Raw genomic sequence first — 56,390 nt, 5'->3', positions numbered from 1 at the left:
TGGACGATATCCGCCGCCGGCTGGCAATAGAGCACCTGAAGGCGAATCGCCTGACCATCCAGGAGATCGCATTCACGCTCGGCTTCAGCGACCTGGCGAATTTCAGGCGCGCCTTCAGGCGCTGGGAGGGTGTGGCGCCTTCCGATTACCAACGGCAAGTCCCCGGGATCGCTGCAACACCATCGGAACGTCGACGGCCCTGACCGTTGCGCGCATGGCGCAGCGATCCGGCATCAGCCCTTGCGCTACAAGCTACCAATCCAGCTATTACGATAAGTATCCTTATCGTAATAGCAACATCGATGCGCTAAACTGGCGTATATGAAAACTCGCTTGACCCTGACCGCCCCGGAACCGACCCCGCCATCCGGCTTCCCCGATGCCACCTCACTCGCCGCGCTGCGCGCCTGGCATGCCGGGCTGACGACGCGCGAAGCCGTCGCACGATATCTGGGCGAGGAGCGGGCGCAGGGCCAGTCGTCGCGCGGCATCCTCGGGCGCATCCGCCGCCAGCTTGCGGCATACGCCCGCAGCCGCCAGCGCGAGGACCTGGCTGCGCTGTTTGAAATTTCCGCGGCCGAGCGGGCGGAGAAGGGCAGGGCAGGGGACCATGCCATCGAGACGCTGCGCACGCTGCCGCCGCCGGCACCGGCCATCAGTGACGACATCGGCTTGTGGCTGGCGCCGCGCACGGTCGCTGCATTGCGGGCGCAGGGCATCGACACGCTGGCGGCACTGACCGTTCGGGTGCCGCGCCGGCGCCGCTGGTGGGCCGCGATCCCGGGCCTGGGCGCGGCCGGGGCCCGGCAGGTCGAAGCCTTCTTTGCCCGGCACCCGCAACTGACCGAACGCGCCCGGGCGCTGCTCGCGCAGGCGCCGCGGGGCATGGTCGTGCCATGGGAGCAACTGCGGCTGCCGCATGACGTGGATGGGTCGCAGGGGAAGTTCCGCGCGCCGCGTGCGACCTGCGCCCTCAATGCGGACAACGATTACGCGGCGATCCAGGCGTGGCTGGCCTTGCATGAGTCGCCAGCGACGCAGCGCACCTATCGCAAAGAGGCCGAGCGGCTGATCCTGTGGGCGATTGTCGAGCGCGAACGGCCGTTGTCGTCGCTGACCACTGAGGATGCGACGGCCTATCGCAGCTTCCTGCGGCGGCCGGCGCCCCGGGAACGCTGGGTAGGGCCAGCGAGACCACGTACCTCGCCCGACTGGCGTCCGTTCACCGGCAGCCTCTCGGCGCGCTCCACCGCCCATGCCTTGTCCATACTGGGGGCGATGTTCCGCTGGCTGATCCAGCAGCGCTATGTGCTGGCCAATCCGTTCGCCGGGATCAAGGTGCGCGGAGGAGGGCGGTCGGCGGCGCTGGACAGCTCGCACGCGTTCACGGAAGGCGAATGGCTGCTGATCCGCACCATTGCTGACGGCCTCGAATGGTCCTATGGCTGGGACGGCCCGGCGGCCCAGCGCCTGCGCTTTGTGCTGGACTTCGGCTACGCCACCGGACTGCGCGCCAGCGAGCTCGTCGGTGCGACGCTCGGGGACGTTGAAAGCGATCCCCATGGCGACCATTGGCTCAAGCTGGTTGGCAAAGGAGCCAAGGCTGGCAAGGTGGCACTGCCACCGTTGGCGCGCCTGGCGCTCGACAGCTATCTGGTGGAACGAGGCCTGCCAGTCACGCCGGCGCGATGGGATCCGCATACCCCGCTGATCGGCGGCCTTGGCCAGGATCCGGCCAGTGGCATCACCGGCACGCGCCTGTGGGGCGTGTTTCGGCGCTTCTTCAGGCAAGTGGCGGACTTGACCCAGGCGGATCACCCTTCCGCCGCCGACAAGCTGCGGCAGGCGAGCCCGCACTGGATGCGGCACACCCATGCGACTCATGCACTGGCGCGCGGCGCGGAATTGACGACAGTGAGGGACAACCTGCGCCACGCCTCGATCTCGACCACCTCGATCTACCTGCACGGCGACGAGATGAAACGGGCACGGCAAATCGGCGCGGCGTTTTCCGCGCCCTAGTGGCTTGGTGCGATGGCCCGGAGAACAGCCGGGGAGTGGAGGGCGCTCGAGCCGGCCGAACGCCATTAGCCGGAATCGTGGTCTGCAACGGCTATATCGATTTCTTTATCGCCGCATACCTTTCAAGGCTCTCTTTCCGCGCAACTTCGTGCTGCACGATCGGGGGTGGATAGTTCTCCCCAAGCTTCACCCCCGCTGTAGCCAGTACATTCACAGGCGCCGTCCATGGCGCATGGATGTACTTGTCCGGCATCTGTGCCAGCACCGGCAAGTACTTGCGGATAAATCGCCCCTGTGGATCAAATGTCTCCGATTGCTTGACCGGATTGAAGATACGGAAGTACGGCTGTGCATCGCAGCCCGTTGACGCAGCCCACTGCCACCCGCCGTTGTTGGCCGAGAAATCGAAATCATTGAGCTGGTCGGCGAAATATTGCTCGCCGCGTCGCCAGTCGACGCCGAGATCCTTGACGAGAAAGCTCGCAGTCACCATCCGTAGACGATTATGCATGTAGCCGCTCTGGCGGATCTGCAGCATCGCGGCGTCGACCAGCGGATAGCCGGTCTGCGCGTCGCACCATGCCTGAAAGTACCTGTCGCCCGTGACAGAGTCGACCCAGTGCAGCGCATCGTATTCGGGGCGGAAAGACTTGCCGTCGGCCACGCGGGGATGGTGGTGGAGGATCATGAAATAGAAGTCGCGCCAGATCAGTTCGGATAGCCAGACGGCCGCGCCGGCGCTTTCGCTGCCGCCGCGCAGTACGGCGTCAAGCGCGGCTCGCGCCAGCGTGCGGATCGAGATCGTGCCGAAGCGCAGGTGTACCGACAGGTAGCTCGGGCCGCGCAGCGAGGGGAAATCCCGCCGGTAGCCATAATCGCCGATGCGGTCGATGAATTCATCGAACAGTGCATGGGCGCCATCACTGCCGGTGGGCATTGCAATCTCGGCAAGATTGCTGACAGCGAAGCCGAGATCGTGCAGCATTGGCGAAGCCTTTGGATACTGGCGGGGCACCGGTGCCAGCGCGCCCAGATACTTGTCGACTGGATACGGTCGAAGGTCGAACGGCTGCACTGCGCGTAACCACGCGTTCTTGTACGGCGTGAAGACGCTGAACGGCTGGCCTTGGCCGGTCAAGAGCTCGTCAGCCTCGAAGATAACCTGGTCCTTGAATGTGAACAGCACCCGGGAGTCGGAAGCCAGTGCCTGACGCACGGCCGTGTCACGCCGCTTCGCGGCAGGTTCGTAGTCGTGGTTCGTGAAGACGGCTTCGGCATCGAGTTCGGCCGCCAGCCTGGGAATGGCATCGCGCGCGATATCGTCAAGCACAATCAGGCCGCCGCCCGCGTCGGTCAGCGTCCTGCGTAACGGCTCTAACGACCTCAGGATGAACTCTACACGTCGATCGACCTTGCGTCCGCGTGCAATCAGCGGGGCAAGGATTTCGCGATCGAAGACAAACACGCACCACACTTGGCGGCAGTGCTTGAGGGCATAGTGCAGCGCTGCATGGTCATCGGCGCGCAGGTCGCGCCGGAACCAGACCAGGCCACCCGCGAACTCCAGGTCGATTCGGTATGGCAGGCGTCCGGTGCCGGCTGTTTCGGGAGCAGGAGTAAGGGGATTCGGCATTGCCGTAATTTAGTCCCATGTAGCGTTGTCGCACAGCCCGATTTGCGGGTATTGCCTGCACCGCAGCCTGGCAGGATCAGCGTGACGCCAGAAACCGGGCTGTCTTCTGATGAATCCTGGAAGCTGAGCCGTACGTTGAATTGACCGGCGATAGCCTGCATATTCCGCACGGATTCGTGCCCGTTCCCACCCGACATACCGGATGCCAGCAGATTGGTGGATTTCCGGCGGCTTTGGATGCGCTGCGAAGATCTCGCCGACGCGATGATCGCCTCGATTGGTTAGCGCGCGGTTGGCCGCAGCATGTGGGGGGAAAGTAAGGCCGGCGCTACCGTAAGGTGGAGATAGGGCTTGAAGTCTGGAGGTGCCAACCGGCTGTTTGACCGCGCGCCGCTTCAATTCTTGAACTTGTGCGGCGCATCGTATATTTTCGAGGGGCATTCCGGTGGTTGCCGCCGTGCCGGCCGGTGCCTGTCACGATGATCGGGTTCATACAAGCCGCACTCGATAACGCATGCCCGGAACAACGGTTGTCAACCCCGTCCGCGCAGTGCGCGCGTGACCCTGCGCAGTTGCGTATCGCTGCCCCCTTGCTCCTGCCCATCAGAAAGGAGCTGCCATGGATGCAGTCCGGACATTGCTCGAAACCCAGCCGCTGCTCACGCTGTTCCTCACGGTTGCACTGGGCTATGTCTTCGGCGAGATCAATATCAAGGGCGTGTCGCTCGGTTCGGGCGCGGTGCTGTTCGTGGGGCTGGCGATCGGCGGGTTCGCGCCGAAGTCCGCGCCGCCTGCCATCCTTGGCACCCTAGGGCTGCTGCTCTTTCTCTATGGCATTGGGATCCAGTACGGGGAGCAGTTTTTTAAGGGTCTGACCAGCCCCGATGGCATCAAGGCCAACGCCGCTGCGGTCCTTGGCGTGGTTGGCTCCGGACTGCTCGCGGTTGCGTTGGTGCCGCTGGTCGGCGTGAAGCTAGACGAGTCGCTAGGCATGTTCGCCGGCGCGGGCACCAGCACGGCAAGCCTGCAGGCCGCGATGGCGGCGATGAAGAGCGACGGCGCCGCGGTGGGCTACAGCGTCGCATACCCAGTCGGCGTGGCAGGGCCGATCCTGTTTCTGTATGCCCTCACCGCGCTGCTCAAGCCGAATATCGTGCGGCCGCCGCCAAAGCTGATCGAGACCGCCGAGATTGCGCTGACGAACCCGGCGTTTATCGGCGCGCGGCTGTCGGAGGTGGTAGCGCGCCTACCGGACGGGGTGGCGATTGCCGCCGTGCGTCGCGCCCACCACAACCACCCCTCCGCCGACGACCTGGTCCTGCAGGCCAACGACGTGCTGCTCGCAACCGCCACCGACCCGGCCGTGCTGCGTGAAGCCACCTCGCTGTGCGGGGAACTGCAGCCGGGCCGCATGACAAGCCATCGCGAAGACCTGGACTATATGCGCGTGTTCGCCTCAAGCCGGCTCGTGGTCGGGCACACGCTGCGCGATATCCGTTTTCCCGAAGGCATGGTCTGCTCGATCGCCCATGTGCGGCGCGGTGATGCGGACCTGATGCCCCGCGATGACCTCACCCTCGAGTTCGGTGACCGCGTCGGCCTGCTGGTCAATCGCGCCCACATGAAGCCGATTCGCGCGCTGTTCGGCGACTCCATCAAGGGCACCGCCGAGCTGAGCTTTATCTCAATCGGCATCGGCGCGGCCCTCGGGCTGCTGGTGGGGCTGATCCCGGTGCCGATTCCCGGCGTCGGCACGCTGGCGCTGGGGCTAGCGGCGCTGCTGCTGGTCGCCCTCGTGCTCGGCCGGGTGCGCCGTCTCGGGCCGTTCGTCTGGACCATGCCGCTGTCGGCCAACCTGGTGCTGCGCAACTTCGGGCTGACCATCTTTCTCGCACAGGTGGGCATTGCATCCGGGCCGAAGTTCTTCGCCACCATCGGCGTGACCGGGGTGTCCTTCCTGATCTATGGCGTGGTGATTCTGCTTGCCCTGCTGCTGATTACTGCGATTTTCTGCCTCTGGGTCTTCAGGCTGCCGTTCGACCTGGCGGTGGGCGTGATCTGCGGCGCGACCGGCAATCCCGCCATCCTTGCCTTTGCCAACCGCGTCGCGCCCACCGACCGACCCGACCTCGGCTACTCGATGATCTTCCCGTCAATGACCATCGTGAAAATCCTGTTCGTACAGGTCGCCGCCACACTGGCTGGCGGATAGTGCAGGGCAACCTGGGCGAAGCGCGCCATGCGATTCGCCGCGGAGACCACATCATGGAAATCGCCGTCTTCAGCGCAAAGTCCTACGATCGTCAACATCTCGATGCCGCGAATGCGGCCGAAGGCCATCAGCTCAAGTACTTCGAAGTTTCCTTGGACAATGAGACGGTGGGCCTCGCCGCGGGCCACGGCGCAGTGTGCATCTTCGTCAATGACCGGGCCGATGCGACCGTGCTGGAAGCGCTCGGACGCGGCGGCACCAAGCTGGTCGCGCTGCGCTGCACGGGGTTCAACAACGTCGACCTGAACGCCGCGCAGGCGCTCGGGATCAAGGTAGTGCGCGTTGTCGACTACTCGCCCAACGCGGTCGCCGAGCACGCGGCGGCCCTGCTGATGGCGGTCAACCGCAAGATCCACCGGGCCTACAACCGCACGCGGGACTTCAATTTCTCGCTCGAAGGCCTGATGGGCTTCGACCTGTGCGGCAAGACCGTGGCCGTGATCGGCACCGGCAAGATCGGGCGCGTGTTTGCGAAAATCATGGTCGGGTTCGGTTGCAACGTGATCGGCTACGACAAGTACCCGTCCCCGGAATTCGAGGCCCTTGGTGGACGCTACGCGGACGAGGGAGAAATCGGCGCAAGCGCGGACTGCATCTCGCTGCATTGCCCGCTCACGCCCGAGACCCATCACATCATCAATGCCGAAACGCTGTCGCGCGCCAAGCCGGGGGCCTTGCTCATCAACACTAGCCGCGGCGGGCTGATCGACACGGAAGCAGTCATCGAAGCGCTCCGGAGCGGGCAACTCGGCGGGCTGGCGATCGACGTGTACGAGCAGGAGGCGGGCCTGTTCTTCCGCGACCTGTCCGGCACCATCGTCGACGACTCCGTGCTGCAGCAGCTAATCACGTTTCCTAACGTGATCGTGACCGGGCACCAAGCCTTCCTCACGCGCGAGGCCGTGACGACCATTTGCGAAACAACCTTGCGCAGCGTGACGGAGTTCGAAAGCGGCAAGCCGCTCACGAACGAAGTCGGTGCCGGTTGAACACGGCTGTCGGCCTCAAATCGTGCCCCGCTAATGGCTTAAACCGCTCCCCGAAAAGCCCACGGTCGGGAGAATGGCGCATGAAGAAGACTGCGGGAAATCAAGCCGCTCGAAGGGAATAGGGCAGCAAGGTCAAGGAAGCCAAAGCCGCGATGAGCCTGGCGTGGTGGAAATTCTTGCATCGACTTCAACCTTGCGAGCCGTCCTCCGTGGCTCCGCAACGCGCCTGGCTGCCCGCTCCGGCGAATGAACTTGCGAGCGAGCTACTACAAGGCAATTTGCATCAGCGTCCCGACATCGGCTGGGGGACAGTTGAGTTCCTGCGAGTGCATTACGGCAGGCGGCAGGTCAGAAAGGTTGATTGGCGCGAAGCCGAGGCGCGCGAAATAGCCGGATGCGGTCTTGGTCTGCAACACTATTGATGCGATCCCTTGCAGCCGGACGTCTGCCACGATTGCGGAAAGCAGAAGCTCGCCGAGACCTGCAGACCTTGCGCGCTGCGCAACAGCCAGTCCTCGAAGAAGTCCTGTTTCCCCATAGCGCTCCACGCCGGCACATCCGAGAAGCCCGGCATTGTCGCGGACCATGATGAAATGGGTGATATGTTCGCGTACCCCCTCGACGCAAAGTGAGGAAGCACGCAGGAGGGCCTCAACCTCAGGCCAATCCTTCTCAGTCGCATAGCGGGGACGCATGACATATTCCTTCATGCAAAGTTCGTCCCCGTCATCCTACTTTTGCCGGGATGCTTCCGCCCGTAGGGATTCTTCTTAAGTAGATTTGCTATCTCCCGGAAGCAGTCTGGCTGGCATGGCGGGCAGACAACATTCTTGCTCTTCAGCGGAGTTCTTTTGCGATGGCATGCGAGCGCGAAGTCCCTTGCCTGCGTCAGCCGGTGGCCCGACATGCGAGATGCCGCCCAACGTATCGCTGTTGGGACAGCATGAACTGGCTAGTTCCAGATGAGCGTGGCTTCTTGCAGCAAGTGACCAGGCAGGATGTAGTCGCCGTGCTCGATAGCGAGTGCCTCGAGTTCGCACAGACAGTCCTCGGACAATGCCGTCATGTCGAACCGGCAGTAGAGGTGTCGCTGTCGGAATGTGAGTTTTTCTCCGCGGAGCCCTCTGGCTAGCGCATCTGCAGACTCCACACAGACATGTTCGATGGTTCGGAACTGTACGACGATGCCGCGCTGTTGCCCAAGTCGTCCGAGTTCGAGCGCGTCTTCCCACGCGGTTTCATAGTCTAGATCGACAGTACTATCTATGCGCGAACTGATGTGCTCAAGCGCGCTTGCTCGATCACGTGCGACGTATACGCTCATAGGGGAGTCTCCCCGATGGGGTCCTTGTGGAGAGGAATATATTCCGAAATAGGGGGCTGGGCAACCCGACGCAGGCTCCAGCCGCAGCCCGAACGCATCAGATATCGTGGGCATCTGAAGATGGCCGATTCTGATTGCGCCGGGGGCATCCGCGAGGAAGCCCGGCAGACGCTGATGAATATCCACATAACCGGCGTAGCAGCGACCAGCCACCTCGTTGCTGCTGATGGATATCCACCACGTCAAGCGCATCAATGATCAGCACGGACACCTGGTGGGTGACCGCGTACTTGCTCGTTTCGCACAAACCGTGGGCCGGGCGCCGCCTTGCCGGCGCTGGCAGGCCCCTGGACGACGGCACGACAAGGCCGAAAGTGTCACGGCGAGAGTTGAGGCGTTTGCTGAAAGCAGAGCTAGGCTTCGTCTGCGGGAACCGCATGACCTTGATCCCGCAAGGCCTTTGTCCAGCGCTTGATACGTGCACGCAGTCGTCCCTGTGCAGCTCTTTCTATCGGCATGTCATTGACGCGGCTGATCGCTGTGCCGGGCAAGACGTAGCCGTGCTGCATCAGGGCCATACAGAAGACACGATCTTTGTCGCGATCCGCTGCCGCCTTGGCCATAAAGAGATCAACGACGTCCAGGCAATAGCCAACCCGCCCGTTCGTGCCCACGGTCTGGATACGCTGCAAGCGGCGTTGCCACCCGGCTGGAAGACACGCTGTCTCTGGCCCGACGCCCTGCGCGTAGTAACCGTATGTCTCGTGAAAGCGCGAGCCTTCGCCGATCGCCGCATCAATCGCATCCGCCTTGTGGGTGGCATTGAGCGGGTAGATGTCGGCCTCCGCGGACATCGTGAAGACCGCCGGGGGATTAGGGATCGGCCCCAGGATTGATTGGCTGCCAACGACAACGAACTCATATTCGTCTGTGATGTCGGCTGCAGCCCGAATGATGTGTTCCAGATTTTCCCGGTTCATTCCTGGTCTCCCAGGACAACGCCTGTCTTCAACGCTTGGACCTGTGCGAGCACATCCTGCCGAAGGGCATCTGGTAGAACTGTGGGCAGGGGAGAGGCCTGGCGAAGCTCTTGAGCACGCCGAGTCCGGCCGAGCGCTTTGCGCCACGACCGGTTCGCAAGAATCGTTTCCCACTCGGACCAGAGCGAATCGGACCGTGAGTCTCCCTGCGCGCGCCATCGTCTGAGGACCTCTTGGGCCCGGGCCAGTAGCGCGGGGTCATCCTGAATCAGGCGGATCGCTTCCTTGTGAAGCGCCATGCTCTGCAAGTCCTGAACTTCATGGCGGCTGGGATCAGTCCTGACCCGAACCTGAACCTGCGGTATGGCCCGCTTGGATGAGGCGGCAGCAGAGTTCGCCGGCGCCGGTTGGAAAGTATCGCTGACTAACAGGGCAAGGTCACCGGCAACTCCCAGGACGGACATGACGCGCAGGTATGTGCCCATGGTCGGCGCGGGGTCGCCTGCCTCAACGGCAGCGAGAGTCGTCCGGGAGATGCCAACGCGCTTGGACATCTCGACCGTGCCAAGCCCTTTGGCCTTCCGCAGGCGTTTGATGCGGTCGCCTAGTTGCAGCAGCAAGTGACGCTCGAGGACTGAGGTGGTATCAGTGAAGGCTGGCATATGTCCAGTATTTTAGGCAAAATCTGCAGATTAGACTAGTTTACTGAACAAATTATGGCGTTTGGCTCATGCAGTAACCTTTGATCCGAATGCGCATTGTGGACACATAGAGTTTCGCTCCATCGGGCCGCTAAGGCAGAAGACCCTGAAACTGCCACCCAGGCCATCGCTAACGATCGAATCACAATTTAACATAATATACATTATGCGAGTATCGAGATATGGGCCAATTAGTATTGGCGTACTTGGCTAAACAGCATGTCATACCCTCGCCAAAACTGACCTGCTGTCGGCTTTCTTCCCGTGGCTAAGCCCGTGACACCACAGACTGGCTGTTATATGCTCCAAGCCACACTTGCCTTCCAGTCGGTCCACACAAGAACAAGGCATCAGCCAAACCTGCATGTTCAAATTCATCGGGTATTTTCGACAGCGGCTGCGCTACCTGGACCTGAGCCTGAAGGCCAGCCGGTCCGTCCGGATCCGCGTCGTCGAACGGCCTGGCTTGTGGATGGATGCCCGGCAGCTTGAAGCCATGCTGGCCGAGATGCGCGGCATCGTGCAGCGGGGAATCGGCAAGGATCTCGATTACGGGGTGCTTTCCGGCGACCCTGAAAGGCTGCGGCGGGCCGTGATCACGCTGCTTTATGACCGGGACAGCGGCCAGCCGATTGCGTTCAATGCGCTGTCGGTCATGCCGATCGAGGTCAAGGGCCGTCCGGTCGAGGCGATTCACCTTGGGCTGGTGATGGTCGATCCGGGCTATCGCACGCAAGGACTGTCCTGGGTGCTGTACGGGCTGACCTGCATCCTGCTTTTCTTCCGCCGCGGCCTGCGCCCGATCTGGATCAGCAATGTGACCCAGGTGCCGGCCATTATCGGCAAGGTCGCCGAGGTCTTTGTCACGGCCTATCCCAATCCCTTTGAGCCGTCGCGGCGCAGCTTTGAACACCTGAGCGTGGCCCGCGAGATCATGAAATCGCATCGGCATGTCTTTGGCGTTGACGGGGCGGCGGGATTTGACGAGGCGCGGTTCGTGATTACCGATGCCTATACCGGCGGCTCGGACAATCTCAAGAAGACGTTCGAGCAGGCGCCGAAGCATCGGGACGAGCGCGCCAACGAACTCTGCCGGCGGGAACTCGATTACCAGCGCGGCGACGATTTCCTGCAGGTCGCCTGCCTGGACCTGGCCAGCGCGCGGAAATACCTGTTGCGGGAAGTGCCTCGGGACTCGTTGCCCGCCATCCTTTATCAGATTGCGTTCCTGGCTGTCGGTCGGATCGTCCTGCCATTGTTCCACTGGCTGAATCCGCGCGAGCCGCTGGGAGACCTGCGCGCCAGGAAGAGTCAATGATTCCACCCTTCTCCTACGAGGAATTCACGACCCGCAACATCGGTTTCGTGACCGACGCGGAACAGCAGCAATTGCGCAATGCACGGGTGCTGATCTGTGGCGTCGGCGGCATGGGCGGCGCCTGCCTGCAGGCGCTGGCACGGGTGGGCATTGGCGGCTTTGCGCTGGCGGACTTCGATGCGTTCGACGTGTCGAACCTGAACCGCCAGGTGTTTGCCAGCCTGGATACCGTTGGCGTGAACAAGGTCGAGGCCACCGTGGCGCAGATCCGGCGCATCAACCCGGAACTTGCCATCGAGACCTTCGGCGCCGAGTGGACCGACAGGCTCGATGACCTGCTGGGCCGTTACAAGATCGTGGTCAACGGCATGGATGACATGGCCGCGGGCCTCGCGCTCTATCGCAAGGCGCGGGAGCATGGTGCGACCGTCATCGACGCCTATACCGCTCCCCTGCCCTCCGTCACGGTTGTCCGTCCGCAAGATCCCCGGCCCGAGGAGCGTCTTTCCTATCCCACGGCCGGCATGGACTGGAAGTCCCTGACGCCGGAGCTCAGGCAGGAATGCCTGGGCAAGGAACTGGAATACGTGATGGTCCACTCGAGTTCGGTCCGGCATGTGGAGCTAGGCATCGCCAAGGACCTGCTGACCGGCAAGCGCAAGCGCATGTCGTTTGCACCGATGGTGATCACCACCGGCAACCTGATGGCGTTCGAGGTGATCAAGCTGGTGCTCGGCCGGCCGCGGCTGGCCGGTGTGCGCGGCTATTTCTTCAATCCCTGGACCATGCGTGTCGAGACGCCGCGCAATGCGCTGACGGCATGGGCGGTGCGCGCGCTGGTACGGCGCTTCATGGCGAGGTTGATGCGAGATGAGGGTTGACGCGTGATTGACGCCCTGGCAAGCGATGTGGCCGTTACCTGGCTCGGCGCGGTGGGCTGTGGGCTCTGCCTGCATTTCCTTTGGTCCCGGCGCGAGGCCGGGGCCGGCACGGGCCTGTTCCTGTTCGGGGTGCTGACGGCGCTGCTGGCAGTGCGGGGCTTTTCCTGGCTGCTTGGCGGCACGGTGCTGGCTCAGCTGGTGTTTGCGGCGGCAACCCTGCTGCCCATTGCCATGACCCTGTTTGCCGAGCACCTGGTGCGGCGCCACCACCCGTTGTGGCTGAAGCTGCTGGCGCTGGGCGTGTCGGTGGTGTTCTTCGTCATCAATCTCTTTACCGATCTGCCGGGCAATACGCCGCTGCTGCTGATGTTCCTTGGCTGCTTCGCCGTGGTGACCGCAAGCAATGGCTGGTTCCTGCTGTGGCTGCGCGATGCCGAACTGTCCGACAACGAGGAACGCCTGGCCCGGGCGGTAGTGGTGGTCGTGGCCCTGGCCGTCCCGCTCGCGGCCACCGACTTCCGCGAGGAGCTCGGCCATGTGCCGGTTCGCCTGGGGGCGCTCGGGGCGCTGGCATTTGTCTATGTGTTCCTGAACCTGTCGGAATCGCAGCGGGTCGTGCGCGGGCTGCTGGTGCATATCGCAGCCGCCCTGCTCTTCGCCGTCGTGCTGGCCAGCGTGATGGCGCTGGCTTCGCGCGGGCCCGGCCCGGGCTTTGCAGAGGCCGGCCTGCGCGGCATGCCCGTTGCCATTGCATGGGTGCTGCTGACGGCCATTTTTGTCCGCATTCGCGCCGTTTCGCTGGCTGGTGATGGCAACGCGTTCCTGCGCTGGCTGCTCCACGCCCGGCTGGATACGCCAGAGGGTTTCCTGCATTCGCTCAGGCGCCTGCCGCAGACCACCGACCATGTGGTGCTCGGCAACGCGGAGCTTGCGGGCTACGCGCTGGACGCGTTGTTCGACCTGGCAGGAAGGCGGCGTGAGCCCGTCTCGATCGGCGACGCCAGGGCCTGGGCCAGGATCCGGGAAGGCGATGGGGTCGAGGCTGCGGAACAGCTGGTAGACCTGCTCGAGCGCCATGAAATGACCCATGCCCTGCTCATCGCGCGCCAGCCCGCGCAGGTGGTGCTGCTGAACCTGCCGCAAGGCGCCAACGCGGCGATCGGCGAGCTGCGCGCGGCGGTGATCCTGCGGCTGGCGCGCCATCTCGGGCAGCGGGAGGCCGCATGACAACCGTGCTGCGTGAAGGCGATTTCGACGCGTTCTTTGAGGCGCCCTTCGCCTGCTATGGCCGTGATACCCATTTTGTCTCGCCGATGAAGGGGGATCTTGCGCGCGCACTGGACCCGGCGAAGAACCCGCTGTTCCGGCAGTTTGCGCGCCGCACCTGGTTCACCGCCCATCGGGACGGACGGATCGTGGGCCGTATCCTGGCCCATATCCACGATGCATCCAATCATCAATACGACCAGAAGCGCGGCTGCTTCGGCATGTTCGACTGCGTCGATGACGTGGAGGTCGCGCAAGCGCTGCTCGACGCGGCGGCGGCCTGGGTGAAGCGCAACGGCTGTGACGAACTGGCTGGCAGCTTCAACCTGACGATCACGCAGATGATCGGCATCGTCACCGAGGGCTTCGAGCATCCGCCATACACCTACCAGGAATACACACCGCCGCATATTGCCAGGCTGCTCCAGGCATGCGGCTTCGAGCCGTTCTTTCCGATGCGCACGTTCGAGCTCGACGTGCGCAGCTACGATCCGCAGCAGTTGATCGGCAACAAGCAACGCGCGCTGCTGGATGATCCCGCCTGGCAATTCAAGCCGATCCGGCGGCGCGGCTTTGACCGGCGCCTGCTGGAGGCATGCACTGTCCTGAACGATGGTTTCTCCGGCAACCCGATGTTCGTGCCGCTGACGGCGGAGGAATTCCTGTTTCCCTGCGCCGGCATGATGTGGATCATCGACGAGCGGCTGTCCTATACCGCTTATTTCAACGGGGAGCCGATCGGGGTGCTGCTGTGCGTGCCGGATCTCAACCCGTTTCTGCGCGCCACCGGCTTCCGCCTGAAGCTGTCGACGCTCTGGCATCTGATCAGGTTCCGCGCCAGCCGCAAGCGTGCGGCGATCATCTTCTTTTCCGTGCGCAGGGACTACCACAGCCGCGGCGTCAACGGCGTCATGCTGCACCATCTGCTCACGGCGATGCGCGGTGCCGGGTACTCGCACCTGGGCATCAGCTGGGTGTCGGATTCGAATGGCGCCAGCCAGAAGCAAATGGAGAAGATGTGCGCCAGGCCACTGCATCGGCTGCATCTCTTCAAAAAGGCCATCTAGCGACATGCTCACGCTCGATCAGCATCTCACCCTGGTTGCCCAGGCTGGCCGCGCTCCCAGCGCGCACAATATCCAGCCCGCGCGCTGGCGCTTTGCCGGCGACAAGGTTGAACTGTTTGAAGAGCCTGCGCGATGGCTGTCCGTGGGCGACCCCTCCGGACGGGACAACCAGATCGCCCTGGGCATGGCCTGGGAAGGCATGGCCATGGCGTTGTCGACGCTCGGGTTGGGGCTCACGCAGCCTGCGGTCTCCGGCCTGCCCTACCCGCCCGCTACCCCGGGCTTGCGCGCGGCCGCATCCGGCCTGATCACATCAGGTGCGAGCCCGGATCCCCTAGCCGCCTTCGTGGACGCGCGCCGCGCCTATCGAGGCAAGTTTCTCCGTGCGACCCCGGCACAGATCAAGTCGTTGGGCGAATGCGCTGCAGCCCACGCGGAGTTCGTCACGCTGGCCAGCGAGAACAGCACGGCGCAAATCGCCAGATGGTATGACGACGCCGCGGCTGCGGGATTGAATGACCCACGGTTTGCCGAGGAGCTCTGCCACTGGCTGCGCTTGTCACCGCACGATCCAGGCTGGCCGCGCGACGGGCTTTCGGCCGAATGCATGGCACTGTCGCGGTGGGAAGCCTGGGGCGCGTCGATTGCGCTGAGACCTCGTGTGCTCCGGCTGCTCTCGGCGCTTTCGCTAAGCGGCCTGCTGACATCGGAAAGCGCAAAAGTGAAAAGCGCGGCGCGGATCGTCCTGATCCATGCCGCACCCGAGGTCACGAGCTTTGACATCGGGCGCCGCTGGTACCGGTTCTGGCTGGCCATGACTGCCAGGGGCTTTGCCGGCGTGCCGATGTCGGCGCTGGCCGATTCACCTGGCCATGCCGCCATGCTTGCCGAAAGCCAGCGCTTGCCGCGGGGGAATCGGCTCGTCAATGTGATGCGCTTCGGGCCGGTGCCGGATCGTGGCATTGCGCAAAGCGCCCGGCTCCCAGTCGCGGAACTGCTGCAGGATTTCTGACGGCAGCTAGAGCAATTTCAGGAATTCCAGCAGCGCATCCTTGTCGCTTTCGGCAAGGGTAGAGAATTCCTTCTCATGGCCGCGGTTGTCGCGCCCCGCTGTCGCCGTGTCGTAGAGCACGGGTTTCGACCACGGCCGGTAGCTGGCCGGATAGGCCCAGGTACCGTCGGCATCAAGCCTGCCGGCGATGCCCAGCTTGCCGTAGTCCAGTGCATGACCGCCGACCCAGAAGCGCCTGGGCCGCGCCTGCGGATGCATGAGATGCCAGAGCGTGGGCACGGAGCCGTTATGAAGGTATGGTGCCGTCGCCCATACGCCGGAGAGGATGGGCGCGACATAGCCACCGGTGTTTGCCGCGTCGATATGCCTGCCCAGCTCGGAGCGCGAGATGGCTTGCAGCAGGCCGGGATCGATTGCTTGCCAGCGCGTCGGGTCAGTCCCGATATCCGCCTGCGCCACCAGCCGGTTGGGGAAGCTGACAAGGCGCGGGCGCTCTGGGTCCTGGCTGTAGCTGCCATGGCACTGGGCGCAGTTGGCATCAAAGACGGCGCGGCCGCGCGCGGCGCGGGAGCGGTCAACCGGCCCCGGAAACGGCGGCGGGGTGTAGCCCGCCATGAACCGCATGACGTCTTCCACCTGCGGAATCGCGCGGCCGGCGCGATCCGGTGGCATGCCCATGGTCGGCACGGTAAAGAAGGCCACGATATGCGCCAGCCTCCCGGCATCGCTGGCGGCACCGGGTGCCACCGGCGCAAAGCGCGGCGTGCCTTTGCTGGTATAGACGCCGTCGTAGAGCAGCGATGAGCGCAGGCTGCGGTAGCCCAGTTCCGGAATCGAGGTGGAACCACTGGCGGCCGTGCCCGCCGAGAGCTGATGAAACTGGAACTTGAGTGCCGCGACCCCATTGGTGCTGCCGGCCGCGCCGTTGCTGAACGGCAGCGGCTCGTCACCGCTGGCTTCGAGTTCCGCCACCCGTTTTACCAGCCGCGGCCAGACGAATTTCCGGATGGTATCCAGTTCCTCCTTGCTGGTTTCGGGGTAAAGCTGGTGGATGGCCGAGAGGAGCTTTTCCGGATCGGATTTCACCCGCTTCACCGCCTGATAGACCGCGGCGACGAAGGCGTCGAGGTTGAGGGAGGTATTCGGCAGGCCCAGCCAGACATCGTTGGTGGGACGCCCGTCCTTGCCGTAGGTGATGCCCGCATGGCACGATGCGCATCCCAGGTTGGACACTTCCAGGCGGATCTTCGGGAGGTTCCGGCCGATCATTCCGCTGACCACGCCCAGGGGCTTGTCGAACCTGGGCTGTTGCTGGCGCGGCCAGTTGCGGACCGCATCGGGATAGATGAAGCCGAACTCGCGCAGGGCCCGGCGCAAGGCATCCTGGGTGACCGGAACGCCGGGGCCGCCGGCCAGCAGCAGCGCCGTCGTCGCCAGCTTCCACGGCAGTGCATTGGTCTCAAGGGTATCGGTGCTCAGGCCGCCGAAGTCCTCGAAGACAAAGCGCGCCGCCCCGAGGTCATCGGCACGATCCCCGGCCCGGAAGTCCCGCATGACCGCGGATTCGCCTTCAGCATAGCCGCGCAGGAAATCGCATCCCGACAGCGAAGCCAGGGACAGACCGATCGCGAGCACGCGTACAAGGGGCATCGTAGTCAACGTCCGACAGTGCGCGCCAGGGAATCCGGACCGCGCCGCGCTGATGGTAGCCGACGATCCGTGCTGTCTCAAGCCAGCCGCTGCAGCCAGCCGCTGCAGCCAGGCCACTGCCCAGGTGGCGCCGCGACAAACTGCCGAGGCAGCTTTACCCGGCGGGCGCCGTTACCATCACCACGTGCGCCTGCATCGGCACAGCCAGTGGACCCGCGCCGTAAGCCTTCAGGAGTGCCTGTTCGCAGTGGTCGGTTGCCCGGCCGAGCGCATCCGGCCCGCGCCGCTCAAGGTCGGCGCGCAACGGCGTGCCCTGGCAGAATGCGACCGCCGGGATGCGGGCGGCGCTGGCGCGGCTGGTTGCCGCGACGGTTTCAAAGACCGGGGATGACTGGAAGCCGCCCAGGCGCAGGTCCTGCTCGATGGCGGCCTGGCTGTGGTAGCCATGCGGAACGCGGGCCATGAACTCGGGCGGTGAGTCGGGAAACAGCGTGGCGAGCGCCGCGGTGACATCGCGGGCAAATGCGTTGAACTCCAGCTGGTCCCAGACATTGAAGATCAGCGTGCCGCCCGGCACCAGCACGCGGCGGGCTTCGGCGAAGGCGCGGCCCTTGTCGGGGAAGAACATCACGCCAAACTGGCAGGCGACCATGTCGAAGCTGCCATCAGCGAACGGCAGCGCCATGGCGTCGGCCTCGCGCCAGTGCACCGGACGGCTGGTGCCGGCCTGCTCCGCCCGCGCCAGCATCGGCGCGTTGAGGTCGGTGGCAACGATCAGGGTATCGGCCGGCAGCCGCCCGGCGATTTCCCGGGTCAGCACGCCGGTGCCGGCGGCCAGTTCCAGCACCCGGCGCGGCTGCAGCGCGGCGATGCGGGCAGCCATGTCGGCAGCGTATGGCGCAAAGATCATCGGCACCATCAGGGCCTCATAGACTTCCGGAATCGCGCCCGCGAAGACTTTGTCCGAGTGTTGCAAGTCCATGAAACCCCCTGCCCTGGCGTGGAAGATGCCGGCATCGCCTGACTGGGTGTAGGACACATTGGAGCGAAAGTAAACCGTGGCGGCCATTCCTAATCGCGGATGCGCGGCATCCAGCCGCTGCCGCGCGTGCGCGGATCCACCGGCAGCTGGCGCTGCAGCGCGGCCTTGGCCAGCATGTGGGCACTGATCGGCGCGGTCAGGAACAGGAAGGCGGTCACCAGCAGTTCATGCAGGCTGGCATCGCCCCGGAAGCTGAAGTACGCCACCGAGGCCAGCACCACCCCGCCCACGCCCAGCGTGGTCGACTTGGTCGGCCCATGCAGCCGCATGAAGAAGTCCGGCAGCCGGAACAGCCCGATCGCCCCGACCAGCATGAACACGCTGCCCACCAGCAGCAGCGCGCACACAATAAATTCCGCAACAGGATGCAGCATCTGACATTCCCTAGTATTCGATGATGTCGCCGCGCTGCAGGTACTTGGACAGCGCCACGGTGCCGACGAAGCCCATCACCGCGATCAGCAGCGCGGCCTCGAAGAACAGTGCCGAATCCAGGCTGATGCCTAGCACCACGATCAGCGCGATGGCGTTGATATTCAGCGTGTCCAGCGCCACGATGCGGTCCGGCAGGCTGGGTCCGCGCAGCAGCCGCGCCAGGGTCAGCAGGAAGGCCAGGCCCAGGATCACCAGGCAGACCGGTATCACGATGGCAAGCATTGGAAGATCTCCTTGAGCGGGGTTTCATAGCGCGACTTGATCAGCTCGACCAGCGCGGCTTCTTCCTCCAGATCCAGCACGTGCACGAGCAAGGCGCGGCGGTCGTCGCTCAGTTCTGCGCACAGCGTGCCGGGGCTGAGCGAGACGATGCTGATCAGTGCGGTGGTGGCGAGTTCGTGCTCGACATCGAGCGGCACCACGATAAAGGCGGGGCGCAGGCGCGCGGTGGGGCCCAGCACCATGATGGCCACTTCCACGTTGGCTTTCACGATATCGAACAGCACATGGATGCTGAGCCGCAGGATCAGGTCCGGCCGCGACAAGCGGAAGGCGCCCAGCACCAGCCAGCGGTCGGCCAGCCGGCCGATGGCCCAGCCCAGCAGTGCCCCCAGCAGCCAGTGCCCGGGGGCCAGGCTGTTGGTCAGCAGCAGCCACATGATCATCAGGATCAGGCTCAGCCAGGGATGGGGAAGCAGGCGCTGCAGCATGGCCTACCCCGGCTGCCCGGGCAGCACTGCCCGGAGATAGGCGGCGCGGTCCAGCAACTGCGCCGCCGCGTCGGCCACATAGTCGCTGACCGGCCGCGCGCATACCGTCAGCGCGACATTGCCCGCCAGCAGCAGTGCGCAGCAGGCCAGCTTGCGCGCGTCGGGCCGCACGCGCACGCGTGCCGCGCCGGGATGGTCTTCGTCGAGGTATTCATCCCCTTCCGGCACGCGCTCCGCCTCATGCGGCAGCCGCCACAGCAGCCGCGTGCCGGTGCGGGACACGGCAATCAGCAGCAGCAGGCCCGACACCAGCACCGCGGACCACAGCGCAGGCACCCACGGCGGCGGGGTCGCGCGCAGCACCATGGCCTTGCCGAGGAAGCCCGACAGCGGCGGCAGCCCCACCGCTGCCACCACGCCCACCAGGTACAGCAGCCCGGCCAGCCGCGAGGCACTGACCGGGGCCCCGTCCTCGCGCCCAGGCTCCGGCTCCAGCGCGTCGGCCAGCAGGAACAGCGCGGCGGTGCACAGCGTGGTGCTGAGCAGGTAGAACATCGCCGCGGCCCAGCCGGCTTGCGTCTGCATCGATACGCAGGCGGCCAGCAATCCGACCGATGCCACCACCAGGTAGCTGGTCATCGCGCGCAGCGTGCCGGCGGCGACCGCGCCCAGTGCGCCGACCGCCAGCGTGACCAGCGCCAGCACGAACACCCAGTCATGCAGGAACGGCCCCAGCAGCCCCTGCGGGCCGCCGAAGATCAGCGCATCGCAACGCAGCATCGCGTAGATGCCGACCTTGGTCATGATGGCAAACAGCGCCGCGACCGGGCCGGTGGCGCTGGCGTAGGCGCGCGGCAGCCAGAAATACAGCGGAAACAACGCCGCCTTCAGCGCAAAGACCAGCATCAGCATGGCGCCGGCGGCCACCGCCAGCGGCAGGTCCTGGGCCGGCAGGCCGGCCAGGCGCAGGCCCAGGTGCGCCATGTTCAGCGTGCCCGACAGCCCGTACAGCACGCCGACCGCCACCAGGAAGAACGACGACGCCACCAGGTTCAGGATCACGTAGTGCAGCCCGGCGCCGACCCGCGCCCGCCCTGCCCCATGCACCAGCAGGGCATAGGACGCGATCAGCAGGATCTCGAAGAAGACGAACAGGTTGAACAGGTCGCCCGCCAGGAAGGCGCCGTTCAGGCCCATCACCTGGAACTGGAACAGCGCATGGAAATGCCGGCCCTGCCGGGCCGTGCCCTCTCCCGCCGCCGCCAGCGCTGCCACGGCCAGCACCACGGTCAGGGCTAGCATCATCGCGCCGGTGCGGTCCAGTTGCAGCACGATGCCGAACGGGGCGGACCAGTTGCCCACCGCATAGACCGCAATCTCGCCGCCAGCCGCCTGGCGCAGCAGGTGCACCGCCACTGGTGCCAGCATCAGCGTGGCCACGGCGCAGACGATGCGCTGCGCGCGCAGCCGCTGGGCCGGCATCGCGGTCAGCAGCGCACCGGCAAACATGGGGATCAGGATGGGCAGCAGCACGGCGTGGTTCATGGCCGCGGCCCCTGCTTACCGCCATCGGCGGCGCGCCCCTCGGGCTGGCCGGCGGCGTCGACGTGGTCGCTGCCGGTAAGCCCCAGCGAGCGCAGCGCCAGCACCACCGCGAACGCCGTCATGCCGAACGCGATCACGATCGCGGTCAGCACCAGCGCCTGGGGCAGCGGATCGGCATAGCTGGCGCCCGCCACGATCACCGGCGGCCGCCCGATCGACAGGCGGCCCATGCCCAGCAGGAACAGGCTGACCGCATACGACAGCAGCGTCAGCCCCAGCACCACGGTGAAGACGCGCTCGCGCAGCAGCAGGTAGATGCCGCCCGCGGCCAGGATGCCGACGGTGATGGCGTAGAGCGCGGCCATCAGGCGTCCTCCGCGGCCTGTGCCGGCGGCAGGTTGCGCACGCCCAGGTGCGATACGATCACCAGCGTGGTTCCGGTCACGGTGCAGAAGACTCCCAGGTCAAAGAGCATCGCCGTGGCCAGTTCCACCTCGCCGATGCCCGGTATGTGGAAATGCCCGAAGGCGGTGGTCAGGAACGGATAGCCGAAGGCCAGGCTGCCCAGTCCGGTCAGGCCCGCCAGCAGGATGCCCCCGCCGGCAATAGCGCGATAGTCCGGCGCAATGCGCGCTTCGGTCCAGCGCACGCCGCTGGCAACGTACTGCAGCAGCAGCGCCACCGATGTGATCAGCGCCGCGACAAAGCCGCCGCCCGGCAGGTTGTGCCCGCGCAGCAGGATAAAGACCGCCACCAGCAGCGTCAGCGGCAGCATCAGCCGCGCCAGCATGGCCAGCAGCAGCGGATGCGCCTGGCTGCTCCACGGCAGGCCATCGGGCGCTGCCGACGGCGTGTCCAGCCGCATGCCCTTGAGCAGCGCCTGCACCGCCAGCCCTGCGATCAGCAGCACGCAGATCTCGCCCATGGTGTCGAAGCCCCGGAAATCCACCAGCAGCACGTTGACCACGTTGTGCCCGCCGCCGCCGGGCACGGACTGGTCGATGTAGAAGGCAGACACCGGGTCATAAGGCCGTGTCATCACCGCGTAGGCCGCCACTGCCAGCAAAGTGCCGCCGCCGAGCGCCAGCACCGCATCCCGCCCGCGGCGCGCAGCCCCGGCGTGCTCCGGCGTGTCGCGCGGCAGGTAGAACAGCGCCAGCACCAGCAGCAGGATCGTCACCACCTCAACCGAGATCTGCGTCAGCGCCAGGTCCGGCGCGGAGAACCGCAGGAACGCCATCGACACCATCAACCCGCAGCCGCCCAGCAGCACCAGCGCGAGCAGCCGCTGGCGGTGCGTCACCACCACGCCTACCCCGAACAGCCCGAGCAGCGCCAGCGTGGCGGCCCCGATCAGGTCGATGGCGCCCGCCGGCACGCTGCCGCCGAGCCATTCCAGGTCGGCCAGGAAGTATGCCGGCACGGCCAGCAGCGCCAGCAGCATCCAGGCGACATAGGTCTGCAGCGAGCCGTTCTCGAGCCAGCGCGTGACGGCCGCGGCAACGCGTTCCAGCGCATGCATGCCATGCTCGAACGACTGGCGCGCGCTCAGGTGGTCGATCGCCTGCTGCAGGCGCCGCAGCGCGTCGCGGCGCAGGAAGAACAGCGCCGCGCCGCCGGCCATCGACACCAGGCTCATCAGCAGCGGCAGGTTGACCCCGTGCCACAGGTTCAGGCTGTACTCCGGCAGGGGCGCGCGCAGCGTGGCCAGCGAAGCCGCCGCCAGCAGGTCGCCCACGGTATAGGCCGGCACCAGCCCGACCACCAGGCAGATCACCACCAGGAACTCCACCGGCACCTTCATGAAGCGCGGCGGCTCGTGCGGCGGGTAGTTGGGCACGTCGGGCTGCCGGGCGCCGAAGAACACCCCGTAGATAAAGCGCAGCGAATAGGCCATCGTCAGCGCCCCCGCCAGCGTCGCCGCGGTCGGGATCACCCAGTTGAAGTCGCCCAGCAGGCCCTGCGCCAGGGTCTCGCCGAAGAACATTTCCTTGCTGAGGAAGCCGTTGAACAACGGCACCCCCGCCATCGACAGCGATGCCACGATGGCCAGCACCGCGGTGTGCGGCATGTAGCGCGCCAGCCCGTGCAGGCGGTCCAGGTCGCGCGTGCCGGTTTCATGGTCGATGATGCCTGCCGCCATGAACAGCGACGCCTTGAACACCGCGTGGTTGATGATATGGAAGATGGCCGCCACCGTGCTGAGCTGGGTATCGAGCCCGAACAGCAGCGTGATCAGGCCCAGGTGGCTGATGGTGGAATAAGCCAGCAGCCCTTTCAGGTCCCGCTGCAGCAGCGCCAGGCCGGCGCCCACGATGAGCGTGGCCAGCCCGGTCATGCTGACCAGGTAGAACCAGCCGTTGGTGCCGTCCAGCACCGGATAGAGCCGCGCCAGCAGGAACACGCCGGCCTTGACCATGGTGGCCGAGTGCAGGTAGGCCGAGACCGGCGTGGGCGCGGCCATGGCATGCGGCAGCCAGAAGCTGAACGGGAACTGCGCTGACTTGGTGAAGACCGCCAGCAGGACCAGCACCAGCATCGGCAGGTACAGCGGGTCGTGCTGCACCTTGCCGGCCTGCGCCAGCACCACGGACAGCTCGAAGCTGCCGCAGATATGGCCCAGCAGCAGCACCCCGGCCAGCAGCGCCAGCCCGCCGCCGCCCGTGACCGCCAGCGCCATGCGCGCGCCCTGGCGCGCATCGGTGCGCCATGACCAGAAGCCGATCAGCAGGAACGACAGGATGCTGGTCAGCTCCCAGAACACCACCAGCAGCAGCAGGTTGCCTGCCAGCACCACGCCCAGCATGGCCGCCATGAACAGCAGCAGCAGGCAGAAGAAGCGCACCGCGGATTCATTGCGCGCGAGGTAGTAGCGCGCGTACAGGATCACCAGCAGGCCCACGCCGAGCACCAGCAGCGCAAACAGGTACGACAGGCCGTCCAGCCGCAGCGACAGGTCCAGCCCGAGCTGCGGCAGCCACGCCACGCGCCAGCCCAGCGCATGCCCCGGCTGCTCGAAGACCGCGCCGCGCAGGCTCAGCAGCAGCACCAGCGCGGCCAGCGGCAAGCCGATGACGACAGGCGCCAGCATGCGCGCGGCGCGCATGCCGATCAACCACGTCAGCGCCGCGGCCAGCAGGGGCAGCGCGATCAGCAGCACCAGCGCCATGCGCCCCCCTCAGCCGTTGCCCGGGGGCACGGCCGGCGCGTGCCGGCCGCCGACGCGCCGGGCGGCAAGCCGGGCCGATGGTAATTGTCTTGCAAATGGGGCGGTGGTCATGGGCCAAGTCCTCTATGCGGGCATTCGTGCCCCCTACTTTCCGGATTCTGCCGGCATTGCGCAAGTCATGCTTGCCTTATTGCGCGGCGCACGAAAAAATTCATCGCTTTGCAAAAAGAATCTGAATGCGCGCGACGATGGCGCATGCTGCGCAGCAGCGACGGCGCGTAGTACCCTTCGACAACGCATGGCTGACAGGACAACAATGAAGCGGCCTTTGTTCCTTGCGATGGCAGTGATACTGGCGTTTGCCGCGGCCGTGTTGCCGATTGCGGCCAGCATGCGCGTGGCCGAAGAGGAGGTCGCACGGCGCGAGGTGGCGGAACTGCAGATGCTTGCCAATGCTGCCGTCGCCCGCATGGGGATGGTCATGGCAGACGCCACCGGCGCGCTGCATGAAATGGAAGACCTGCCCGACGCGCCTTGCTCAGACGGCAACCTGGCCAGCCTGAGGCGAATCACCTTCACCTTCCACCACCTGCGCGATGCCGGGCGCTATGCCGGCAATTACCGCTTGTGCTCGGCACTGCTGGGCGACGTCTTCCGGCGGCATATGACATTGCCAGAGCCAGACTGGCGCGACACCCAGGGCTTTGAATACTGGTTCGACCTCGACAACCCGTTTGGCGCGCCCGGCCCCGCCATGCTGGTAGGGCGCCACGGCCACTACGTATCGATCGACCCCAAGTCATTCGTCGACATCGTTGAGCTCGATGGCCGGCACATCGGTGCAGTCAATACCGCCACGGGCGTCTTCATCGCCACCACCACCGGCTCCGACGTGGCGCAGATGGAGCGGGAATACCGGCGCAACGCCAACGGCGCCGACGAACTCGACAATCCCGGCAGTTCCGTGCGCCGTTCCACCCGGATTCCGTTCGCGGCCGTGGTTCTGGCGCCGCCCACCGCGCTGCTGGCCACCTGGCCAATGCTGGTAGGCTCCTTCGTCGTGGCCGGGCTGGCGATCGGCGTGCTGCTGGCCGCGCTGGTATTTCGCGCCATGTCGCGCCGCGTGACCATGGAGGGCGCGCTGCGCAATGCCGTGCGCCGCCGCCGGCTGGAGGTGCATTACCAGCCGATCGTCGCGCTGCACGACGGCCGCTGCGTGGGCGCGGAGGCACTGCTGCGCTGGAAGCGCGACGGCCAGCCGGTGCCGCCCGACCTGCTGATCACGCTGGCCGAGCAGGCCGGGCTGATGCCGCAGATCACCGACCTCGTGCTCGACCGCACCATCGCCGAACTGGGTCCGCTGCTGCGCGCCAGGCCCGGCTTCTATGTGTCAATCAATGTTTGCGCGGATGACGTCAGTTCGCCGCGTTTTCTCGACGTACTTACCGCGCGCCTGAGGGGCACCGGGATCGCGCCCCGGCAGATCCGCATCGAGATCACCGAACGCAGCTTCCTGCACGCCGAGACCGCGCTCGAAGTGATCCAGGCCTTCCGCGATGCCGGGCACCCGATCTACATCGACGACTTCGGCACCGGCTACTCCAGCCTGTCTTACCTGCAGGTATTCAAGGTCGATGTGCTGAAAATCGACAAGTCGTTCATCGACACCATCGGCCGCGAGGCGGCTTCCAGCTCGGTGGCGCCGCACATCATCGCCATGGCCGAGGCGCTGGGCTTCGAGGTCGTGGCCGAGGGCATCGAGCATGAGGAGCAGGCGCGCTTCCTGCGCGAGCGCGGTGCGCAGTTCGGCCAGGGGTGGCTGTTTTCACGCGCCTTGCCGGCAGACGGCCTTCAGGCGTACCTGGCATCCCCGGCGCGTCCCTGAGTTGTGACGCGCCGCGAGACACTAGGCACTTGCCTGGATATTGCGGGCCTTGATCAGCGCGGCCCAGCGGACCTGCTCCGCCGCGATCAGCCGGTCGAAGGCCGGCGCGTCTAGCGCCAGGATCTCCGCATCGAGTCCGGCCAGCTTGGTGCGCACGTCGGCCGTTCCCATGGCCTGCTGCAGCACCCCGCTCAGGTAGGCGATCACCTTGTCCGGGGTGCGCGCCGGCGCCGCCAGGCCATACCAGGAGCGCACCAGCACGCCGGGGTAGCCGGCCTCGGCAATGGTTGGCACCTCGGGCAGCGACTGGGTGCGCTGCCCGGCGTTGGCGGCCAGCGCGCGCACGCGCCCGGCCTTGATCAGCGGCAAGGCAATCGACTGCGACAACAGCGCGAAATGCAGCTGCCCCTGGCCCAGGTCCGGAACGGACGGCGGCTGCCCCTTGTAGCCGATATTGACGGCCTTGATGCCGGTGGCCTCGAAGAACAGCTCCTGCCCCAGGTGGATGGAGCTGCCGGTGCCGGGATTGGGCACGTTGATGCGGCCGGGCCGTTCGCGGGCCCAGGCGACAAACTCCGCCAGCGTCCTGGCAGGCACCGAGTCCGCCACCACGAATATGGCCGGCACCGCGGCCACGGCGCCGATGGCACGGAAGTCCCTGACCCGGATCGATGTCTGCGGATACAGGCTCTCGCTCACCGACAGTACCGGCGTGGCCGCCAGCAAGGTGTAGCCGTCCGGCTCGGCCCGCGACACGGCCTCAACGCCGATCTTGCCATCGGCGCCTGGCCGGTTTTCCACCAGGATGCGCTGCGGCATGGCCAGCGACATGCGGTCCGTGGCGGTGCGGATGGTGATATCGACCACGCCGCCGGCCGGATATGGCACCACGGCGTGCACCACGCGGCCCGGGTAGCCAGCCGGCGGGGGCGGCGCGGACGCGCGCGCCGCGGCTGGCAGCCATGCCGGCACGGACAGTCCCAGTGCCGCCTGCATTGTCGAAATGGTGAATTGTCTGCGGTTCATGCGGGTCTCCATGCGTGTCACGGTCTTTGCCGTTTGAGGGTCTGCGGGACGTCAGGCGCTGCGGGCCTCCAGGTAAGGCCGCAGCGCCGCCAGTGCCTCGCGCGTCTGCTGCACCAGGCGGTGCATCACGGTTGCCACCGGTTCGACCTGGCGGACCCAGGCCACGCTCTGGCCGGCTGCTTCGTACATCAGCGGCGCCACGGCATGCTGTTCAACGGCTGCCAGCAGCCGCCCGGTGAGCGCCTGCTGGTATGGCATCTCCAGCGGGGCAGGCGCGCCCGGTTCCTCCCACGCGTCCGAGAAGGCGCTGCGCACCACGCGGCAAGGCTTGCCGCTATGTGCGCGCGTGATGACGGTGTCTTCGCTGCCGGCGGCGATCAGCTTGTCGGCCAGCGGGCCGGCCAGCTGTTGCTCGCTGGTGCCCAGCCACAGCGTGCCCAGCCATGCGCCTTGCGCACCCATTGCCAGCGCCGCGGCAATCTGCGCTCCGGTGCCGACCCCGCCGGCGGCCAGCACCGGCCGCCCCTGCGCCGCGGCAATGATCTGCGGCACCAGGGTGAAGGTGCCGATCGGGCCGGTATGGCCCCCGGCGTCATAGCCCTGTGCCACCAGGATATCGACGCCGGCCTCGATGGCCTTGTGCGCATGCCGCGCCGAGCCGACCAGCGCCATAGTGGTCCTGCCGGCCTTGCGCACGCGCGCCAGCGTGCCGGCCGGCGTCCCCACGCCGGCGGCAAAGACTTCGATGTCGCTCTGCGCCACGGCCTCGACCTGCTCTTCGAAGAGCGCCTGCGAGCGGACATACTGCGAGAAGAAGTTGCCCTGCGTGGCTGGCGGCACCGCGAAGCGCGTAAACAGGGTGTCGATGAATGCCTTGTGCCCTTCGGGCACCGCCGCGGCGACGGTGTCCGCATCCACCGCGCCCGGCAAGGCGGTGGGCAACAGCAGGTCCACGCCGACCGGGCGATCCGGGCACAGGCGGCGCAGGTCGCGCAGCTTGCCGGCCAGTTCGTCGGGGCCGTCGCGCGCGGCCGCGTAGACGCCAAGCCCGCCCGCATTGGAGATGGCGGCGGCCACTTCGATGCTGTGTGCCAGCCCATACACGGGCCAGCGGATGCCCAGCCGCCGGCACAGGGGATTGGTGAGCGGATCATGGCCGGCGTCCTGCTGCCGCGCTTGCTCAGGCGTGTGCGTCATCATGCGGCTCCGAACAGGTCGGGTGCCAGGTCCAGGCACGGGTGGCATGGCATTGCCGCCGCGGTCTTCATCAGGTAGCGCCCGATCAGGTTCTTGTGCACCTCGCTGGTCCCCTCGCCGATCTGGTTCATCTTGGCGTCGCGCATGAAGCGCTCCAGCGGATAGGCCTTCAGGTAGCCGTTGCCGCCGAGCAATTGCAGGCAGTCCACCACCACCTTCATGCACAGGTCAGTGCTGTGCATCTTGGCGATCGAGGCATGGATCGAGGTATCGGGATCCTGCCGGTCGTAGCGCTGCGCGCAGGCATAGACCAGGCAGCGGGCGGCCTCGATGCGTGCGCCCATGTCCGCCAGCATCCACTGGATGCCCTGGTGCTCTCCCTCCGTGCGCCCGAATACCTGCCGCACATCCGCGTACTGGGCCGCGATCTGCAGCGCCCCGCTCATGCGGCCCAGCGCGATGGCGGCGTGCCCGATGCGCGCCCGCACCAGCGTATCCTGCGCCAGCGCCATCCCCTGCCCTTCTTCGCCCAGGCGGTTCCCGACCGGCACGGCTACCTCATCGAAATACACCTCGGCGATCGGCACACCGTTCCAGCCCATCTTGGGGATGGTCGGCGACACCGAGATCCCGGCGCTGGCGCGCGGCACCAGGAAGGCGCTCAGCCCCTTGCTGCCGGCCGGGCCGTCCGCCAGGCGCGCCACCACCACGTACATGTCGGCCACGCCCGCGCGGGTGATGAACTTCTTGGTGCCGTTCAGTACATAGTGGCCGCCATCGCGTCGGACCGTGGCCTGCAGCCCGGCCAGGTCCGACCCGGCACCCGGCTCGGTCAGCGCAAAGGCCGCCTGCAACTCGCCCGATGCCAGTTTCGGTACCATGGCACTGCACAGCGCATCCGAGCCACCGGCGACGATCGGCCGCGACGACAGGTCCGTGCCGGTGACCAGCGACGCGGCCGTGCTGCATGCCCGCGCCAGTTCCTCGATGATGCGCACGCGCAGCAGCATCGAAGCCCCGGTGCCGCCCAGGCTGCGCGGAAAGGCGGTGGCGATGACGCCCTCGGCCGCCAGCAGCCGGAACGTGTCCCAGGCAAAAACGTCCTCGCGCCCGACCTGCTCGGCCTGCGGCCCGATCTGCTCCCGGACCAGGGCCTGGACCCGCGCCAGCATGTCGGCTTCCGGGGCTTCCAGTGAGATGAGCGGATGATGTTCGGCGTGGATTGGCATGCTGCATGTCTCCTTTTGGTCTGGCCATCGGGCACGGCCATGGCGTAGAGGGGACGATAGACGCCTCCGATGGCATCGATCAATGTCTACAATGCATAGCAGAATTCCACTAACAGCAAATCCAGGCTGACCTCGAAAACGCTGCAACATGCAAGACGAACTTACCCTGAAGGCACTTGGCATCTTTGTGGAGGTGGCCCGCACCGGCAGCGTCACCAGCGCCGCGGCACGGCTGGGGCTGGCGCAGTCGGTGGTCAGCCGGCAAGTCGCGGCGCTGGAGCGCCTGATCGGTGGGGCCCTCTTTTATCGCAACGGGCGCGGCGTGGCGCTGACTTCGCTCGCCGGCCAGTTGCTGGCGCAGGCCGTGCCGCTGCTGGACGGCGCGACCGAGCTGCTGGACACCGCGCGCGGCCACGCCGGCCATGTCAGCGGCGTGGTCACCATCGGCCTGGTGCCAGCGGTGTCGCCGGCGCTGTCCAGTGCACTGCTGGCCGAGATCGGCACGCGCTATCCCGGTGTGCGTCTGCGCATCGTGGAGGGATATAGCGGCGATATCGAAACGCGCCTGTCGCAGGGCGAGATCGATCTCGGCGTGGTCAACCGCTACCGCGCCGCCGGGCGCAACAGCTACCGGCGCCTGTTCGAGACCCCGCTGATGCTGGTCGGGCACCGCGAGCGGCTGGCCGAACGGTGCCGCGAGCTGGGCATCGGGCCAGGTCCGCTGGCCACGCGGCAGCTGGCGCGTTTCCCACTGGTGCTGCCGGTGCCGCCCAATGCCATCCGCACGCTCCTCGACGACCTCGCCACGCGGCAGAAATTCAGCCTGGCGGTGGTGATGGAGGCCGGCTCCTCCGCCGTGATCAAGCGGATCATGGCCGATCACATGGCCTTCAGCGTGCTGCCTTACCACGCCGTGGCGGAAGAACTGGCCAGCGGCCTGATGGATGCCCTGCCGCTGGGCGAGCGCGCCATGCGCCAGTCGGTGGTGCTGGCGGCCAGCAGCCTGCGTCCGTTCACGCAGGCTGCGCGCACGGTGGCGCAGTGCATCCCGGAGCTTGCCGAACGCTTCCTCGCCGATGGCACCTGGCGGCGATAGTCCCCGCGTGCGGGCCGGTTGTAAGATGGCTGTTCCAGGGCCTGTTCACATATAAAACGTTTTATATGTGAACAGGCCCTGGCTTATCGCCATCACGCCTGCGCGCGCCGATACCGGCACGCGCGGCCATCTTCAGGAGACGCCCGTCCAATGAGCGAAGCGCTTTGTCTTGCCAGCGCCGCCGAACTGCAGCAGCGCATCCGGCGCAAGGAAATCTCGCCGGTGGAACTGACCGCTGCGGTGCTGGCGCGCGCCGAGCGGCTGCAGCCGGTGCTGAACTGCTTTATCACGCTGTGCGCGGACGAGGCCATGGCCGCGGCGCGCGCGGCGGAAGCGGCAGTGATGTCCGGCCGGCCGCTGCCTCCGCTGCACGGCATTCCGTTCACCGCCAAGGACATCGTCAACACGCGCGGCGTGCGCACTACCTTTGGCGCCGTGCCGATGCGCGACTACGTGCCGGCCGACGACGCCGTGGCGGTGGCGCGGTTGCGCGCGCAGGGCGCGATCCTGGTCGGCAAGACCACCACGCCGGAATTCGGCTCCAAATGCCTGACCGATTCGCCGCTGTTCGGGCGCACCCGCAATGCCTGGCACGCCGAGCGCACCAGTGGCGGCTCCAGCGGCGGCGCCGCGGTGGCAGTGGCCAGCGGCATCGCGCCGCTGGCGGTGGCGACCGATGGCGGCGGCTCCACGCGCATTCCCGCCGCCTGCAATGGCGTGGTGGGCATCAAGCAGAGCCAGGGGGTGATTCCGCACAGCCAGGCGCAGGACCTGTTCGGCAACCAGACCTACGTGACGCCGACCACGCGCACGGTGGCCGACACCGGCCTGATGCTGCAGGCCATGGCCGGCGAGCATGCGTGCGACCCGTGGTCGATCGGCGTGCCCGCCGCCGACTACGTGGCCGCAGCGCAACCGCAGGGCGACCTGCGTGGCCGGCGCATCCTGTATTGCCTGGCGCCGCCGGGCCGTCCGCTGTCGGCGGACGTGGCACGCGCATTCGAGGCCAGCCTGGACAAACTGCGCGCGCTGGGCGCCGAACTGGAGCCCTTCGGCGGAGAAGGGTTCGACGTCGAGCCCGTCTGGCGTGCCATCAACCACACGGTGTGGCGCACGCGCTTTGCGCCGATCGTGGCGCAGCATCGCGATGCCTTGAGCCCGACCTTCGTGCGCCAGGTGGAATCCGCCGCCGCATTCACCGCAGTGGAATACCAGCAGGCGATGTTCGAGCGCTCGCAACTGTTCCTGCGCGTGCAGGCGCTGCTGGGACGCGCCGACCTGCTCGCCATGCCCACCATCACACGCACCGCGCTGCCGCTGGAGCAAGACCTGTTCGGCCAGATCGAAATCGACGGCCAGGACTATCCCGATGTGCGCGCGAACTGGTTCCCGTGGACCATGCCGTTCAACATGACCGGGCATCCGGCCATCAGCCTGCCCTGCGGCTTTGGCGGCGACGGGCTGCCGATCGGGCTGCAGCTGGTCGGGCGCTTCCGCGGCGACGCGCCGCTGCTGCGTGCGGCGGCCTTGTATGAATCGATCCATGACCTCACGGGCCAGTGGCCCACCCTGCCCTGACACCCTCTCAACATCGTTCCCTGACTGCCATGACTGATCAAGTCCGATTGACGCGCCGGCTGCTGGCCATGACCGCCGTCGCTGCCGCCACCTTCGCCATGACCGCTCCGGTTAGCGCGGCCGATGCCGAGCCGATGCATATCATCGTCGGCTACGCCCCCGGCGGCGCCGCCGACAGCCTGGCGCGCCTGTATGCCGAGCAGCTGCGCCAGGACGGCCACGGCACGGTGGTGGTCGAAAACCGCCCCGGCGCGTCGGCGCGCCTTGCGCTCGACTACGTCAAGCGTGCCAGGCCCGATGGCAAGACCGTGTTCATTGGCCCCTCGCCCCTGTTCACGATCTTTCCGCTGACCTACAAGAAGCTGTCTTACGACGCCGACAAGGACCTTGTGCCCGCGGCGGTGCTGACCGATGTGCCGACCGCGGTCGCGACCGGCGTGCAGCAGCCTTACCAGAACATGAAGGAATACGTGAGCTGGGCCAGGCGCAACCCGGGCGGCGCCAGCCTGGGCCTGGCCACCATCGGCAGCGCCGGCCACCTGGGCACGGTAGCGCTGGGCAAGGCCGAAGGCATCGCCATCACGCCCGCGGCGTATCGCGGCGCGTCGCCGATGCTGGTGGATGTGGTCAGCGGCAATGTGTCGATCGGCTGGGATGCCGTGGCCAGCATGATGCCGCTGTACAAGGGCGGCAAGCTGCGCTTCCTTGGGGTGAGCGGCACGCGCCGCGCCAAGGCGCTGCCCGAAGTGCCCACCATGAAGGAACAGGGCTTCAGCCAGTATGACCACGCCACCAGCTGGTACGGCGTGTTCGTGCCCGCTGGCACGCAGCCTGACGTGGTGGCGCAGGTGGAAAAGATGTTCCTCGCCGCCTCGGCCAACGCCGCCACTGCGGCCAAGCTGGAAGCGCTGGGCCTGGAAGTGGTGGCCCGCCCCGGCCAGGAGGGCCGCCGCCGCATCCAGCTGGAACGCGCCGCCTGGAAGCCGATCGTGGAGGCGACCGGCTTCCAGGCCGAGGACTGAGGCTCCTCCCGGCCCAGCCCTCAGGGCTTGGGCCGCACCGCGTCAGCGGTCCCCTGGATGAAGGCCTTGATCTTCTCGACATCGTCCGGCGTCAGCTTGCCGGTGAAGTCCGGCATGCCGCGCGCCATCGCCGGCCCCTTGAAGACCACCTTGTCCAGGTTCTCGATATAGGCGGCATCGATATAGCCCAGGTTGGGGATATTGCCGCCGCGGTCCACGCCGGGAACGCCGTGGCACAGGACGCAGTTGCTGACGTACAGGCCGGTGCCCGCCTTGACCTGCGCCGGGTCATATTTCACGCCCTGCAGCAGCTTGGCGGTGCGGTACTCGGCAAAGGCCGGCAGCGGTGCCTTGCCGCCGAGGGCGAAGGTGTAGACCGTGCCCGGCCCCTGCCGGTTGGTGGCGCGCTGGGCCTGTCCGTAGACCCCGCCCCAACCCACTGCCACCGACACATACTGCGTGCCGTTCAACTCGAAGCTGACCGGCGCCGCCACCACGCCCGTGCCGGTGGGCGACTCCCACAGCTTGTCGCCGCTGCGCGCGTCATAGGCGACAAAGCGGCCGTCGGCGGTGCCCTGGAACACCAGGCTGCCGGCCGTGGTCAGCGTGCCGCCGTTCCACGGCGACACATGTTCCTGCGTCCACGCGGCCTTCTGCTGCACCGGGTCCCAGGCAATCAGCCGGCCGAAGGGCTTGCCCTTGGGCGGCTCGGCGTTCAGGAACTTGGCGGTGTTCCAGCCCACGTTGCCATGCGGCGTGCCGGGCTTGCCTTCATTGAAGTTCCAGGCCTTGTCGTCCATCAGGTTGATCGGCACGTTCTGCGCCGGCAGGTAGACCAGCCCGGTCTGCGGGTTGAACGACATCGGATGCCAGTTGTGCGCGCCGTACGGACCGGGGACCGAGTCATAAGGCTTGTCGGTCGCGCGTGCCTCGGGCCGCTCGATGGGGCGGCCATTGGCGTCATAGCCGGTGGCCCAGTTCACGTCGACGAAGTTCTTTGCCGAGATGAACTTGCCGTTGGTGCGGTCGATGACGAAGAAGAAGCCGTTCTTGGGCGCGTGCAGGATGACCTTGCGCATCTGGCCATCGAGCTTCAGGTCGGCCAGGATCATCGGCTGGGTCGAGGTGTAGTCCCAGTTGTCGCCCGGGGTCTCCTGGTAGTGCCAGACATATTTGCCGGTGTCGGGATCGAGCGCGACGATCGACGCCAGGTAGAGGTTGTCGCCCCCGGCCGGGCTGCGCTTGCTGTGCGACCACGGCGCGCCGTTGCCGGTGCCCACGTACATCAGGTTCAGCTCGGGGTCGAAGGCCAGCGTGTCCCAGGCCGTGCCGCCGCCGCCCGCCTCCCAATATTTGCCGCTGGGGTCCCAGGTCTTGGCCGCCGCAGCCATCGACTCATCCTCGAACGGCTTGGAAGGGTCGCCCGGCACCGTGAACCAGCGCCACTTCTGCTCGCCGCTGCCGGCGTCATAGGCGGTGATGTAGCCGCGCACGCCATACTCGGCGCCGCCGTTGCCGATGATGACCTTGCCCTTGAACACGCGTGGCGCGCCGGTGATGGTGTACGAGTACTTGCGGTCGATGATGGTGTCCTTCTCCCACAGCTTGCGGCCGCTCGCCGCATCCAGCGCGATCAGCCGGCCATCGTAGGCAGCCACGAACACCTTGCCCTGGTACAGCGCCACGCCGCGGTTGACCACGTCGCAGCAGCCGCGATAGCCGAGCGAACGGTCCACCTTGGGATCGAAGGTCCAGAGCCGCTTGCCGGTGCGCGCATCGACCGCATGCACCACACTCCATGACGCGGTGACGTACATCACGCCGTCCACCACCAGCGGGGTTGCCTCCACGCCGCGGGTCGACTCCAGGTTGTAGGTCCACACCAGTCCCAGGTCGCGCACGTTGGCCGCATCGATCTGCCTGAGCCGGCTGAAGCGGGTCTCGGCATAGTCCAGGCCGTGGCTGGGCCAGTCGCGGGCAGTGCTGGCGTTGGCACTGATAAAGGCGCCGTCAACCTTGGCCGCGGCATTGCGCGGCGCCGCGGCGCCGGCGGGCAAGACCTGCATCACCAGCGCCAGGGCCACTGCCAGGAAGCCTGTGGCGCGCCTCATGGCGCGGTGGGTGTGCATTGCAACATCGGGGGCAACGGGGTCCGTCGCCTGCGTCAACGCATGGCTCATATCGTCTCCTGTAGGGCATTCTTGTTGGAATTCGGGACTGCAGGATTACGGAACTGCGCGATGCCGGGCGGTGGCCGGGGCCTATAGATAATCGGTGAGCAATTCGATTATGGGTACAGGGATTACCCGCAGAAAGTCGTGCAGCCGGCGCAAGGCGGCTGGCGTCCCGAGCCTGCCGAGCGATATGTGTCGGATATTGCTGATGAAGAAATGAATATTGGACGGTGCAGGCGCCGGTGGCTTAGCCTTGGCGCCAAGGCAGGCAACCAGCCCGCATCGCCGTATCCGGAGACATCACCATGAGCAACTTCCTTCTCTACGAGCAGCAGGATCATATCGTCACGCTGACGATGAACGAGCCCGAGCGCCGCAACCCGCTGACCGGCAATACCGCCGTGGCGGAGTTCCTGGCCGCGATCGACCGCATCCACGGCGACCGCAGCGTGCGCGCGGTGGTCATTACCGGCGCGGGCACGGCGTTCTCGTCTGGCGGCAATATCAAGGACATGGAACGCCAGGCCTCCGGCGCAGTGCCGGGCATGGAAATCCGGCAGGACTACCGCTGCGGCATCCAGCGGCTGCCGCTGGCGCTGTTCAACCTGGAAGTGCCGGTCATCGCCGCGGTCAATGGCGCGGCCATGGGCGCGGGGCTGGACCTGGCGTGCATGTGCGACATCCGCATTGCCTCGGAGCGGGCGCAGTTTGCCGAGTCCTTCGTCAAGCTCGGCATCATCCCCGGCGACGGCGGCGCGTGGCTGCTGCCGCGCGTGATCGGCCTGTCGCGGGCGGCGGAAATGACCTTCACCGGCCAGCCGATCGATGCCAGGCTGGCGCTGGAATGGAGCCTGGTGTCGCGCGTGGTCGCGCCCGAGGCGCTGCTGCCCACGGCCTATGAACTGGCCGGCCGCATCGCCGCCAACCCGCCGCACGCGGTGCGCCTGGCCAAGCGCCTGATGCGCGAGGCCATGCATACCCGCCTGGATACGCTGCTGGAATTGTCCGCCGGCTTCCAGGCGCTTTCGCACCAGACCGCCGACCACCGTGAGGCAGTGCAGGCGTTTCTGGATAAGCGCACCCCGGTGTTTACCGGCAACTGAGGGGCAACTGTGGTTCAGGCGGACTGCGTTTCCGCCGACTTCAGCTGGTTGACCAGCGTCACGTAGTCGCGCATGGCCTGCTCGCGTGCCAGCCCGCGGCGCGCGGCCCAGGCGTCGTACTTGGCGCGGCCGACCATGTCCATCAGGCCCGGCCGCTCGCCGCTGACATCGCCCACGCTGCCCTGCTTGTAGAGCGCGTACAGGTCCAGCAGCGTGTCGTTGCCGGGTGCGTGGCGCAGGGTCTTCGACAAGGCTGCCGCGGCGTCGAAGGCCTGTTCGGCGGGGCTGGGGCCCTGCGCCGTGGGCGCGCCGCCGAAGTGCGCGTCTTCCAGCGCGATCTCGTCCGGGAACCAGCGCCCCTCCAGCAGCCTGCCGTCGCGCAGCGCAAACGCCAGCACGCCTTGCGAGGCCAGCGTGCCGCTGCGCAGCGTGGCCGGCACCACCGCCATGCCGGCATTGAGCACCGGCGCGCCGAACGCGGTAAACGCCGCTCCCGCATCCGCCCACGCGCGCAGCCGCGGCAGCGCACGCTCGCCCCGGTAGACGCCGCTGGCGCGGTTGCTGCCGGGCTGGAACCACGCAAAATCGCCCTTGCCGCGTGCATACAGCGCGGCAAAATCGCCGCGCTCCAGGTCGGCGCGCGCGGCGGCAAGCAGCTCGGTCATCTGCGCCGGGGTCATGCGGGCGTCGTCGCTGGGCATGCCGAGCGAGGTGGGGACGCTGGCCTCGAAGAACTCCAGCACGCTTCTCGCTACCAGTTCGCGGTCGTTGTCGACGCAGACCATGTGGTAGCTGTCTTCCAGCACCAGCATGCGCGCCTGGCCGGCACGCTTGCCGTGCCCGATCTGCTCGACCAGGTAGTTGGCCGAGCGCAGGCTGGTCAGCTCGTCCAGGCGCGCATGGACCACCAGCGTCGGGCAGGCGATGCGCTGCAGCCCCTGGCGCACGAAGCCGCGCAGGCGGTCCACCTCGCGGAGGCAGGCCAGCGGCACCCAGCGGTAGTGGAAGTTCTCGCCGCGCGCGAACTTGGCCTTGACAATCTCGCGCAGCTGCTCGTTCTTGATGCCGTAAGGCTCTTCCTCTTCGACCTTCATGCGGTCCGCCACGCCGGGAACGCGGTAGAGCACGGTGCGCAGCGCGCGGTACCAGGGCGTGGCCCAGCCGTCGATATAGACCGGCGGCGCCAGCGCCACCAGGCGGCCCTTGGTGTGCTGCTCGCGCTTGACCGTTTCCACCGCCAGCAGCGCGCCCATGCACATGCCCATCACGTGCAGCGTGTCATGCTGGTCGACGATCTCGCGGTATTTGACGCGCACCGCCTCCAGCCAGTCTTCGGCGCGCACGCCGCACAGGTCCTCGGGACGCGAGCCGTGGCCGGGCAGCGTCAGCGAATGGGTGACGAAGCCCGCGCGCTTGAGGCGCTTGTGCATCGAGCCCAGGTCATACTGCGTGCCGCCCAGGCCGTGGATCAGGAACACCCCGGGCTCAGCCATGGGCCGGCTCCGGCGTGGCCCGGCGCAGCAAGGCGGCAACCTGCTCCACCTGGCCGTCGGCGCCGCGGATGCCGGCCAGGCGCTCATGGATGCGCACCTTGCCGCTGTCTGGCAGCGTCACCGCGTATTCCTGCACGCTGTCGGGCGCGTCGCCGCGCGCCACGGCCGACCAGTTGGCCTGCACCAGCCCGCGCTCGGCGGCATCGACGCGGTCCAGCCATTCATCGACGCTGTTGACCTGGCGGATGGTGCCGCCCAGCAGTTCGGCAGCGCCTTCGCTCCAGGTGGCGCGGCCGGTGACGGCGTCATATTCGACACTGGCCACGCCCACTGCCTGCAGCGTGCGCGCGTAGCGCAGGCGCCAGGCGCGGGCATCTTCCAGCGCCGAGCGGCGCCCTTCGGACAGTGCGCGGCCAAGCAGCATCACCAGTGCCCAGACGATGACAAAGCCCTGCACCTCGACCACGGCCTCGCCGGGAAAGCCTTCGATGACATTGAACGGACCCGCGCCGCCCGCGGTGCGGTAGATGATCAGCAGGCAGCCGACAAGCGTGGCGACGGCGCCGCCGCGCGGCCCCCACAGCAGCGCCGTGGCCAGCAGGAATGGCATCGGCACATAGGCCAGCGTGGAGGCCAGGCCGCCGAAGCGTTGCGTGGCATTGGCCGAGAACACCACCAGCACCGCCAGCACGAAGATGATGAAGGCGAGTCCGCCGGCGGCGAACTGCTGCATCGGCATGCCGCCCGAGCGGCGCACGCGAAAGCCGCGGAACGCTACCACCACGGGGGCCACCAGCAGCAGCCCCGCGGCCGTGGAGAAGAACCAGGCGCGCCACTCGATCGGCAAATCCAGTCCGGGCCGCTGCCAGCGCCACAACTCGACCGCCAGCGTAGCCCCCAGCGCGGCGCCCGCCAGCGCGCCAGCGATCAGCAGCGTGGCACCGAGCGGGCTTTGCGGATCGCGCCGCCCATAGGTGGCAATCCAGCCCGCCGTGCCCAGGCTGACCACCTCGATCAGCCCGAATGCCGCCGCGCCGGGCAGCGGCAGGCCATGGATCACCGTGCCCCACCCCGCCAGCGCGATGCCGACACCAGCCAGCACCGCCGGCCACGACCAGCGCGCGCACACCAGCAGCGCGGCAAAGGTGACGCCGCTGCCCAGCCACACCGGTACGGCCTCGGTTGCCACCTGCCCGAGCGTGCGCGACACGCACGCCGCCAGCAGCACCAGCACGCCAACCGTTACCGCCAAGCGGATCTGCTGCATCGGATTCCCCTCCCGTGGCACATGCGACTCAGAATAGTCGCAGGGCATGGCAGGGCCAAGTTAAGTCACTCGGAGCAAGCCATGGCGACTATCCGGCCACGCCCAGCGCCCCCTCTACATTGCGCACCAGGCTCACCAGGCGCGGGCCGATGTCTTCCTCCATCTGCTTGCTCTGCTGGCTGAACACCGGCACCGAGGCGGCAAAGATCCACGCCTCGCCGTCGCGGCGGGTGCGCATCGGCACGGCAACCGATTCGACCTCGCGGTGCAGGTCGCGGTGGCCGCGGCAGAAGCCGTGGTCTTGCAGGTCGCGGGCGGCATCGGCCAGGCGTTCCTGCAGCCAGTCGGCGCGCTGCGGATCGGCGGCGCGGAGCTGGGCGAGATACGCCTCGCGCTCGGCCTCGGTCAACAGCATCAGGTAGCCGCGTCCGGAACCCGTGCGCGAGACCGACACGCGCGTGCCGACCTCGGGCCGGAACACATGGCTGCCCACGCCCTGGGCGATTTCGACGTAGGTCAGCGCATTGCCGCTGCCGACGATCAGCTCGACCTGTCCGGCGATATGGTCGGCCAGCTCCTGCATGGCCGGGCGCGCCAGCTGGCGGATCGTCATGCGTGCCAGCGCGGGCGCGGCCAGGTTGATCAGCCCGACCCCGGGCACGTAGCGCGACAAGCGCTCCGAATAGTGCAGCAGGCCCAGCTCGCACAAGGTGTCGAGCAGCCGGAACAGGGTCGGCTTGGCCAGGCCGGTGCGTTCCATCAGTTCGCGGCTGCTGAGCTCCTGCACTGTCGGCGAAAAGCAGTTGAGGATCGAAATGCCCCGCGCCAGCGCGCTGACAAGGCGCGCCTCGCCGTCGGCATCGGCGGGCGGCGGGGCCAGGGAGGCTTGTGGTGCATTCGTCATGTTATTGCCTTGATTCAAGGTTTTTTGATACGCGAGTCTCAAAACCCGGATGTTGCCCTTCGCCTTTCCCAAAGTCAAACCGTGGTTTTTGAGTTTACAGGACGATTTTCCGAAGCCAGAATCCCAATTCATCGTATTGGACGATCAAATTTCGGTACAAACGTCTCAATATCCCAGCCACGACTCGCAACGCTCAGCCTTTTCAGGAGACACCGCATGCAACAAGCCGTCATCGTCGACGCCATCCGCAGCCCGATGGGCCGCTCCAAGCCCGGCTCGGCCTTCACCGAACTCCATGCCACCGAGTTGCTGGCCCAGGTCCTCAAGGGCCTGGTCGAGCGCAACCAACTGGACCCGGGTTTGGTCGACGACGTCATCACCGGCTGCGTGACCCAGGCGGGCGAGCAATCCGCCGGCCCGGGCCGCGTGGCGTGGCTGGCGGCAGGCTTTCCTGACCACGTGCCGGCCACCACCATCGACCGCAAGTGCGGCTCCAGCCAGCAGGCGGTGCATTTCGCCGCGCAGGGCATCATGGCCGGGGCCTATGACATCGTCATCGCCTGCGGCATCGAGTCGATGAGCCGCGTGCCGATGGGCTCGGCCCGCATCGGCCAGAACCCGTACGGCCCGTCGATGGAAGCGCGCTATGCGCCGGGTTTGGTGTCACAGGGTGTTGCGGCCGAGCTGGTGGCCGCCAAGTACGAACTGTCGCGCCACGACATGGACAGCTATTCGGCCCGCTCGCACGAGCTGGCCGCCGCCGCGCGCGAAAGCGGCGCCTTCCGCCGCGAGATCCTCGGCATCAGCACGCCCAACGGGCTGGTCGAGCAGGATGAAACCATCCGCCCGGGCACCTCGGTGGAAAAGCTGGGCACGCTGCAGGCCTCGTTCCGCAATGACGAACTCAGCGCGCGCTTCCCGCAGATCGGCTGGAACGTGACCGCGGGCAATGCCTCGCAGATCAGTGACGGCGCCTCCGCCATGCTGCTGATGAGCGAATCGATGGCGCAGCGCCTGGGCCTGAAGCCGCGCGCTCGCTTCGTGGCGTTCGACGTGTGCGGCGACGATCCGGTCATGATGCTGACCGCCCCGATCCCCGCCAGCCAGCGCGCGATCAGGAAGAGCGGCCTGAAGCTGGACCAGATCGACCACTACGAGATCAACGAAGCCTTTGCCTGCGTGCCGCTGGCCTGGCAGCGCGCGCTCGGCGCCGACCCGGCACGCCTGAACCCGCGCGGCGGCGCCATTGCGCTGGGCCATCCGCTGGGCGCCTCCGGCGTGCGGCTGATGACCACCATGCTGCATGCGCTGGAAGACAGCGGCCAGCGCTATGGCCTGCAGTCGATGTGCGAAGCCGGCGGCATGGCCAACGCCACCATCATCGAGCGCCTGTAAGCGGCGCCTGAACCAGACATCCAGTCAAGGAGACACAACATGAAACTGACCAATATGTCCGCCGTCGTGACCGGCGGCGCTTCCGGCCTGGGCCTGGCCTGCGTGCGGCGCCTGGTGGAACGCGGCGTCGACGTCGTGATCGCCGACCTGTCGGAAGAGCGCGGCAATGCCGCGGTCGACGAATTCGGCGGCAAGGTCCGCTTCCTCAAGGCCGACGTAACCGACACCGACCAGATGAACGCCGTCTACGACGCCGCCGAAGCCATTGCCCCGCTGCGCGCGCTGATCCATTGCGCCGGCCTGGGCGGCCCGGTGCGCGTGGTCGAGAAGGACGGCTCGCCGGGTTCGCTGGAAAAGTACGAGTCGATCGTGCGCATCAACCTGATCGGCACCTTCAACGCGCTGCGCCTGGGGGCCGCGCGCATGGCCAAGAACGAACCGATCGACGGCGAGCGCGGCGCGTGCGTGCTGACCGCGTCGGTGGCCGCGTACGAAGGCCAGATCGGCCAGATTCCCTATGCCTCGGCCAAGGCCGGCATCGTCGGCATGACCCTGGTGGCCGCGCGCGACCTGGCGCAGCGCGCGATCCGCGTCTGCACCATCGCCCCGGGGCTGTTCGACACCCCGCTGCTGGCCAAGCTGCCGGAGAACGTGCGCGCCTCGCTCGGCGCCATGGTGCCGCACCCGCCCCGCCTGGGCGCACCGGATGAATACGCGTCCACCGCGCTGCACATCCTGGAGAACCCCATGCTCAACGGCGAAACCATCCGCCTGGACGGCGCCATTCGCATGGCACCGCGCTGAGCCGGATAAGGACAAAAACTGGAGAACCCATGAGCGACACGCTGCAACTGGAAACCCGCGGCAATACGCTGCTGATCACCATGAACCGGCCCCAGGCGAAAAACGCCATGGACTTCGAGACCGCGACCGCGCTGGCCGCCGCCATCGACCAGCTGGAAAGCCGCGACGACCTGAGCGTGGCCATCCTGACCGGCGCGGGCGGCACCTTCTGCTCGGGCATGGACCTGAAGGGCTTCCTGGAAGGCAAGCGTCCCAGCCTGCCTGGCCGCGGCTTTGGCGGGCTGACCGAGAAGCCGCCGCGCAAGGTGCTGATCGCCGCGGTGGAAGGCTATGCGCTGGCCGGCGGCTTCGAGCTGGCGCTGGCATGCGACCTGATCGTGTCGTCGAAGGCGGCCAAGTTCGGCCTGCCTGAAGTCAAGCGCGGGCTGGTGGCCGGCGCCGGCGGCCTGATGCGCCTGCCGCGCCGGGTGCCGTACCACATCGCCATGGAATACGCGCTGACCGGCAATATGCTGGGCGCCGAGCAGGCCCACGCCTATGGCCTGATCAACCGCCTGACCGAACCGGGCCAGGCGCTGGCTGGCGCGCTGGCGCTGGCCGACGAGATCGGCGCCAACGGCCCGCTGGCAGTAGCGGTCAGCAAGCAGATCGTGGCCGAGTCCGCCGACTGGAGCGCCGAGGAGATGTTCGAGCGCCAGCGCCCGCTGCTGGCGCCGGTGTTCACCTCGGCCGATGCCCGCGAGGGTGCCGCCGCATTCGCCGAGAAGCGCAAGCCGGTGTGGACGGGCAAGTGATGGCCCACGCCAGACCGAGGGCATCGATGTCATCCGCCCTGGGCTAGAGAACGGCCGGCCGCAAGCCGGCCGTTCGCACATTCCAAGCAGCACACAGACCAGAACATGGAGGAGACCCATGAAACACAAGCTGCCAGAATCGCTGTTCAACACGTCCGCGGCCCTGCTGCTGGCGTCCGCCGCCGCCACGCTGCCGCTGCCCGCCAGCGCCGCGGCCTGGCCTGAGCGCCCCATCACCATCATCGTGCCCGGCGCGCCGGGCGGCACCACGGACATCCCGACGCGCCTGGTGGCGCAGAAGCTATCGGCCATCCTGGGCCAGCCGGTGGTGGTCGACAACAAGCCCGGCAGCGGCGGCATCATCGGCACGCAGGCCTTCACGCGCGCGGCGCCGGATGGCTACACGCTGCTGGTCGGCAATACCGGCTCGCACGCGATCAACTACAGCGCCTACAAGCAGTTGTCCTACCAGCCGCAGGACTTCATGCCGCTGACGGACCTGATCTCGTTCGCCAACGTGCTGGTGGTCGGCGCGCAGGCGCCGGCGCGCAGCGTGGCCGAGCTGGTGGCGCAGCTCAAGCAGTCCCCGGGCAAGTATTCCTACGCGTCGGCCGGCATCGGGCAGACCACGCACCTGACGGCGGAACTGTTCCGGCTGCGCACTGGCACCGAAGTGATTCACGTGCCGTACAAGGGGTCGACACCAGCCACCACCTCGGTGCTGGCGGGCGAAACCACCTTCATGTTCGACAACCTGACGCAGGCGCTGCCGCAGATCCGCGCCGGCAAGCTGCGCGCGCTCGCGGTGACCAGCGCCGAGCGCCTGCCGGCCCTGCCGGACGTGCCGACGATGGCGCAGGCCGGCGTGAAGGATTTCGTGGTGATGGGCTGGCTGGGCTTCTTTGCGCCGGCCAAGACCCCGCCGGCCATAGCCGCCACGCTGCAGGAAGCGCTGGGCAAGGCCATGCGCGACCCCGAGGTGGTGGCCAGGTTCCGCGACATGGGCGGCATCCCGGGCGGCGAACCGCAGCCGAAGTTCGCCGCGCTGGTCAGCGGCGACATCAAGCGCTGGGGCGAGACCATCCGGGCATCCAAGGTCAATCTGGACTAGCGAGGTGTGGGGCCGCCTTTGGCAAAGCGGAAGGCGGACCCGCCCAAAGCCAAATTGACACGGTTGGGCCTGGGGCATACCCTCGCCCTACCCTGCGGTATATTCAGCGCACACTTAAATGTAAAGACATGGAAAGCGCCCCGGGGCTCACAACGATAACGACAAGCGACGAGACCACACCGTGCCTACCCCCACCGCGCCTTCCCGCTATGAAGCCCTGCGCCCGGCATTGCCGATCCTGATCGGCGCCTCCGTGATGCTCAGCCTGGCCATGGGCCTGCGCCAGAGCCTTGGCATCTTCATGCCGCCGCTGACGCGGGACATCGGCATCTCGGTATCGGATTTCACCATCGCCATCGCGGTACAGAACCTGGCGTGGGGCCTGCTGCAGCCGCTGGCCGGGGCCTGGGCCACGCGGATCGGCTTCCGGCCGCTGATGCTGGCCGGCTCGCTGCTCTATGTGACCGGACTGGTGCTGCTGGCGACCGCGCACAGCATGGTCGGCGTCACGCTGGGCGCGGGCGTGGCCATTGGCGCGTCGATGGCCTGCACCGGCAGCGCCCTGGCGATGGCGGTGGCGGCGCGGCCGGTGTCGGCGGCACTGCGCAGCACGGTGCTGGGGCTGGTGTCTGGCGCGGGCTCGCTGGGCGCGCTGCTGGCGGCGCCGATCGGGCAGATGGTGACGCAGGCCTACGGCTGGCGCGCCGGGCTGGCAGCGTTCGTGCTGCTGGCGCTGGTGATGCTGCCCGCGGCGTGGTTTGCCGGGCGCGTGGACCGGCTGCCGCTGGTGTCGCCCGCAGGGCGCGGCCAGGACAGCGCGCGTGAAGCGCTGGGCACCGCGCTGCGGCACGCGCCGTTCGTGGTGATGGCGCTGGCGTATTTCGTCTGCGGCATGCAGCTGGTCTTCCTGACCACGCACCTGCCGTCGTATCTGGACGTATGCGGCATGGACCCGATGCTGAGCGCGCAGGCGCTGGGCGTGATCGGCGGCTTCAACGTGCTGGGCAGCATCTTCTTCGGCTGGGCCGGCGGCCGCTTCAACAAGCTGATGCTGCTGGGCGGCATCTATACGATTCGCTCGCTGGCGCTGACCTGGTACTTCACGTCGGCGCCCTCGCCGCAGAGCACGCTGCTGTTCGCCGCGGTGATGGGCTTTCTGTGGCTGGGCGTGGCGCCGCTGGTATCGGGCTGGATCGCCGAGACCTTCGGCCTGCGCTGGCAGGCCATGCTGGGCGGCGTGGCGTTCTTCAGCCACCAGATCGGCAGCTTTTTCGGCGCCTTCGGCGGTGGGCTGGTCTACGACGCGCTGGGTTCCTACACCGTGGCGTGGCAGGTCGGCGTGACGCTGGGGCTGGCCGCGGGTCTGGCGCAAATTGCATTTGCCGTGGCCACGCGGCGGCAGCCACCGCTGATGGCCACTTCCTGAAACACTGTGCCGGGCCGCCCCGAACGGGGGATGCGGAGGGCGCGCTTAGCACCTAGCATGAACACTGAGCGGTCCGGTCTTGGATCCTCAGGCCTTTTCAAGCCCGCCCCCGCGCGGGTTTTTTTATGGTTCGTCGCTGAATTGGGTGGCACGCGCGCCAGGCGCCCTTCCCTGGCCCATACCAATATGCGCCCCCCTTCGGCGCCGCAGACAGCCCCCAGCACGTACAATCTCGGCTTTCCTTCCCGTCCCACCCGCTGCCATGACCACACTCGGAACGCCCCTCTCCCCCTCTGCCACCAAAGTGATGCTGCTCGGCTCCGGCGAGCTGGGCAAGGAAGTGCTGATTGCATTGCAGCGCCTGGGCGTGGAAACCATCGCCGTCGACCGCTATGACAATGCCCCCGGCCAGCAGGTAGCCCACCACGCGCGCACCATCGCCATGAGCGACCCGGACCAGCTCAAGGCGCTGATCGAGGCGGAAAAGCCGCACCTGGTCGTGCCCGAGATCGAGGCCATCGCCACGCCCATGCTGGAAACCCTGGAAGCCGCCGGCACCGTGCGCGTGATCCCCACCGCCCGCGCCGCGCGCCTGACCATGGACCGCGAAGGCATCCGCCGCCTGGCCGCCGAATCGCTCGGCCTGCCCACCAGCCCGTACAAGTTCTGCGATTCGCTGGATGAACTGCAGGCTGCCATCGACGGCGGCATCGGCTACCCGTGCGTGGTCAAGCCGGTGATGAGCAGTTCCGGCAAGGGCCAGAGCAAGATCGACGGCCCCGAGGGCGTCAAGGCGGCCTGGGACTACGCCATGGCCGGCGGCCGCGTCAGCCACGGCCGCGTGATCGTGGAAGGCTTTATCGATTTCGACTACGAGATCACGCTGCTGACCGTGCGCGCCATGGGCGCCAGCGGCCAGGTGGAAACGCAGTTCTGCGCCCCGATCGGCCACGTCCAGGTCAGCGGCGACTACGTCGAAAGCTGGCAGCCGCAGCCGATGCACCCCGCCGCGCTGGAAACCGCCCAGCGCATCGCGCAGGCGGTCACGGCAGACCTGGGCGGCATGGGCCTGTTCGGCGTGGAGCTGTTCATCAAGGACGAGCAGGTCTGGTTCAGCGAAGTCAGCCCGCGCCCGCACGACACCGGCATGGTCACCATGGCCACGCAATGGCAGAACGAGTTCGAGCTGCATGCCCGCGCCATCCTGGGCCTGCCGGTCGACACCACGCTGCGCAGCCCCGGCGCCAGCGCCGTGATCTACGGTGGCGTGGATGCCCAGGGCGTGGTCTTCGATGGCGTGGACCAGGCACTGAGCGTGCCGCAGACCGAGGTGCGCCTGTTCGGCAAGCCCGAGAGCTTCGTCAAGCGCCGCATGGGCGTGGCGCTGGCGTACGCCGACGATGTCGACACCGCCCGCACCCGCGCCAAGGAAGCTGCCAGCCGCGTGCGTCCGCGCGCGGTCGGCTGAGCGTCAGGCAGCTCAGATCGGATGGCTGCCCGCGGCGGCGGCGTGGGCAGGCGCATGATGGACGGTGGCCTGTGCCGCCGCCACCTGCGCCGCGGCCAGCACCGGCGAGATGCGCACGCCGGTCAGGTCCGCGCCTGACGGCGCCTGGTACAGGCGCAGGCCCAGTTCGGGCAGGATCGCCAGCAGGTGGTCGAAGACATCGCCCTGGATGCGCTCATAGTCCATCCACGCGGTCAGCGCGGTAAAGCAGTAGATCTCTACCGGGATGCCCTGCGAATCGGGCTCCATCATGCGCACGTTCAGCAGCAGGTCGTGGTGGATCTCCGGGTGCGCCTTCAGGTAGGCAATGCCATAGGCGCGGAAGGTGCCGACATTGGTCAGCCGGCGCCGGTTGACCGGGTCATTGCCGGCGGCAATCAGCAGGCGGTTGGCCTCGTCGACCTCGGCCTGCTTCTCTTCCAGGTAGTCGTGCAGCAGCCGGAAGCGCATCAGCGCCTGCACTTCCCGGTCCTCCAGGAAGCGCACGCTGCCCGCATCCAGCCGCAACGTGCGCTTGATGCGCCGCGCGCCCGATTCGAACATCTGCCGGTAGTTGCGGTAGCTCTCGGAGAACAGCTTGTAGGTCGGCACCGTGGTCACGGTGTTGTCCCAGTTCTGCACCTTGACGGTATGCAGCGCGATGTCCTTGACGTAGCCGTCGGCATTGCACTGGGGCATCTCGATCCAGTCGCCGATGCGCAGCATGTCGTTGGAGGTCAGCTGGGTACTGGCCACCAGCGACAGCAGCGTGTCCTTGAACACCAGCAGCAGCACCGCCGACAGCGCGCCCAGGCCAGACAGCATCCACAGTGGCGAGCGGTTGATCAGGATCGACAGCACCAGCACCGAGCACACCAGCCCCAGCCCGAGGCGCCCCACCTGGATATAGCCCTTGATCGAGCGCGTCTGCGCCTGGCGGCTGCTGGCGTATACGTCCTGCCAGGCGCTCAGCACGCCGCCAAGCATCAGGAAGAAGCAGATCCACAGGCCGGCATGGGCCAGGCGCTCGATGGCCAGCGCATAGCGGCCCATGTGCGGCACTTCGCCAATGCCGACGGTGATCACCCCGAACCCGACCGCATAGCCGAAGCGCCGATAGGCACGATATCGCGTCAGCGCCTTGCTCCAGGGCGCCTTGCCCCATACCGTCAGCAAGCGATGGGCGATGCGCGACATCACATGGCCGAACAGCCACTGCGCGACCACGGCGATCAGCACCAGCACCAGCAGGTACAAGGCAATCTGGGCCCACGGATGGGCCGGAATACGTTGCTGGAACAGCTCCAGCAGGGCATCGAAACTCATGGAGGGGCGACTTTATTGCCTGGGAGTTGGCCAGATAGTGTACAGAACGTGCCCGCCACACCCCGAATCCGTAACGGATTCCCCCCAAGGTCCTACGCCGGCAGCAGCTTCAATCCGCCAATCCCCACGAAGATCAGCCCGATCAGCACCAGCCGCATCGGCGCGGCGCTTTCGCCCAGGAACAGGATGCCGATCACCGTCACCCCGATCGCCCCGATCCCGGTCCAGATTGCGTATGCCGTCCCGACCGGCAGATGCCGCAGCGCCGCGCTGAGCAGGAAGATACTGGCCAGCGCCGCCCCGATGCCCAGTGCCGTCGGCCCGGGCCGCGTCCAGCCGTCGGTATGTTTGAGCGCCAGCGCCATCACGATCTCGATCAGGCCCGCCAGCACCAGCAGCATCCACGCCATCGCCATGTCTTTCATCCAGGTGTGCCGCCCGACACCCATTGCCGGGCACGCCACGCCACTGTAGGCTGTGCAGATCAGCACGAAAACTGGCGAATTCTGCAAAGGGGCTATGCAAACATGCAGGAAGCAGACTGGGACGACCTGAAGTACTTCCTTGCCGTGGGCCAGTCCGGCTCGCTCGCTGGCGCCGCGCGCGCCCTGCACGTCAACCATTCCACGGTCCTGCGCCGGCTGGCGCGGCTGGAAGAGACCCTGGGCACCCTGCTCTTTGAACGCCATGCCACCGGCTATGCCATGACCGCTGCCGGCGAGGCCCTGGCGCACCGCCTAGCCGGCGTCGGCGAGCAGATCGATGCGGCCCAGCGCCAGTTGTCCGGCCTCGACAGCCAGTTGAGCGGCCCGTTGCGCGTGACCACGACCGACACGCTGCTGGGTGGCCTGCTGATGCCCCTGTTTGCGGAATTCCGGTCGATGCACCCGCGCATCCAGCTGCAGATCGTCATCAACAACAGCTTCCTGAGCCTGAGCCGGCGCGAGGCCGATGTGGCGATCCGGCCGGCGAATGCGCCGCCGGAGTACCTGGTGGGCCGTCGTATCGGGCGGCTGCAGACGGCACCATACGCGGCGCGGCGCTACCTGCAGCAACTCGGCCTGCCAACGGAAGCCGACCATCCGCGGCTGGCGGACTGGGCGGCCTATGACTGGGTCGTGCCGGACGAAGCGCTGTCACACCTTGCCCAGGCGCGCTGGATACGCGACCACGTGCCCGAACCCCGCCGCGCCGTCAGTGCCGACAGCCTGGTGGCGATGGCGGATGCCGTGCGGCACGGCATGGGCGCCGGCATGCTGCTGTGCCTGCTGGCCGGGGCCGACCCAGACCTGGTGCGGCTGGCGCCAGTCGATGAAGCCATGGATACCGATTTATGGGTGCTGACGCATCCGGATCTCAGGCACAGCGCGCGCGTGCGGGTGCTGGGCGATTTCCTGTATGAGCGGCTGAGGCAAGGGGAATGGGTGGCGGGATGAAGACTTGCCCCCGGTTCAGGCCGCCGCCGCATACATCTCCATCAACTGCTCATCTGTGTACCCCCAGTCGGCCGCGTTCTCAAACGCCACCACCGTTTCGTCGCTATGGCGCAGGTCGATCAGTTCGGTTGGGACGGGCCTTGACTGCGACACGGAATAGAACGCCATCACCTTCGGCCGCAGCGGGTCGGCCTCGTTCTGCGCACAGACCACGGCCAGCCGGTTCGAACGCAGCCGCAGCACGGTGCCGAGCGGGTAGATGCCGACGGTGCGGGTGAAGGCCTTGAACACGCGCCGGTCGAACAGCGTGTCGACACGCACGGCCATGTATTCCATGGCGCGGGCCGGCGACCACGGCTGGTGGCCCGGGCGGCTGGAAGTGAGCGAGTCATAGGCATCGCAGATTGCGCCGATCTTGGCGTGCACGCTCAGTTCGCTCCCCGCCAGGCCGTAGGGAAAGCCACGCCCGTCCACGCGTTCGTGATGGTGGACGCAGACATCGAGCGGGATGTTCGAATAGAGCCGGGCCTCGTTCAGGATGCGGTAGCCAGCCGAAGGATGCCGGCGGTAGATCTCCTCTTCCTCGGGCGTGCGTTCGCTGGCCTTGTGCATGGGGGTATCGGGCAGCGTCAGCTTGCCGATGTCGTGGACCAGGCCGGCCAGGCCGAGCTCGCGCACCTCGTCGTCGGGCAGGCCCAGCGTGCGGCCGACCGCGATCATCAGCGCGCAGACGGCGAAGGCGTGCATGTAGTTTTCGTCGCCACGCGCCTTGAGCCGCGCCAGCGCCAGCAACGCCTGCCCATGGCGCGACAGGGAGCGTGAGGCGGAATCGACCAGCAGCAGCGCGCCGTTGACCTCCAGCGCCCGGCCCATGCGGATGTCGGCGAACATCGAGCCGATCACGGCCTTGCCGGATTGCAGCAGCTCGCGCGCGCGGACAATCTCGGCATCAAGGGCGGCCGCGGGTGGCGGCGCGGTGGCCGGGTCCATGGCGTCGGGCGCGGACTCCGGGACCGGTCCGGGTATTTCCGGCGTGTCCGGCGTGTCCGGCGCTGCTATGTTGCGGCCCTTCAGGATGTCGATCCAGACCTCCTGCACCCCTGCCGACTGTATCTGCCGCACCTGGTCCTCATTGGCGACCAGGAACTTTGCGCGCCAGAACGGATGGTTGATCCACGGGCCGCCAAGCCTGGCGACAAACATCCCGACCTGCAGTTGCTCCGACCGTATGCGTCTCAACATGCGTTACCCCCTCGGATGATGGTTTTCTTGTTGTCGATCCGGTTATCGGCAGCCGCCGGCAGGACTTTAGCCCCCATTGCGGGGGAAGAACCGTGCCGCCCGCCCTTGTCAAGCGCCGCCCGAATGCCCGGACGGCGTCCTCGGGCATTGCCGGGGGCGGTGCCGCCGGCGCTACAATGGCCTGCCCAGTGCTCACAGACGCCAGCCAGTCGCCCCCGTTCACCCATGTCCGGAACGTACACGCTAGTCGGCATCGCCCGTGCCAAGACCCACCGCCGCGAGGCGCTGGTATCCCAGCTCACCACGCTGCGCTTGCGCGGGCTGACCGAGCCCGGCTGCCTGGACTACCACGTCGGGCAAGACGCCGAGGATGCGCGGGTCTTTGTGATCTACATGGTCTGGGACTCCAAGCGCGCGCTCGAATCGCACCTGAACCGGCCCTATATGCGCGATTTCCACGCCTCGCGCGCGGATTTCGTCGAAGGCGATTTCAGTTTCCGCTGGCTCAACGCCGCCTGATCCGCCCGGCCAGGGGCAATCCCGATCACTTTCTGCCATCCCCCTGCTTGTCATTCCCGCCGCACCGATCTATCACTCAATGTGACGCCCGCAGCGGGCACGGCAGGAGTGCACCATGGAAGTCAGGGATGGATTTGCCGGCACCATCGGCCACACCCCGCTGATCCGGCTGGCCGGCCTGAGCGCCGAGACCGGCTGCGATATCTACGGCAAGGCGGAATTCCTCAATCCTGGCGGCTCGGTCAAGGACCGCGCGGCACTCTACATCATCCGTGACGCCGAACGGCGCGGGCTGCTGACGCCCGGCGGCACGGTCATCGAAGGCACCGCCGGCAATACCGGCATCGGCCTGGCCCACCTGTGCGCGGCGCGCGGCTACCGCTGCATCGTCGTGATACCCGATACGCAGTCACCCGAGAAAATGGAGCGGCTGCGCATGCTCGGCGCCGAAGTTCGCGCGGTGCCCGCCAAGCCTTACGCCGATCCGGACAACTACCAGAAGATTGCCGGCCGGCTGGCCGACGAGACCGACAACGCGATCTGGGCCAACCAGTTCGACAACCTGGCCAACCGCCAGGCCCACTACGAGACCACCGGCCCCGAGATCTGGCACGCCACCGGCGGGCATATCGATGCCTTCACCTGCTCCACCGGCACCGGCGGCTCGCTGGCCGGCATCGCGCGCTGCCTGAAAGAGCACAAGCCCGGCGTGCGCATCGTGCTGGCCGACCCGCACGGCAGCGCCCTCTATAACTTCGTCAAACACCGCGAGCTCAAGTCCGAGGGCAGTTCGATCACCGAGGGCATCGGCACCAGCCGCGTCACCGCCAACCTGCAGGACACGCCCATCGACGATGCGGTGCGCATCGACGACCAGACCTGCGTGGACATGGTCTACCGCCTGCTGCGCGAGGAAGGGTTGTTCCTGGGCGGGTCGTCGGGAATCAACGTCGGCGCCGCGGTGGCGCTGGCGCGCGAGATGGGGCCGGGCCATACCATCGTCACGCTGCTATGTGACCGCGGTGACCTGTACATGGCACGGCTGTTCAATGAGGCCTGGCTGGAGGGCAAGGGGCTGCAGCCGATTCCGTTCCGGCGTGCCGGCCCCGCCGGGTAAATGCCTGCGCGGCTCACGCCGCCTTTAGCCGCCGCCACAGCGTGGTCGGGCTGATGCCGAGGACATGGCAGGCCGCGGCGCGGTCGCCGCCGCACTCGGCCAGCACGCGCCGGATATGCTCGACTTCGCTGGATTGCTTCACGCCGGCCAGTGAACGGCGCGGGCGTGTTGCCGGCGCGGCGGGCTCAGCGTCGGCCTCGGCCGGCGCCAGCACGCCATCGCCGAACAGCTCCGGCACGGCTGCCTGCAGCTCGCGCTGCAGCGCGTCGCTGTCCAGCCGGCGCCCGGCCACCAGCACGGCGATCCGTTCGGTCACGTTTTCCAGCTCGCGGATATTGCCCGGCCAGCGGTAGTGCGCCAGCCGCGCGCGGGCCGCGGCGGGCAGGCGCTGCGGCCGGTCCATGCCCAGGCGCTCCTGGGCGCGCCGGTACAGCAGCTCGGCCAGTTCCTGCAGGTCTTCGGAGCGGTCGCGCAGCGGCGGCATCTCGATGCGCAGGATATTGAGGCGGTAGTACAGGTCCTGCCGGAATGAGCCATCGCGCACCATCGCGGCCAGGTCGCCGTGGGTGGCGCCGATCACGCGCACGTTGACCGGCACGGCGTCGAGCCCGCCGATCGGCAGCACCTGCTTTTCCTGCAGCACGCGCAGCAGGCGCGTCTGCAGCGCGGACGGCATGTCGCCCACCTCGTCGAGGAACAGCGTGCCGTTGTGGGCCGACTCGAACAGGCCGGCCTTGCCGCCGCGGCGCGCGCCGGTGAAGGCGCCCTCTTCATAGCCGAACAGCTCGCTCTCCAGCAGCGCCTCGGGGAAGGCCGCGCAATTGACCGCCACGAACGGGAAGGCGCGGCGCGGGCTGGCGTCGTGCATGCCCTGTGCCAGCACCTCCTTGCCGGTGCCGCTTTCGCCGCCGATCAGCACGGTGGAATCGACTGCCGCGTAGCGCCGCGCCAGCTCGCGCAGCTCGGTCATGGCCGCGGAGGTGCCGGCCAGGTCGTCCAGGCTGTAGCGCACCCCGGCCGGCCGCGTGCGGGCGCGCGAGCGCAGGTTGCGGTCCACGCGCTGGATCGCGCTGGCGTCCTGGATGGTCAGCACCGCGCCGGCGGTGCCGGCCTCGCCGATGATGGGGATGCGGTTGACCACCACCATCTTGTCGCCGAGCTTGTGGATCGCTTCCAGTTCCTTGTCGCCGCTCTGCATCACGCCTTCGAGCGCCAGGTTTGGCGCCAGCGTCTGCAGCTTGCGCCCGACCGCGGCAGCAACGGAAGTGCCGAGAAAACGCTCCATCGCCGGGTTGAACGACTGGATGCGCCCTTCGGCATCCACCGCCGCCACGCCCTCGTTCAGGTGCGCCAGGATGGTGTTGACGTAGTCGCGCCGGGTGGCCTCGATGCGGCGCAGGCGCGCGGCCTCGATCGCGTCTTCGAGCGCCATGCGCACCGAGTTGCCGGAGTACAGGAACACGCCGGTCAGGCCATAGCGGTCGGCCAGGTCGGTCACCAGGCCGGGGCCGACCACGACCTGGATGCCTTCCTGCTTGAGCGCCTTCACGCGCGCCACGGCGTCGTCCTCGGTCAGGTAGGTATAGGCCGGGACCGACAGCGAGAACGCGCGCACGAATTCATCCACCTCGGCATACGTCGACGCGTGCGTGACCAGCGCCACCCGCGGCGAGATGCGCCGCGCGGTGGCCAGCGCGCTCATCACGTCGAAGCCCGTGACCTTGACCAGCACCACCGGCACATCCACGTGCTGGCGCAGGTAGGCGCCGTTGGAGCCGCCCGCCACCACCACGTCGAGCCGGCCCTCGCGCGCCTCGCGCGCCACGGCGCTGGCGGCGGCCTCGAAACCCTTGCCGACGATGCGGAATTCGGCCCGGTCGGCGTAGGCCGGAATCAGGTCGGCAAAGGCGCGCGCCAGGCGGCTGATGCCGATGGCCCAGATGCGCGGACGGGCTTGCGTGGAAACGGGAGGAGCCATGGTGCAATGCGGAAGGAATGCGTGGTGAAACCCGGGACGAACAGGCGTACAGTGCTGGCACATTGTCCGCCACGCAGCCTGGGATTTCAACTTTGAATTCCAAACTTGTGATTTTGGAATTCAATTGTGTTGAAAGGATGACATGAAATCGGTGGCCAGGCCAGCCGCCCTGCCCGCCAGCCCAGCGCTGGCAAGGGCTGGCGGATATTCCGTGTGGCCAGGCAAAGGCCTGGCACACCGCTTGCAGTATTAGGCCCGTCCCGTTCACCAACGCATACGCCATGACCTACTCCGCTTCCGACCTCGCGCGCTCCGCTGGCGCCCGCTTCCGCCAGGCGCTTGCCGACGAGCATCCGCTGCAGGTAGTCGGCACCATCAATGCCAACCATGCCCTGCTGGCCAAGCGCGCCGGCTACCGGGCCATCTACCTGTCGGGCGGCGGCGTTGCGGCCGGCTCGCTGGGCCTGCCGGACCTGGGCATCTCGAACCTGGACGACGTGCTGACCGATATCCGCCGCATCACCGACGTGTGCGACACGCCGCTGCTGGTGGACGTCGACACCGGCTTCGGCGCCTCGGCCTTCAACGTGGCCCGCACCACGAAGTCGCTGATCAAGTTCGGCGCGGCGGCCATGCACATCGAAGACCAGGTCGGCGCCAAGCGCTGCGGCCACCGCCCCAACAAGGAAATCGTCTCGCAAGGTGAAATGGTCGACCGCATCAGGGCCGCCGTCGACGCCCGCACCGACGAGAACTTCGTGATCATGGCCCGCACCGACGCGCTCGCCGTCGAAGGCCTGGACAAGGCCATCGAGCGCGCCGTCGCGTGCGTGGAAGCCGGTGCCGACGCCATCTTCCCGGAAGCCATGACCGACCTGGCCATGTACCGCAAGTTTGTCGATGCGGTGAAGGTGCCGGTGCTGGCCAACATCACCGAATTCGGCGCCACGCCGCTGTTCACCACCGAGGAACTCGGCGGCGCCGGCGTGTCGATGGTGCTGTACCCGCTGTCGGCCTTCCGTGCCATGAACAAGGCGGCGGAGAACGTCTACGCGGCCATCCGCCGCGACGGCACGCAGAAGAACGTGGTCGATACCATGCAGACCCGCGCCGAGCTCTACGAGAGCATCGGCTACCATGACTTCGAGCAGAAGCTTGACGCGCTCTTCGCACAAGGCAAGGGCAAGTAAGCAAGACTCACGCGCGGCCGGGCTTTGTCCCGGCCGCTTGCACGACAACAGACAGGCAATACCAGGCATCACACAAAGGAGACCCAGATGTCCGAAGCGCAACCGCTCGTCACTCCCAAGCCCAAGAAATCCGTCGCCCTGTCGGGCGTGACCGCCGGCAATACCGCGCTGTGCACCGTCGGCCGCACCGGCAACGACCTGCACTACCGCGGCTACGACATCCTCGACATCGCCGAGACCTGCGAGTTCGAGGAAATCGCCCACCTGCTGGTGCACGGCAAGCTGCCGACCAAATCCGAACTGGCTGCCTACAAGGCCAAGCTCAAGAGCCTGCGCGGGCTGCCCGCCAATGTGAAGGCCGCGTTGGAATGGGTGCCCGCCAGCGCCCACCCGATGGACGTGATGCGCACCGGCGTGTCGGTGCTGGGCACCGTGCTGCCGGAGAAGGAAGACCACAACACCCCGGGCGCGCGCGACATCGCCGACCGCCTGATGGCCAGCCTCGGCTCGATGCTGCTGTACTGGTATCACTACAGCCACAACGGCCGCCGCATCGAAGTCGAAACCGACGATGAC

At 67.1% G+C, this 56,390-nt stretch carries 50 protein-coding genes (1 of these 50 running past the window's edge); 26 read left to right on the top strand and 24 right to left on the bottom strand.

Annotated features, from left to right (window positions below):
- Nucleotides 1-203, top strand: partial view of a helix-turn-helix domain-containing protein gene (locus AC3WLF_RS28665; protein WP_492359137.1) — the 3' portion only. Its footprint begins 28 nt before the window's first position; 203 of the gene's 231 nt are visible here — the last part of the coding sequence; its start codon lies beyond the left edge, outside the window; its stop codon occupies nucleotides 201-203.
- A gap of 118 nt (nucleotides 204-321) precedes the next feature.
- A complete protein-coding gene (locus tag AC3WLF_RS28660) occupies nucleotides 322-2,022 on the top strand; it encodes a site-specific integrase (protein ID WP_492359136.1) in 1,701 nt (566 codons plus the stop codon).
- Between the two features lie 91 nt (nucleotides 2,023-2,113).
- Here AC3WLF_RS28660 and AC3WLF_RS28655 read toward each other — a convergent pair whose 3' ends face one another.
- A complete protein-coding gene (locus AC3WLF_RS28655) occupies nucleotides 2,114-3,655 on the bottom strand; it encodes a cryptochrome/photolyase family protein (RefSeq protein WP_492359135.1) in 1,542 nt (513 codons plus the stop codon).
- 619 nt (nucleotides 3,656-4,274) lie between these two features.
- Here AC3WLF_RS28655 and AC3WLF_RS28650 point away from each other — a divergent pair.
- Entirely contained in the window at nucleotides 4,275-5,867 is a 1,593-nt protein-coding gene (locus AC3WLF_RS28650; RefSeq protein WP_492317724.1) for an aspartate:alanine exchanger family transporter, read from the top strand.
- Nucleotides 5,868-5,920: 53 nt separating this feature from the next.
- A complete protein-coding gene (locus AC3WLF_RS28645) occupies nucleotides 5,921-6,916 on the top strand; it encodes a 2-hydroxyacid dehydrogenase (protein ID WP_492352591.1) in 996 nt (331 codons plus the stop codon).
- 266 nt (nucleotides 6,917-7,182) lie between these two features.
- Here AC3WLF_RS28645 and AC3WLF_RS28640 read toward each other — a convergent pair whose 3' ends face one another.
- Both AC3WLF_RS28640 and AC3WLF_RS28635 read right to left on the bottom strand, forming a co-directional pair.
- A complete protein-coding gene (locus AC3WLF_RS28640) occupies nucleotides 7,183-7,626 on the bottom strand; it encodes a GNAT family N-acetyltransferase (protein ID WP_492317726.1) in 444 nt (147 codons plus the stop codon).
- A 242-nt stretch (nucleotides 7,627-7,868) separates the two neighbouring features.
- On the bottom strand, nucleotides 7,869-8,240 hold the full coding sequence (locus tag AC3WLF_RS28635; RefSeq protein ID WP_492317727.1) for a PHA-granule associated protein 4: 372 nt from the start codon (nucleotides 8,238-8,240) through the stop codon (nucleotides 7,869-7,871).
- A gap of 226 nt (nucleotides 8,241-8,466) precedes the next feature.
- Here AC3WLF_RS28635 and AC3WLF_RS28630 point away from each other — a divergent pair, with 226 nt between their 5' ends.
- Nucleotides 8,467-8,715, top strand: a complete 249-nt coding sequence (locus AC3WLF_RS28630) for a diguanylate cyclase domain-containing protein (RefSeq protein WP_492317938.1) — start codon at nucleotides 8,467-8,469, stop codon at nucleotides 8,713-8,715.
- Here the strand turns inward: AC3WLF_RS28630 and AC3WLF_RS28625 are convergent.
- A complete protein-coding gene (locus AC3WLF_RS28625) occupies nucleotides 8,654-9,220 on the bottom strand; it encodes a DUF6036 family nucleotidyltransferase (protein WP_492317728.1) in 567 nt (188 codons plus the stop codon). The genes AC3WLF_RS28630 and AC3WLF_RS28625 overlap by 62 nt on opposite strands.
- The gene (locus AC3WLF_RS28620) at nucleotides 9,217-9,882 is read right to left on the bottom strand and encodes a helix-turn-helix transcriptional regulator (protein WP_492317729.1); all 666 of its coding nucleotides are present in this window, start codon (nucleotides 9,880-9,882) and stop codon (nucleotides 9,217-9,219) included. Before AC3WLF_RS28620 ends, AC3WLF_RS28625 begins: the two co-directional genes overlap by 4 nt.
- Nucleotides 9,883-10,285: 403 nt before the next feature.
- Here AC3WLF_RS28620 and AC3WLF_RS28615 point away from each other — a divergent pair, with 403 nt between their 5' ends.
- The 5 genes from AC3WLF_RS28615 to AC3WLF_RS28595 are packed head-to-tail and all read left to right on the top strand — an operon-like array spanning nucleotide 10,286 to nucleotide 15,465.
- On the top strand, nucleotides 10,286-11,239 hold the full coding sequence (locus AC3WLF_RS28615) for a hypothetical protein (RefSeq protein WP_492359134.1): 954 nt from the start codon (nucleotides 10,286-10,288) through the stop codon (nucleotides 11,237-11,239).
- Entirely contained in the window at nucleotides 11,236-12,120 is an 885-nt protein-coding gene (locus AC3WLF_RS28610) for a HesA/MoeB/ThiF family protein (protein WP_492359133.1), read from the top strand. The genes AC3WLF_RS28615 and AC3WLF_RS28610 overlap by 4 nt, the downstream gene beginning before the upstream one ends.
- A 3-nt stretch (nucleotides 12,121-12,123) precedes the next feature.
- Nucleotides 12,124-13,347: a hypothetical protein gene (locus AC3WLF_RS28605; protein WP_492317732.1), complete on the top strand. Its 1,224-nt coding sequence runs from the start codon at nucleotides 12,124-12,126 to the stop codon at nucleotides 13,345-13,347.
- Nucleotides 13,344-14,453 carry a GNAT family N-acetyltransferase gene (locus AC3WLF_RS28600; RefSeq protein ID WP_492359132.1) on the top strand — a complete coding sequence of 370 codons (1,110 nt, stop codon included), beginning with the start codon at nucleotides 13,344-13,346 and terminating at the stop codon, nucleotides 14,451-14,453. The genes AC3WLF_RS28605 and AC3WLF_RS28600 overlap by 4 nt, the downstream gene beginning before the upstream one ends.
- Nucleotides 14,454-14,457: 4 nt before the next feature.
- On the top strand, nucleotides 14,458-15,465 hold the full coding sequence (locus tag AC3WLF_RS28595) for a nitroreductase family protein (protein ID WP_492359131.1): 1,008 nt from the start codon (nucleotides 14,458-14,460) through the stop codon (nucleotides 15,463-15,465).
- A gap of 6 nt (nucleotides 15,466-15,471) precedes the next feature.
- Here the strand turns inward: AC3WLF_RS28595 and AC3WLF_RS28590 are convergent, their stop codons facing one another.
- From AC3WLF_RS28590 to AC3WLF_RS28555, 8 genes are all read right to left on the bottom strand, one after another.
- Complete coding sequence (locus tag AC3WLF_RS28590) at nucleotides 15,472-17,115, bottom strand: c-type cytochrome (RefSeq protein WP_492356756.1); 1,644 nt, start codon at nucleotides 17,113-17,115, stop codon at nucleotides 15,472-15,474.
- A 154-nt stretch (nucleotides 17,116-17,269) separates the two neighbouring features.
- The gene (locus AC3WLF_RS28585; protein ID WP_492317736.1) at nucleotides 17,270-18,097 is read right to left on the bottom strand and encodes a class I SAM-dependent methyltransferase; all 828 of its coding nucleotides are present in this window, start codon (nucleotides 18,095-18,097) and stop codon (nucleotides 17,270-17,272) included.
- Between the two features lie 89 nt (nucleotides 18,098-18,186).
- Nucleotides 18,187-18,531 carry a Na+/H+ antiporter subunit G gene (locus AC3WLF_RS28580; protein WP_013956828.1) on the bottom strand — a complete coding sequence of 115 codons (345 nt, stop codon included), beginning with the start codon at nucleotides 18,529-18,531 and terminating at the stop codon, nucleotides 18,187-18,189.
- Between the two features lie 10 nt (nucleotides 18,532-18,541).
- Nucleotides 18,542-18,814, bottom strand: a complete 273-nt coding sequence (locus tag AC3WLF_RS28575) for a K+/H+ antiporter subunit F (protein WP_013956829.1) — start codon at nucleotides 18,812-18,814, stop codon at nucleotides 18,542-18,544.
- Complete coding sequence (locus AC3WLF_RS28570; RefSeq protein ID WP_010812079.1) at nucleotides 18,799-19,302, bottom strand: Na+/H+ antiporter subunit E; 504 nt, start codon at nucleotides 19,300-19,302, stop codon at nucleotides 18,799-18,801. The genes AC3WLF_RS28575 and AC3WLF_RS28570 overlap by 16 nt, the downstream gene beginning before the upstream one ends.
- 3 nt (nucleotides 19,303-19,305) lie before the next feature.
- Nucleotides 19,306-20,847 (bottom strand): monovalent cation/H+ antiporter subunit D, encoded by a 1,542-nt coding sequence (locus AC3WLF_RS28565; protein ID WP_492317737.1) that lies wholly within the window; start codon nucleotides 20,845-20,847, stop codon nucleotides 19,306-19,308.
- Nucleotides 20,844-21,212, bottom strand: a complete 369-nt coding sequence (locus tag AC3WLF_RS28560) for a Na+/H+ antiporter subunit C (RefSeq protein ID WP_492317738.1) — start codon at nucleotides 21,210-21,212, stop codon at nucleotides 20,844-20,846. The genes AC3WLF_RS28565 and AC3WLF_RS28560 overlap by 4 nt, the downstream gene beginning before the upstream one ends.
- A complete protein-coding gene (locus AC3WLF_RS28555; RefSeq protein WP_492359130.1) occupies nucleotides 21,212-24,016 on the bottom strand; it encodes a monovalent cation/H+ antiporter subunit A in 2,805 nt (934 codons plus the stop codon). The genes AC3WLF_RS28560 and AC3WLF_RS28555 overlap by 1 nt, the downstream gene beginning before the upstream one ends.
- Before the next feature lie 316 nt (nucleotides 24,017-24,332).
- Between AC3WLF_RS28555 and AC3WLF_RS28550 the strand changes: the two genes are divergently transcribed.
- Nucleotides 24,333-25,901, top strand: coding sequence for an EAL domain-containing protein (locus AC3WLF_RS28550; protein ID WP_492352603.1), 1,569 nt, complete (start codon nucleotides 24,333-24,335; stop codon nucleotides 25,899-25,901).
- Between the two features lie 21 nt (nucleotides 25,902-25,922).
- On the opposite strand, the gene AC3WLF_RS28545 is transcribed toward AC3WLF_RS28550, so the two are convergent.
- The 3 genes from AC3WLF_RS28545 to AC3WLF_RS28535 are packed head-to-tail and all read right to left on the bottom strand — an operon-like array spanning nucleotide 25,923 to nucleotide 29,353.
- Nucleotides 25,923-26,927, bottom strand: a complete 1,005-nt coding sequence (locus AC3WLF_RS28545) for a Bug family tripartite tricarboxylate transporter substrate binding protein (RefSeq protein ID WP_492356753.1) — start codon at nucleotides 26,925-26,927, stop codon at nucleotides 25,923-25,925.
- A gap of 51 nt (nucleotides 26,928-26,978) precedes the next feature.
- Complete coding sequence (locus AC3WLF_RS28540) at nucleotides 26,979-28,127, bottom strand: NAD(P)H-dependent flavin oxidoreductase (protein WP_492356752.1); 1,149 nt, start codon at nucleotides 28,125-28,127, stop codon at nucleotides 26,979-26,981.
- Nucleotides 28,124-29,353: an acyl-CoA dehydrogenase family protein gene (locus AC3WLF_RS28535; RefSeq protein WP_492317743.1), complete on the bottom strand. Its 1,230-nt coding sequence runs from the start codon at nucleotides 29,351-29,353 to the stop codon at nucleotides 28,124-28,126. The genes AC3WLF_RS28540 and AC3WLF_RS28535 overlap by 4 nt, the downstream gene beginning before the upstream one ends.
- A 148-nt stretch (nucleotides 29,354-29,501) precedes the next feature.
- Between AC3WLF_RS28535 and AC3WLF_RS28530 the strand changes: the two genes are divergently transcribed.
- The 3 genes from AC3WLF_RS28530 to AC3WLF_RS28520 all read left to right on the top strand — a co-directional run bounded on the left by AC3WLF_RS28530 (nucleotide 29,502) and on the right by AC3WLF_RS28520 (nucleotide 33,049).
- A complete protein-coding gene (locus AC3WLF_RS28530; protein ID WP_492317744.1) occupies nucleotides 29,502-30,449 on the top strand; it encodes a LysR family transcriptional regulator in 948 nt (315 codons plus the stop codon).
- 150 nt (nucleotides 30,450-30,599) lie between these two features.
- Entirely contained in the window at nucleotides 30,600-32,027 is a 1,428-nt protein-coding gene (locus tag AC3WLF_RS28525; protein ID WP_492359129.1) for an amidase, read from the top strand.
- Nucleotides 32,028-32,095: 68 nt separating this feature from the next.
- A complete protein-coding gene (locus AC3WLF_RS28520; RefSeq protein ID WP_492317939.1) occupies nucleotides 32,096-33,049 on the top strand; it encodes a Bug family tripartite tricarboxylate transporter substrate binding protein in 954 nt (317 codons plus the stop codon).
- A 20-nt stretch (nucleotides 33,050-33,069) separates the two neighbouring features.
- On the opposite strand, the gene AC3WLF_RS28515 is transcribed toward AC3WLF_RS28520, so the two are convergent.
- Entirely contained in the window at nucleotides 33,070-35,229 is a 2,160-nt protein-coding gene (locus AC3WLF_RS28515; protein WP_492317746.1) for a PQQ-dependent dehydrogenase, methanol/ethanol family, read from the bottom strand.
- A 299-nt stretch (nucleotides 35,230-35,528) separates the two neighbouring features.
- Here AC3WLF_RS28515 and AC3WLF_RS28510 point away from each other — a divergent pair, with 299 nt between their 5' ends.
- Nucleotides 35,529-36,326, top strand: coding sequence for a crotonase/enoyl-CoA hydratase family protein (locus tag AC3WLF_RS28510; protein WP_492359128.1), 798 nt, complete (start codon nucleotides 35,529-35,531; stop codon nucleotides 36,324-36,326).
- A 14-nt stretch (nucleotides 36,327-36,340) separates the two neighbouring features.
- Here the strand turns inward: AC3WLF_RS28510 and AC3WLF_RS28505 are convergent, their stop codons facing one another.
- From AC3WLF_RS28505 to AC3WLF_RS28495, 3 genes are all read right to left on the bottom strand, one after another.
- Nucleotides 36,341-37,819 carry an acyl-CoA-binding protein gene (locus AC3WLF_RS28505; protein WP_492359127.1) on the bottom strand — a complete coding sequence of 493 codons (1,479 nt, stop codon included), beginning with the start codon at nucleotides 37,817-37,819 and terminating at the stop codon, nucleotides 36,341-36,343.
- A complete protein-coding gene (locus AC3WLF_RS28500) occupies nucleotides 37,812-39,086 on the bottom strand; it encodes an MASE1 domain-containing protein (protein WP_492359126.1) in 1,275 nt (424 codons plus the stop codon). The genes AC3WLF_RS28505 and AC3WLF_RS28500 overlap by 8 nt, the downstream gene beginning before the upstream one ends.
- Nucleotides 39,087-39,174: 88 nt before the next feature.
- Entirely contained in the window at nucleotides 39,175-39,990 is an 816-nt protein-coding gene (locus AC3WLF_RS28495) for an IclR family transcriptional regulator (RefSeq protein ID WP_492356747.1), read from the bottom strand.
- 216 nt (nucleotides 39,991-40,206) lie between these two features.
- Between AC3WLF_RS28495 and AC3WLF_RS28490 the strand changes: the two genes are divergently transcribed.
- The 6 genes from AC3WLF_RS28490 (at nucleotide 40,207) to purT (ending at nucleotide 46,988) form a co-directional block, all read left to right on the top strand.
- On the top strand, nucleotides 40,207-41,385 hold the full coding sequence (locus AC3WLF_RS28490; protein WP_492352612.1) for a thiolase family protein: 1,179 nt from the start codon (nucleotides 40,207-40,209) through the stop codon (nucleotides 41,383-41,385).
- Nucleotides 41,386-41,424: 39 nt separating this feature from the next.
- A complete protein-coding gene (locus AC3WLF_RS28485) occupies nucleotides 41,425-42,189 on the top strand; it encodes an SDR family NAD(P)-dependent oxidoreductase (protein WP_492317751.1) in 765 nt (254 codons plus the stop codon).
- Between the two features lie 29 nt (nucleotides 42,190-42,218).
- Complete coding sequence (locus AC3WLF_RS28480) at nucleotides 42,219-42,983, top strand: crotonase/enoyl-CoA hydratase family protein (RefSeq protein WP_456807027.1); 765 nt, start codon at nucleotides 42,219-42,221, stop codon at nucleotides 42,981-42,983.
- A 118-nt stretch (nucleotides 42,984-43,101) separates the two neighbouring features.
- Complete coding sequence (locus tag AC3WLF_RS28475; protein ID WP_492359125.1) at nucleotides 43,102-44,094, top strand: Bug family tripartite tricarboxylate transporter substrate binding protein; 993 nt, start codon at nucleotides 43,102-43,104, stop codon at nucleotides 44,092-44,094.
- A gap of 181 nt (nucleotides 44,095-44,275) precedes the next feature.
- Nucleotides 44,276-45,520 carry an MFS transporter gene (locus tag AC3WLF_RS28470; RefSeq protein WP_492359124.1) on the top strand — a complete coding sequence of 415 codons (1,245 nt, stop codon included), beginning with the start codon at nucleotides 44,276-44,278 and terminating at the stop codon, nucleotides 45,518-45,520.
- A gap of 262 nt (nucleotides 45,521-45,782) precedes the next feature.
- A complete protein-coding gene (gene purT, locus AC3WLF_RS28465) occupies nucleotides 45,783-46,988 on the top strand; it encodes a formate-dependent phosphoribosylglycinamide formyltransferase (protein WP_492352615.1) in 1,206 nt (401 codons plus the stop codon).
- Between the two features lie 12 nt (nucleotides 46,989-47,000).
- Here purT and AC3WLF_RS28460 read toward each other — a convergent pair whose 3' ends face one another.
- Both AC3WLF_RS28460 and AC3WLF_RS28455 read right to left on the bottom strand, forming a co-directional pair.
- Nucleotides 47,001-48,332, bottom strand: coding sequence for a mechanosensitive ion channel family protein (locus AC3WLF_RS28460; protein ID WP_492359123.1), 1,332 nt, complete (start codon nucleotides 48,330-48,332; stop codon nucleotides 47,001-47,003).
- Between the two features lie 92 nt (nucleotides 48,333-48,424).
- On the bottom strand, nucleotides 48,425-48,742 hold the full coding sequence (locus AC3WLF_RS28455) for a DMT family transporter (protein WP_018313582.1): 318 nt from the start codon (nucleotides 48,740-48,742) through the stop codon (nucleotides 48,425-48,427).
- Nucleotides 48,743-48,859: 117 nt separating this feature from the next.
- On the opposite strand from AC3WLF_RS28455, the gene AC3WLF_RS28450 reads away from it, so the two are divergent.
- Nucleotides 48,860-49,768: a LysR family transcriptional regulator gene (locus AC3WLF_RS28450; protein ID WP_492317756.1), complete on the top strand. Its 909-nt coding sequence runs from the start codon at nucleotides 48,860-48,862 to the stop codon at nucleotides 49,766-49,768.
- Nucleotides 49,769-49,783: 15 nt separating this feature from the next.
- Here AC3WLF_RS28450 and AC3WLF_RS28445 read toward each other — a convergent pair whose 3' ends face one another.
- A complete protein-coding gene (locus tag AC3WLF_RS28445) occupies nucleotides 49,784-51,010 on the bottom strand; it encodes an HD-GYP domain-containing protein (protein ID WP_492356745.1) in 1,227 nt (408 codons plus the stop codon).
- Nucleotides 51,011-51,235: 225 nt separating this feature from the next.
- On the opposite strand from AC3WLF_RS28445, the gene AC3WLF_RS28440 reads away from it, so the two are divergent.
- Both AC3WLF_RS28440 and AC3WLF_RS28435 read left to right on the top strand, forming a co-directional pair.
- Entirely contained in the window at nucleotides 51,236-51,529 is a 294-nt protein-coding gene (locus tag AC3WLF_RS28440) for a putative quinol monooxygenase (protein ID WP_492352618.1), read from the top strand.
- Between the two features lie 115 nt (nucleotides 51,530-51,644).
- Entirely contained in the window at nucleotides 51,645-52,646 is a 1,002-nt protein-coding gene (locus AC3WLF_RS28435) for a cysteine synthase A (RefSeq protein ID WP_492317758.1), read from the top strand.
- A gap of 13 nt (nucleotides 52,647-52,659) precedes the next feature.
- Here AC3WLF_RS28435 and prpR read toward each other — a convergent pair whose 3' ends face one another.
- Nucleotides 52,660-54,624 carry a propionate catabolism operon regulatory protein PrpR gene (prpR, locus tag AC3WLF_RS28430; RefSeq protein ID WP_492356743.1) on the bottom strand — a complete coding sequence of 655 codons (1,965 nt, stop codon included), beginning with the start codon at nucleotides 54,622-54,624 and terminating at the stop codon, nucleotides 52,660-52,662.
- 281 nt (nucleotides 54,625-54,905) lie between these two features.
- Between prpR and prpB the strand changes: the two genes are divergently transcribed.
- Together prpB and AC3WLF_RS28420 are read left to right on the top strand one after the other, a co-directional pair.
- The gene (gene prpB, locus AC3WLF_RS28425; protein ID WP_035816536.1) at nucleotides 54,906-55,814 is read left to right on the top strand and encodes a methylisocitrate lyase; all 909 of its coding nucleotides are present in this window, start codon (nucleotides 54,906-54,908) and stop codon (nucleotides 55,812-55,814) included.
- An 87-nt stretch (nucleotides 55,815-55,901) separates the two neighbouring features.
- Nucleotides 55,902-56,390: citrate/2-methylcitrate synthase (locus AC3WLF_RS28420; RefSeq protein ID WP_492359122.1), on the top strand; the 489-nt coding region annotated here is incomplete at its 3' end.

It is taken from the genome of Cupriavidus sp. FW306-01-F10A, assembly GCF_058782785.1.
The sequence above is the reverse complement of the archived record's forward strand: the minus strand, read 5'-3'. Positions and strand labels throughout refer to the sequence as shown.

Coding starts and splice junctions, on each gene's coding strand:
- AC3WLF_RS28660 (WP_492359136.1), top strand. CDS start 322: ATGAAAACTCGCTTGACCCTGACCGCCCCGGAACCGACCCCGCCATCC.
- AC3WLF_RS28655 (WP_492359135.1), bottom strand. CDS start 3,655: ATGCCGAATCCCCTTACTCCTGCTCCCGAAACAGCCGGCACCGGACGC.
- AC3WLF_RS28650 (WP_492317724.1), top strand. CDS start 4,275: ATGGATGCAGTCCGGACATTGCTCGAAACCCAGCCGCTGCTCACGCTG.
- AC3WLF_RS28645 (WP_492352591.1), top strand. CDS start 5,921: ATGGAAATCGCCGTCTTCAGCGCAAAGTCCTACGATCGTCAACATCTC.
- AC3WLF_RS28640 (WP_492317726.1), bottom strand. CDS start 7,626: ATGAAGGAATATGTCATGCGTCCCCGCTATGCGACTGAGAAGGATTGG.
- AC3WLF_RS28635 (WP_492317727.1), bottom strand. CDS start 8,240: ATGAGCGTATACGTCGCACGTGATCGAGCAAGCGCGCTTGAGCACATC.
- AC3WLF_RS28630 (WP_492317938.1), top strand. CDS start 8,467: ATGGATATCCACCACGTCAAGCGCATCAATGATCAGCACGGACACCTG.
- AC3WLF_RS28625 (WP_492317728.1), bottom strand. CDS start 9,220: ATGAACCGGGAAAATCTGGAACACATCATTCGGGCTGCAGCCGACATC.
- AC3WLF_RS28620 (WP_492317729.1), bottom strand. CDS start 9,882: ATGCCAGCCTTCACTGATACCACCTCAGTCCTCGAGCGTCACTTGCTG.
- AC3WLF_RS28615 (WP_492359134.1), top strand. CDS start 10,286: ATGTTCAAATTCATCGGGTATTTTCGACAGCGGCTGCGCTACCTGGAC.
- AC3WLF_RS28610 (WP_492359133.1), top strand. CDS start 11,236: ATGATTCCACCCTTCTCCTACGAGGAATTCACGACCCGCAACATCGGT.
- AC3WLF_RS28600 (WP_492359132.1), top strand. CDS start 13,344: ATGACAACCGTGCTGCGTGAAGGCGATTTCGACGCGTTCTTTGAGGCG.
- AC3WLF_RS28595 (WP_492359131.1), top strand. CDS start 14,458: ATGCTCACGCTCGATCAGCATCTCACCCTGGTTGCCCAGGCTGGCCGC.
- AC3WLF_RS28590 (WP_492356756.1), bottom strand. CDS start 17,115: ATGCCCCTTGTACGCGTGCTCGCGATCGGTCTGTCCCTGGCTTCGCTG.
- AC3WLF_RS28585 (WP_492317736.1), bottom strand. CDS start 18,097: ATGGACTTGCAACACTCGGACAAAGTCTTCGCGGGCGCGATTCCGGAA.
- AC3WLF_RS28580 (WP_013956828.1), bottom strand. CDS start 18,531: ATGCTGCATCCTGTTGCGGAATTTATTGTGTGCGCGCTGCTGCTGGTG.
- AC3WLF_RS28575 (WP_013956829.1), bottom strand. CDS start 18,814: ATGCTTGCCATCGTGATACCGGTCTGCCTGGTGATCCTGGGCCTGGCC.
- AC3WLF_RS28570 (WP_010812079.1), bottom strand. CDS start 19,302: ATGCTGCAGCGCCTGCTTCCCCATCCCTGGCTGAGCCTGATCCTGATG.
- AC3WLF_RS28565 (WP_492317737.1), bottom strand. CDS start 20,847: ATGAACCACGCCGTGCTGCTGCCCATCCTGATCCCCATGTTTGCCGGT.
- AC3WLF_RS28560 (WP_492317738.1), bottom strand. CDS start 21,212: ATGGCCGCGCTCTACGCCATCACCGTCGGCATCCTGGCCGCGGGCGGC.
- AC3WLF_RS28555 (WP_492359130.1), bottom strand. CDS start 24,016: ATGGCGCTGGTGCTGCTGATCGCGCTGCCCCTGCTGGCCGCGGCGCTG.
- AC3WLF_RS28550 (WP_492352603.1), top strand. CDS start 24,333: ATGAAGCGGCCTTTGTTCCTTGCGATGGCAGTGATACTGGCGTTTGCC.
- AC3WLF_RS28545 (WP_492356753.1), bottom strand. CDS start 26,927: ATGAACCGCAGACAATTCACCATTTCGACAATGCAGGCGGCACTGGGA.
- AC3WLF_RS28540 (WP_492356752.1), bottom strand. CDS start 28,127: ATGATGACGCACACGCCTGAGCAAGCGCGGCAGCAGGACGCCGGCCAT.
- AC3WLF_RS28535 (WP_492317743.1), bottom strand. CDS start 29,353: ATGCCAATCCACGCCGAACATCATCCGCTCATCTCACTGGAAGCCCCG.
- AC3WLF_RS28530 (WP_492317744.1), top strand. CDS start 29,502: ATGCAAGACGAACTTACCCTGAAGGCACTTGGCATCTTTGTGGAGGTG.
- AC3WLF_RS28525 (WP_492359129.1), top strand. CDS start 30,600: ATGAGCGAAGCGCTTTGTCTTGCCAGCGCCGCCGAACTGCAGCAGCGC.
- AC3WLF_RS28520 (WP_492317939.1), top strand. CDS start 32,096: ATGACCGCCGTCGCTGCCGCCACCTTCGCCATGACCGCTCCGGTTAGC.
- AC3WLF_RS28515 (WP_492317746.1), bottom strand. CDS start 35,229: ATGAGCCATGCGTTGACGCAGGCGACGGACCCCGTTGCCCCCGATGTT.
- AC3WLF_RS28510 (WP_492359128.1), top strand. CDS start 35,529: ATGAGCAACTTCCTTCTCTACGAGCAGCAGGATCATATCGTCACGCTG.
- AC3WLF_RS28505 (WP_492359127.1), bottom strand. CDS start 37,819: ATGGCTGAGCCCGGGGTGTTCCTGATCCACGGCCTGGGCGGCACGCAG.
- AC3WLF_RS28500 (WP_492359126.1), bottom strand. CDS start 39,086: ATGCAGCAGATCCGCTTGGCGGTAACGGTTGGCGTGCTGGTGCTGCTG.
- AC3WLF_RS28495 (WP_492356747.1), bottom strand. CDS start 39,990: ATGACGAATGCACCACAAGCCTCCCTGGCCCCGCCGCCCGCCGATGCC.
- AC3WLF_RS28490 (WP_492352612.1), top strand. CDS start 40,207: ATGCAACAAGCCGTCATCGTCGACGCCATCCGCAGCCCGATGGGCCGC.
- AC3WLF_RS28485 (WP_492317751.1), top strand. CDS start 41,425: ATGAAACTGACCAATATGTCCGCCGTCGTGACCGGCGGCGCTTCCGGC.
- AC3WLF_RS28480 (WP_456807027.1), top strand. CDS start 42,219: ATGAGCGACACGCTGCAACTGGAAACCCGCGGCAATACGCTGCTGATC.
- AC3WLF_RS28475 (WP_492359125.1), top strand. CDS start 43,102: ATGAAACACAAGCTGCCAGAATCGCTGTTCAACACGTCCGCGGCCCTG.
- purT (WP_492352615.1), top strand. CDS start 45,783: ATGACCACACTCGGAACGCCCCTCTCCCCCTCTGCCACCAAAGTGATG.
- AC3WLF_RS28460 (WP_492359123.1), bottom strand. CDS start 48,332: ATGAGTTTCGATGCCCTGCTGGAGCTGTTCCAGCAACGTATTCCGGCC.
- AC3WLF_RS28455 (WP_018313582.1), bottom strand. CDS start 48,742: ATGGCGTGGATGCTGCTGGTGCTGGCGGGCCTGATCGAGATCGTGATG.
- AC3WLF_RS28450 (WP_492317756.1), top strand. CDS start 48,860: ATGCAGGAAGCAGACTGGGACGACCTGAAGTACTTCCTTGCCGTGGGC.
- AC3WLF_RS28445 (WP_492356745.1), bottom strand. CDS start 51,010: ATGTTGAGACGCATACGGTCGGAGCAACTGCAGGTCGGGATGTTTGTC.
- AC3WLF_RS28440 (WP_492352618.1), top strand. CDS start 51,236: ATGTCCGGAACGTACACGCTAGTCGGCATCGCCCGTGCCAAGACCCAC.
- AC3WLF_RS28435 (WP_492317758.1), top strand. CDS start 51,645: ATGGAAGTCAGGGATGGATTTGCCGGCACCATCGGCCACACCCCGCTG.
- prpR (WP_492356743.1), bottom strand. CDS start 54,624: ATGGCTCCTCCCGTTTCCACGCAAGCCCGTCCGCGCATCTGGGCCATC.
- prpB (WP_035816536.1), top strand. CDS start 54,906: ATGACCTACTCCGCTTCCGACCTCGCGCGCTCCGCTGGCGCCCGCTTC.